General features: G+C 70.9%; 52 protein-coding genes and 1 pseudogene (1 of these 53 cut by a window edge). 18 read left to right on the top strand and 35 right to left on the bottom strand.

The features are described 5' to 3' along the window. Positions 1-280: 280 nt before the first annotated feature. Together fabI and ACFWYW_RS45750 are read right to left on the bottom strand one after the other, a co-directional pair. Positions 281-1,045 carry an enoyl-ACP reductase FabI gene (gene fabI, locus ACFWYW_RS45745; RefSeq protein ID WP_379617780.1) on the bottom strand — a complete coding sequence of 255 codons (765 nt, stop codon included), beginning with the start codon at positions 1,043-1,045 and terminating at the stop codon, positions 281-283. A 1-nt stretch (position 1,046) separates the two neighbouring features. After that, complete coding sequence (locus tag ACFWYW_RS45750) at positions 1,047-1,742, bottom strand: beta-ketoacyl-ACP reductase (RefSeq protein ID WP_379617778.1); 696 nt, start codon at positions 1,740-1,742, stop codon at positions 1,047-1,049. A 77-nt stretch (positions 1,743-1,819) separates the two neighbouring features. On the opposite strand from ACFWYW_RS45750, the gene ACFWYW_RS45755 reads away from it, so the two are divergent. Further along, a complete protein-coding gene (locus tag ACFWYW_RS45755) occupies positions 1,820-3,313 on the top strand; it encodes a TldD/PmbA family protein (RefSeq protein ID WP_379617776.1) in 1,494 nt (497 codons plus the stop codon). Next, positions 3,313-4,680, top strand: a complete 1,368-nt coding sequence (locus ACFWYW_RS45760; protein ID WP_379617774.1) for a metallopeptidase TldD-related protein — start codon at positions 3,313-3,315, stop codon at positions 4,678-4,680. Before ACFWYW_RS45755 ends, ACFWYW_RS45760 begins: the two co-directional genes overlap by 1 nt. On the opposite strand, the gene ACFWYW_RS45765 is transcribed toward ACFWYW_RS45760, so the two are convergent. Together ACFWYW_RS45765 and ACFWYW_RS45770 are read right to left on the bottom strand one after the other, a co-directional pair. Continuing rightward, a complete protein-coding gene (locus tag ACFWYW_RS45765; RefSeq protein WP_379617772.1) occupies positions 4,664-5,680 on the bottom strand; it encodes a carcinine hydrolase/isopenicillin-N N-acyltransferase family protein in 1,017 nt (338 codons plus the stop codon). The genes ACFWYW_RS45760 and ACFWYW_RS45765 overlap by 17 nt on opposite strands. A 72-nt stretch (positions 5,681-5,752) precedes the next feature. Then, positions 5,753-5,965: a dodecin gene (locus ACFWYW_RS45770; protein ID WP_379617770.1), complete on the bottom strand. Its 213-nt coding sequence runs from the start codon at positions 5,963-5,965 to the stop codon at positions 5,753-5,755. Between the two features lie 98 nt (positions 5,966-6,063). Between ACFWYW_RS45770 and ACFWYW_RS45775 the strand changes: the two genes are divergently transcribed. Then, complete coding sequence (locus ACFWYW_RS45775) at positions 6,064-6,378, top strand: DUF3099 domain-containing protein (RefSeq protein WP_379617768.1); 315 nt, start codon at positions 6,064-6,066, stop codon at positions 6,376-6,378. Positions 6,379-6,671: 293 nt separating this feature from the next. Here the strand turns inward: ACFWYW_RS45775 and ACFWYW_RS45780 are convergent, their stop codons facing one another. The 5 genes and pseudogenes from ACFWYW_RS45780 to ACFWYW_RS45800 all read right to left on the bottom strand — a co-directional run bounded on the left by ACFWYW_RS45780 (position 6,672) and on the right by ACFWYW_RS45800 (position 11,651). Continuing rightward, a complete protein-coding gene (locus tag ACFWYW_RS45780; RefSeq protein WP_379617766.1) occupies positions 6,672-7,478 on the bottom strand; it encodes an NTP transferase domain-containing protein in 807 nt (268 codons plus the stop codon). 352 nt (positions 7,479-7,830) lie between these two features. Further along, positions 7,831-8,820, bottom strand: coding sequence for a GTP 3',8-cyclase MoaA (gene moaA, locus ACFWYW_RS45785; protein WP_379617790.1), 990 nt, complete (start codon positions 8,818-8,820; stop codon positions 7,831-7,833). Between the two features lie 19 nt (positions 8,821-8,839). Continuing rightward, positions 8,840-9,745: a GNAT family N-acetyltransferase gene (locus tag ACFWYW_RS45790; protein WP_379617764.1), complete on the bottom strand. Its 906-nt coding sequence runs from the start codon at positions 9,743-9,745 to the stop codon at positions 8,840-8,842. Positions 9,746-9,776: 31 nt separating this feature from the next. After that, positions 9,777-10,964, bottom strand: a pseudogene (locus tag ACFWYW_RS45795) (RtcB family protein). A 75-nt stretch (positions 10,965-11,039) separates the two neighbouring features. Then, complete coding sequence (locus tag ACFWYW_RS45800; protein WP_379617762.1) at positions 11,040-11,651, bottom strand: alpha-ketoglutarate-dependent dioxygenase AlkB; 612 nt, start codon at positions 11,649-11,651, stop codon at positions 11,040-11,042. A 119-nt stretch (positions 11,652-11,770) separates the two neighbouring features. Between ACFWYW_RS45800 and ACFWYW_RS45805 the strand changes: the two genes are divergently transcribed. Continuing rightward, positions 11,771-12,556 carry an isocitrate lyase/phosphoenolpyruvate mutase family protein gene (locus tag ACFWYW_RS45805; RefSeq protein WP_379617760.1) on the top strand — a complete coding sequence of 262 codons (786 nt, stop codon included), beginning with the start codon at positions 11,771-11,773 and terminating at the stop codon, positions 12,554-12,556. Positions 12,557-12,601: 45 nt separating this feature from the next. Next, the gene (locus tag ACFWYW_RS45810) at positions 12,602-13,456 is read left to right on the top strand and encodes a VOC family protein (protein ID WP_379617758.1); all 855 of its coding nucleotides are present in this window, start codon (positions 12,602-12,604) and stop codon (positions 13,454-13,456) included. On the opposite strand, the gene ACFWYW_RS45815 is transcribed toward ACFWYW_RS45810, so the two are convergent. Beyond that, positions 13,453-15,483, bottom strand: a complete 2,031-nt coding sequence (locus ACFWYW_RS45815) for a glycogen debranching N-terminal domain-containing protein (protein ID WP_379617756.1) — start codon at positions 15,481-15,483, stop codon at positions 13,453-13,455. The genes ACFWYW_RS45810 and ACFWYW_RS45815 overlap by 4 nt on opposite strands. Positions 15,484-15,572: 89 nt before the next feature. Here ACFWYW_RS45815 and ACFWYW_RS45820 point away from each other — a divergent pair, with 89 nt between their 5' ends. The 4 genes from ACFWYW_RS45820 to ACFWYW_RS45835 are packed head-to-tail and all read left to right on the top strand — an operon-like array spanning position 15,573 to position 19,549. Beyond that, positions 15,573-16,538 carry a LacI family DNA-binding transcriptional regulator gene (locus ACFWYW_RS45820; RefSeq protein WP_379617755.1) on the top strand — a complete coding sequence of 322 codons (966 nt, stop codon included), beginning with the start codon at positions 15,573-15,575 and terminating at the stop codon, positions 16,536-16,538. Further along, positions 16,535-17,758, top strand: coding sequence for an extracellular solute-binding protein (locus tag ACFWYW_RS45825; protein WP_379617754.1), 1,224 nt, complete (start codon positions 16,535-16,537; stop codon positions 17,756-17,758). The genes ACFWYW_RS45820 and ACFWYW_RS45825 overlap by 4 nt, the downstream gene beginning before the upstream one ends. A gap of 4 nt (positions 17,759-17,762) precedes the next feature. Then, on the top strand, positions 17,763-18,746 hold the full coding sequence (locus tag ACFWYW_RS45830) for a carbohydrate ABC transporter permease (RefSeq protein WP_379617752.1): 984 nt from the start codon (positions 17,763-17,765) through the stop codon (positions 18,744-18,746). Further along, positions 18,743-19,549, top strand: a complete 807-nt coding sequence (locus ACFWYW_RS45835; protein ID WP_379617750.1) for a carbohydrate ABC transporter permease — start codon at positions 18,743-18,745, stop codon at positions 19,547-19,549. The genes ACFWYW_RS45830 and ACFWYW_RS45835 overlap by 4 nt, the downstream gene beginning before the upstream one ends. Here the strand turns inward: ACFWYW_RS45835 and ACFWYW_RS45840 are convergent, their stop codons facing one another. Beyond that, positions 19,550-20,146, bottom strand: a complete 597-nt coding sequence (locus ACFWYW_RS45840) for a trimeric intracellular cation channel family protein (protein ID WP_379617748.1) — start codon at positions 20,144-20,146, stop codon at positions 19,550-19,552. Positions 20,147-20,174: 28 nt separating this feature from the next. After that, the gene (locus tag ACFWYW_RS45845) at positions 20,175-21,662 is read right to left on the bottom strand and encodes a peptide MFS transporter (protein WP_379617746.1); all 1,488 of its coding nucleotides are present in this window, start codon (positions 21,660-21,662) and stop codon (positions 20,175-20,177) included. 151 nt (positions 21,663-21,813) lie between these two features. On the opposite strand from ACFWYW_RS45845, the gene ACFWYW_RS45850 reads away from it, so the two are divergent. The 3 genes from ACFWYW_RS45850 to ACFWYW_RS45860 all read left to right on the top strand — a co-directional run bounded on the left by ACFWYW_RS45850 (position 21,814) and on the right by ACFWYW_RS45860 (position 25,362). Beyond that, entirely contained in the window at positions 21,814-23,652 is a 1,839-nt protein-coding gene (locus ACFWYW_RS45850) for an AMP-dependent synthetase/ligase (protein WP_379617744.1), read from the top strand. Between the two features lie 68 nt (positions 23,653-23,720). Next, complete coding sequence (locus ACFWYW_RS45855) at positions 23,721-24,740, top strand: hypothetical protein (protein ID WP_379617742.1); 1,020 nt, start codon at positions 23,721-23,723, stop codon at positions 24,738-24,740. Positions 24,741-24,867: 127 nt separating this feature from the next. Continuing rightward, complete coding sequence (locus tag ACFWYW_RS45860) at positions 24,868-25,362, top strand: hypothetical protein (protein ID WP_379617740.1); 495 nt, start codon at positions 24,868-24,870, stop codon at positions 25,360-25,362. Between the two features lie 72 nt (positions 25,363-25,434). On the opposite strand, the gene ACFWYW_RS45865 is transcribed toward ACFWYW_RS45860, so the two are convergent. Next, positions 25,435-26,862 (bottom strand): PLP-dependent aminotransferase family protein, encoded by a 1,428-nt coding sequence (locus ACFWYW_RS45865; protein ID WP_379617738.1) that lies wholly within the window; start codon positions 26,860-26,862, stop codon positions 25,435-25,437. 72 nt (positions 26,863-26,934) lie between these two features. Between ACFWYW_RS45865 and ACFWYW_RS45870 the strand changes: the two genes are divergently transcribed. Next, a complete protein-coding gene (locus ACFWYW_RS45870) occupies positions 26,935-27,540 on the top strand; it encodes a YitT family protein (protein WP_379617736.1) in 606 nt (201 codons plus the stop codon). 84 nt (positions 27,541-27,624) lie between these two features. After that, positions 27,625-29,379, top strand: a complete 1,755-nt coding sequence (locus ACFWYW_RS45875) for a glycoside hydrolase family 15 protein (protein ID WP_379617734.1) — start codon at positions 27,625-27,627, stop codon at positions 29,377-29,379. Between the two features lie 149 nt (positions 29,380-29,528). Here the strand turns inward: ACFWYW_RS45875 and ACFWYW_RS45880 are convergent, their stop codons facing one another. From ACFWYW_RS45880 to ACFWYW_RS45895, 4 genes are all read right to left on the bottom strand, one after another. Continuing rightward, the gene (locus ACFWYW_RS45880) at positions 29,529-30,830 is read right to left on the bottom strand and encodes a lanthionine synthetase LanC family protein (protein WP_379617732.1); all 1,302 of its coding nucleotides are present in this window, start codon (positions 30,828-30,830) and stop codon (positions 29,529-29,531) included. An 80-nt stretch (positions 30,831-30,910) separates the two neighbouring features. Further along, the gene (locus tag ACFWYW_RS45885; protein ID WP_379617730.1) at positions 30,911-31,828 is read right to left on the bottom strand and encodes a hypothetical protein; all 918 of its coding nucleotides are present in this window, start codon (positions 31,826-31,828) and stop codon (positions 30,911-30,913) included. 43 nt (positions 31,829-31,871) lie between these two features. After that, positions 31,872-32,807 carry an LD-carboxypeptidase gene (locus ACFWYW_RS45890; RefSeq protein ID WP_379617728.1) on the bottom strand — a complete coding sequence of 312 codons (936 nt, stop codon included), beginning with the start codon at positions 32,805-32,807 and terminating at the stop codon, positions 31,872-31,874. Further along, on the bottom strand, positions 32,794-33,519 hold the full coding sequence (locus ACFWYW_RS45895) for an NAD-dependent deacetylase (RefSeq protein ID WP_379617788.1): 726 nt from the start codon (positions 33,517-33,519) through the stop codon (positions 32,794-32,796). The genes ACFWYW_RS45890 and ACFWYW_RS45895 overlap by 14 nt, the downstream gene beginning before the upstream one ends. Before the next feature lie 42 nt (positions 33,520-33,561). Here ACFWYW_RS45895 and ACFWYW_RS45900 point away from each other — a divergent pair, with 42 nt between their 5' ends. Continuing rightward, complete coding sequence (locus ACFWYW_RS45900; protein ID WP_379617726.1) at positions 33,562-34,446, top strand: sulfotransferase family protein; 885 nt, start codon at positions 33,562-33,564, stop codon at positions 34,444-34,446. Here the strand turns inward: ACFWYW_RS45900 and ACFWYW_RS45905 are convergent. The 5 genes from ACFWYW_RS45905 to ACFWYW_RS45925 form a co-directional block, all read right to left on the bottom strand. Then, positions 34,418-36,304, bottom strand: a complete 1,887-nt coding sequence (locus tag ACFWYW_RS45905) for an ABC transporter ATP-binding protein (RefSeq protein WP_379617723.1) — start codon at positions 36,302-36,304, stop codon at positions 34,418-34,420. The genes ACFWYW_RS45900 and ACFWYW_RS45905 overlap by 29 nt on opposite strands. Positions 36,305-36,343: 39 nt before the next feature. Continuing rightward, positions 36,344-37,165, bottom strand: coding sequence for an enoyl-CoA hydratase/isomerase family protein (locus ACFWYW_RS45910; protein WP_379617721.1), 822 nt, complete (start codon positions 37,163-37,165; stop codon positions 36,344-36,346). A gap of 123 nt (positions 37,166-37,288) precedes the next feature. Then, complete coding sequence (locus tag ACFWYW_RS45915) at positions 37,289-37,504, bottom strand: helix-turn-helix domain-containing protein (RefSeq protein WP_157247547.1); 216 nt, start codon at positions 37,502-37,504, stop codon at positions 37,289-37,291. A gap of 113 nt (positions 37,505-37,617) precedes the next feature. Next, on the bottom strand, positions 37,618-39,216 hold the full coding sequence (locus ACFWYW_RS45920; RefSeq protein WP_379617718.1) for an ABC-F family ATP-binding cassette domain-containing protein: 1,599 nt from the start codon (positions 39,214-39,216) through the stop codon (positions 37,618-37,620). An 88-nt stretch (positions 39,217-39,304) separates the two neighbouring features. Then, on the bottom strand, positions 39,305-39,973 hold the full coding sequence (locus ACFWYW_RS45925; protein ID WP_379617716.1) for an acVLRF1 family peptidyl-tRNA hydrolase: 669 nt from the start codon (positions 39,971-39,973) through the stop codon (positions 39,305-39,307). Positions 39,974-40,587: 614 nt separating this feature from the next. On the opposite strand from ACFWYW_RS45925, the gene ACFWYW_RS45930 reads away from it, so the two are divergent. Both ACFWYW_RS45930 and ACFWYW_RS45935 read left to right on the top strand, forming a co-directional pair. Continuing rightward, on the top strand, positions 40,588-41,589 hold the full coding sequence (locus ACFWYW_RS45930; protein WP_379639192.1) for an EAL domain-containing protein: 1,002 nt from the start codon (positions 40,588-40,590) through the stop codon (positions 41,587-41,589). A 64-nt stretch (positions 41,590-41,653) separates the two neighbouring features. Next, positions 41,654-42,964 carry an aminotransferase class V-fold PLP-dependent enzyme gene (locus tag ACFWYW_RS45935; protein ID WP_379617712.1) on the top strand — a complete coding sequence of 437 codons (1,311 nt, stop codon included), beginning with the start codon at positions 41,654-41,656 and terminating at the stop codon, positions 42,962-42,964. Positions 42,965-43,004: 40 nt separating this feature from the next. On the opposite strand, the gene hisG is transcribed toward ACFWYW_RS45935, so the two are convergent. From hisG to ACFWYW_RS46000, 13 genes are all read right to left on the bottom strand, one after another. Further along, positions 43,005-43,850: an ATP phosphoribosyltransferase gene (gene hisG / locus ACFWYW_RS45940; RefSeq protein WP_379617710.1), complete on the bottom strand. Its 846-nt coding sequence runs from the start codon at positions 43,848-43,850 to the stop codon at positions 43,005-43,007. Between the two features lie 14 nt (positions 43,851-43,864). Further along, on the bottom strand, positions 43,865-44,128 hold the full coding sequence (locus ACFWYW_RS45945; RefSeq protein ID WP_184974198.1) for a phosphoribosyl-ATP diphosphatase: 264 nt from the start codon (positions 44,126-44,128) through the stop codon (positions 43,865-43,867). 349 nt (positions 44,129-44,477) lie between these two features. Then, complete coding sequence (locus ACFWYW_RS45950; protein ID WP_379639195.1) at positions 44,478-46,412, bottom strand: DEAD/DEAH box helicase; 1,935 nt, start codon at positions 46,410-46,412, stop codon at positions 44,478-44,480. A 310-nt stretch (positions 46,413-46,722) separates the two neighbouring features. Continuing rightward, on the bottom strand, positions 46,723-47,088 hold the full coding sequence (locus ACFWYW_RS45955) for a metal-sulfur cluster assembly factor (RefSeq protein ID WP_379617705.1): 366 nt from the start codon (positions 47,086-47,088) through the stop codon (positions 46,723-46,725). Then, positions 47,085-47,522 carry a Fe-S cluster assembly sulfur transfer protein SufU gene (gene sufU / locus ACFWYW_RS45960; protein WP_379617703.1) on the bottom strand — a complete coding sequence of 146 codons (438 nt, stop codon included), beginning with the start codon at positions 47,520-47,522 and terminating at the stop codon, positions 47,085-47,087. The genes ACFWYW_RS45955 and sufU overlap by 4 nt, the downstream gene beginning before the upstream one ends. 2 nt (positions 47,523-47,524) lie before the next feature. Further along, on the bottom strand, positions 47,525-48,778 hold the full coding sequence (locus tag ACFWYW_RS45965) for a cysteine desulfurase (protein WP_379617701.1): 1,254 nt from the start codon (positions 48,776-48,778) through the stop codon (positions 47,525-47,527). After that, positions 48,778-49,524, bottom strand: coding sequence for a Fe-S cluster assembly ATPase SufC (sufC, locus tag ACFWYW_RS45970; protein WP_379617699.1), 747 nt, complete (start codon positions 49,522-49,524; stop codon positions 48,778-48,780). Before sufC ends, ACFWYW_RS45965 begins: the two co-directional genes overlap by 1 nt. Then, complete coding sequence (locus ACFWYW_RS45975) at positions 49,525-49,842, bottom strand: non-heme iron oxygenase ferredoxin subunit (protein ID WP_379617697.1); 318 nt, start codon at positions 49,840-49,842, stop codon at positions 49,525-49,527. Further along, positions 49,839-50,960, bottom strand: a complete 1,122-nt coding sequence (gene sufD / locus ACFWYW_RS45980) for a Fe-S cluster assembly protein SufD (RefSeq protein ID WP_379617695.1) — start codon at positions 50,958-50,960, stop codon at positions 49,839-49,841. The genes ACFWYW_RS45975 and sufD overlap by 4 nt, the downstream gene beginning before the upstream one ends. Next, positions 50,960-52,372, bottom strand: a complete 1,413-nt coding sequence (gene sufB / locus ACFWYW_RS45985; RefSeq protein ID WP_379617693.1) for a Fe-S cluster assembly protein SufB — start codon at positions 52,370-52,372, stop codon at positions 50,960-50,962. Before sufB ends, sufD begins: the two co-directional genes overlap by 1 nt. Beyond that, positions 52,369-53,121 (bottom strand): helix-turn-helix transcriptional regulator, encoded by a 753-nt coding sequence (locus ACFWYW_RS45990; RefSeq protein ID WP_379617691.1) that lies wholly within the window; start codon positions 53,119-53,121, stop codon positions 52,369-52,371. Before ACFWYW_RS45990 ends, sufB begins: the two co-directional genes overlap by 4 nt. Positions 53,122-53,203: 82 nt before the next feature. After that, positions 53,204-54,439 (bottom strand): multidrug effflux MFS transporter, encoded by a 1,236-nt coding sequence (locus ACFWYW_RS45995; protein ID WP_379617689.1) that lies wholly within the window; start codon positions 54,437-54,439, stop codon positions 53,204-53,206. Between the two features lie 83 nt (positions 54,440-54,522). Further along, positions 54,523-55,299, bottom strand: a complete 777-nt coding sequence (locus ACFWYW_RS46000) for a VOC family protein (RefSeq protein WP_379617687.1) — start codon at positions 55,297-55,299, stop codon at positions 54,523-54,525. 145 nt (positions 55,300-55,444) lie between these two features. On the opposite strand from ACFWYW_RS46000, the gene ACFWYW_RS46005 reads away from it, so the two are divergent. Next, positions 55,445-56,224: the 5' portion of an ABC transporter ATP-binding protein gene (locus ACFWYW_RS46005; RefSeq protein WP_379617685.1), read on the top strand. Its footprint extends 129 nt past the window's final position; the window shows 780 of its 909 coding nt (coding positions 1-780); it begins with the start codon at positions 55,445-55,447; its stop codon lies beyond the right edge, outside the window.

Consider the following 56,224-nt stretch of genomic DNA (forward strand, 5'->3'; position numbering starts at 1 on the left):
GTGTCTGGCCGGCGGGGCGGTGTTGCGGCGGGGACCACGTCCGACGTGAGAAGCGCCCGATGATCGGGGCCCGCGCACGGCGGCGGGAGGCGGCAGGCCGGCTTGCCGTAACCACGAAAGGACGCCAACCACGAAAGGGCGCGAACCACGAAGGGACGCCGACCACGAAAGGACGCCAACCACGAAGGGACGCCGACCACGAAAGGACGCGAACCACGAAAGGCGCGGCGGCGGACCGAGAGCGACCACGCACGCACGGAGAAGACGCGCGGCGGGAGAGTCAGGCGCCGATCGCGTGGACGCCGCCGTCGACGTGGAGGATTTCGCCGGTGGTGGCGGGGAACCAGTCGGACATCAGGGCGACGCAGGCGCGCGCCGCCGGGGCGGTGTCGGACAGGTCCCAGCCCAGCGGCGCCTTCTCCGGCCAGCTGTCCTCGAACTCCTTGAAGCCCGGGATCGACTTGGCGGCCATCGTGCGCAGCGGGCCGGCGGCGACCAGGTTCACGCGGATGCCCTGCTTGCCGAGGTCGCGGGCGAGGTAGCGGTTGGCGGACTCCAGGCCGGCCTTGGCCACGCCCATCCAGTCATAGACCGGCCAGGCCTTGGAGGCGTCGAAGTCGAGGCCGACGACCGAGCCGCCCTCCTTCATGAGCGGCAGGCAGGCCACGGCCAGCGACTTGTAGGAGAAGGTGGAGATGTGCAGGGCGGTGGCGACGTCCTCCCACGTGGTGTTGAGGAAGTTGCCGCCGAGCGCGGTCTGGGGGGCGAAGCCGATGGAGTGGACGACGCCGTCGAGGCCGTCGACGTGCTCGCCGACCCGGGAGGCCAGGGTGTCGAGGTGCTCGGTGTTCTGGACGTCGAGTTCGAGCACGGGCGCGGGCTGCGGGAGCCGCTTGGCGATCCGCTCGACGAGGCTGAGCCGGCCGAAGCCGGTCAGCACGACCTGGGCGCCCTCCTCCTGAGCGATCTTGGCCACGGAGAAGGCGATGGAGGCGTCGGTCAGCACGCCCGTCACCAGGATGCGCTTGCCTTCGAGAATGCCCATGTCAGTGCCCCATTCCGAGTCCGCCGTCGACGGGGATCACGGCCCCGGTGATGTAGGAGGCGTCGTCGCTCGCCAGGAAGCGGACGACGCGCGCGATCTCCTGGGGCGCCGCCTGGCGGCCCAGGGGGATGTTCTTGACGATGGCCTCGCCGTCGAGCTCGGCGGTCATGTCGGTCTCGACGAAGCCGGGGGCGACGACGTTGACGGTGATGCCGCGCGAGCCGTACTCGCGGGCGAGGGAACGGCCGAAGCCGACGAGCCCCGCCTTGGACGCGGCGTAGTTGGCCTGGCCCGCCTGGCCGGACAGGCCGACGACCGAGGAGATGAGGATGATGCGGCCGCGCTTGAGCTTCATCATCGGGCGGATGGCCCGCTTGGCGACGCGGTAGGCGCCGGTCAGGTTGGCGTCGATGACGTCGGTGAAGGTCTCCTCCTTCATCATGGCCAGGAGGGTGTCCTTGGTGATGCCCGCGTTGGAGACGAGCACCTCCACCGGGCCCTGTTCGGCTTCGACCTTGGCGAAGGCGGCCTCGACGTCCTCGGTGCTGGTCACGTCGCAGCGGACGCCGAACAACCCCTGTGGGGGCTCGCCCGATCGGTAGGTGACGGCGACGGCGTCGCCCGCCGCTTCGAGTTCGCGGGCGATCGCGAGGCCGATGCCCCGGTTGCCGCCGGTGACGAGTACTGAGCGTGCCATGGGACCTGACGCTATCTGCTACCGGCTGGTACGCGCTTGTCCAGGGGGTACAAGATCACGGGGTTAGGATCGTTGACATGCGTCAAATCGACCCTGATTTCCTCGCGCTGCCACTCGGGCAGCTCGCGGACGCCGCCCTGCAACGTGCCCGTGACCTGGGTGCCGAGCACGCGGACTTCCGCCTCGAACGCGTCAGGGGCGAGTCCCTGAGCCTCTACGACACGCGGCTCGAAGGCGCCGTCGACGCCGACGACCTCGGCTTCGCGGTGCGTGTGGTCAAGGGCGGCACGTGGGGCTTCGCCTCCGGCATCGACCTGACCCCCGAGGCCGCGGCCAAGGTGGCCGAGCAGGCGGTGCGGGTGGCCGAGGTGAGCGCGCCCATCAACAGGGAGCCGATCGAGCTGGCTCCCGAACCGGTCTACTCCGGCCTCACCTGGGTCTCGCCGTACGAGGTCGACCCGTTCGACGTGCCCCAGGCCGACAAGGTCGCGCTGCTGGCCGAGTGGTCGGCGGGGCTGCTCAAGGGCGCCGACCACGTCTCGGCCCGGCTGCTGCAGGTGAAGGAGCAGAAGTTCTACGCCGACAGCTCCGGCACCTCCACCACGCAGCAGCGGGTACGCCTGCACCCGGCGCTCAACGCCATGAAGGCCTCCGAGCAGGGCTTCGACGACATGTCGACGATCGCGCCGCCGGTGGGACGCGGCTACGAGTACCTGACGGGCACGTTCTGGGACTGGGCGGGCGAGCTGGCCCAGCTTCCCGAGCTGCTGGCCGAGAAGCTGGCCGCGCCGTCGGTCGAGGCGGGCGACCACGACGTGGTCATCCACCCGTCGAACCTGTGGCTGACGATCCACGAGTCGATCGGCCACGCCACCGAGCTCGACCGCGCGCTCGGTTACGAGGCCGCGTACGCCGGGACGAGCTTCGCCACCTTCGACCAGCTCGGCGAGCTCGTCTACGGCTCACCGATCATGAACGTCACCGGCGACCGCACGGTCGAGCACGGCCTGGCCACGATCGGCTACGACGACGAGGGCGTGGCGGGCCAGAGCTTCGACATCGTGCGCGACGGCATCCTGGTCGGCTACCAGCTCGACCGGCGCATGGCGCTGATGAAGGGCTTCGGCCGTTCCAACGGCTGCGGCTTCGCCGACTCCCCCGGCCACATGCCGATCCAGCGCATGGCCAACGTCTCGCTGAAGCCGGCTCCGGACGGCCCGGCCACCGACGAGCTGATCTCGCGGGTGGAGCGCGGCCTGTACATCGTCGGCGACAAGAGCTGGTCGATCGACATGCAGCGCTACAACTTCCAGTTCACCGGCCAGCGGGCCTACCGGATCGAGAACGGCGCCCTGGCCGGGCAGGTACGGGACTTCGCCTACCAGGCGACGACGACGGACTTCTGGCGCTCGATGGAGGCCGTCGGCGGCCCCCAGACCTACGTGCTCGGCGGCGCCTTCAACTGCGGCAAGGGCCAGCCTGGACAGGTCGCGCCGGTCAGCCACGGCTGCCCGTCCGCGCTGTTCCGCGGCGTCCGCATCCTCAACACGGTCCAGGAGGGTGGCAAGTGATGACTCCCCAGGAGATGGTTGAGCGGGCGCTGAAGCTCTCCACGGCCGACGACTGCATGGTGGTCGTGGACGACGGCTCGACGGCCAACCTGCGCTTCGCGGGCAACACCCTGACCACGAACGGCGTGGCCCGCTCCGCCCAGCTGACCGTGATCTCGATCGCGGGCGGGGGTGTGGGCGTGGTCTCGCGCGCGGCCGTACGTCCTGAGCAGCTCGCCGGCGTGGTGGCCGCGGCCGACGCGGCGGCGCGCGAGGCGCAGCCCGCCGAGGACGCGCGCCCGCTGGTGTCGGGCGTGCCGGCGAGCGCGGGCTGGGCCGATCCGGTCGTGCCGACCGAGATCGGGGTCTTCGGCGAGTTCGCGCCCGCGCTGGGCGAGGCGTTCTCGGCCGCCGAGGCGGGCGGCAGGAGACTGTACGGCTTCGCCGAGCACACGCTGACCTCGACCTTCCTCGGCTCCTCCACGGGCCTGAGGCTGCGCCACGACCAGCCGACCGGCAGGCTGGAGCTCAACGCCAAGTCGGCCGACCTCAAGCGCTCGGCCTGGACGGGCGTGGCCACGCGCGACTTCGCCGACGTGGACGTCGCCGCGCTCGACGCCTCCCTGGCCATGCGGCTGGAGTGGGCGAAGAACCGCATCGACCTGCCCGCGGGCCGCTACGAGACGCTGCTGCCCCCGAGCGCGGTCGCCGACCTCATGATCTACGCCTACTGGTCGGCGGGCGCCAGGGACGCGCTGGACGGCCGGACGGTCTACTCCAAGCGCGGCGGCGGCACCCGCGTGGGCGAACGGCTCGCGCCGCTGCCGCTCACGCTGGCCAGTGACCCGGCGGCGGAGGGCATCGGCTGCGCGCCGTTCGTCGTGACCCGCTCGGCGGGGCGCGAGAGTTCGGTGTTCGACAACGGGCTGCCGCTGGCGGCGACCGAGTGGGTCTCCGGCGGCACGCTCGCGGCGCTGCGCCAGACCCGCTACTCGGCGGAGCTGAGCGGCCTGGCCGTCACCCCCGACATCGACAACCTGATCATGCGCGGTGACGGCGGCAGGTCGCTGACCGAGATGATCGCCTCGACCGAGCGGGGCCTGCTGCTGACCTGCCTGTGGTACATCCGCACGGTGGACCCGCAGACGCTCCTGGTCACCGGCCTGACCCGCGACGGCGTCTACCTGGTCGAGAACGGCGAGGTCGTCGGCGAGGTGAACAACTTCCGCTTCAACGAGAGCCCGGTGGACCTGCTGGGCCGCATCAGCGAGGCGGGCGCCGCCGAGCAGACGCTGCCGCGCGAGTGGAACGACTACTTCACGCGCGCGGTCATGCCGCCGGTGCGGGTGCCGGACTTCAACATGTCGACGGTCAGCCAGGCGAGCTGAGCGTTGGCGATCGGAGGGTGAAGCTGTGCACGCGTTGCCACCGTTTCGCGGTGACGACGCGTGCGCTCCCTTTGGCCAGGTCGTAGACGACCGACCAGCGGGTGTGGCCCTGGGCGACGCTCCTGAGCAGGTCGAGGGCGTCGGCCTTGGTGCCGAGGCCCTGGTCGAGGGTGCGGTAGCGGGTGTCGGCCAGGCGGGTGTCCCGGCCGGCGCCGGCCATCGTGATGTTGGTGAGGATCCGGTCGCGGATGATGTTGAGGCGGCCGTCTCCGTACTCGGCGACGGCCGAGGCGCCGGAGCGGTCGGCGATGAGGTAGTGGACCTGCGGCCCGCCGGTGAAATCGACGGTGCGTGAGCGCATGATCTCCACAGCCTCCTCCACGGTCGCGGCGCGGTCGAGCATGAGGCGGATGATCCGCAGGCTGCTGATCGCGGGCCGTTGGGGCGTGGGCTCGGGCAGGTCTGCGGTGGGCACGGAGGCCAGGCCCACCGCCAGGCCCTTCTCGTTGACGCCGTCGAAGGGCGTCAGAACCGCGTGGGCGAGGCGGCGCCGGTCGGCGGCCAGGTCGGGCGCGCCGCCGTGGTCGAGGATGTAGGAGACGTCGGCCATCGCCAGGGAGGCGTAGGCGTCGGGCGGGTCGGACCTGATCATCATCGCCGGGTTGGGGTCCCAGTCGAAGTTGCGGCCGAACTCCCCGCCGCGCAGGAACAGCGAGCAGGCCCAGCCGGAGTCCTTCCTGGCCAGTTCCGCGTTGGTGAGCGGGGCTTCGGGGTCGTAGGAGCCCCGGTAGGTCATCTCGTACAGCGGCAGGTCGTCCACCCGGCGCAGGCTGGCGGCCGTGCGGGCGATCTCGTCGGCGCTCTGCCGTAACAGCGGCTCGGCCGCCGGTGCGCTGCTCACGGGCCTGTCCCTGCGCACGGCACTTTCCTCCTGTACGGCGCAGCCCCCTGCGAGAACGGTCCCCAGCACGCAGACCAGCGCCACGGTTCGGCGATGCATCGCGACCCCCTTCGCTCCGAAGTCTCCGATGCACCGCCGGAAATGTCACCCACTACCGCGAAATCGTGACGATCAGCCGTCTTCCAGGCGGAAGCCGACCTTCATCCCCACCTGGAAGTGCGCGATCTCGCCCTGGTCGATGTGCCCCCGGATCTCCGTCACCTCGAACCAGTCCAGGTGGCGCAGGGTCTGCGAGGCCCGCCTGATGCCGTTGCGGATGGCCTCGTCGACACTCTCCCCCGAAGTCCCGACTATCTCGGTCACCCGATACGTTCGATCCGTCATCTCCGCCTCCTCTTACTCGAAAGCCATGATCGCATGACCCTCGCTCCGGCACCGGCGCCCCGTCGCGTCCTTCACCTCCGAGGTCTACCGTGGGAGGCATGAGGGGGTGGCGTACGCGCAAGCAGGTCCACCAGGTGACGGACGCGCAGCCGTCGCTCTCCGACGACGTGCGCAAACGCGAGATCAGCTACCTCATCAAGATGGGCATTCGCACGCTCTGCCTCATCCTGGCCGTCGTGGTACCCGTCCCCTGGCCCTACCGGCTGCTCTTCATCGCCGGCGCCGTCTTTTTGCCGTACATAGCCGTAATCGGGGCCAATGAGAGGTCGAAGGACTCCCCGCCTCCTACCTTTCACACACCGGAGGCTAACCAAAGCGAGATACCCCTGCACCGACGCGAGATCGGGTCGTGACTAAGTCTTGACGCATCCCACGGGTTGTAGGTGTACGCTTTAGCCAAGCGCTCCGGTCCCCCGTCGGAGTGCTGGTGCCGGCGTTCCGGGCCCCCGTCGGAACGCCGATGAAGCGAAGCCGGGTGGTTTGCCCCCGTAACCACCCGGCTTCGCCCTTTTCTGGGAAGACCTCATTGCCCCCGCTCAGCGGGTAGGTCTGCTTTCCCGAAATCGTTTACATCTCGTCGGTGCGCGAAATTCACAGGAAATCTTCAGGTTCGGTCACGGGTTGACACGGGGAGTTCGTAGGAGTGTCACTCGCCGGTCAGCTTCTCCCGGGTCGCCTCGGTCCAGTCGCCGGCCAGAGCGGTCAGCCGGGTCACGGCGTCCTCCGGCGCGGTGCCCGCTCCCTGGGCCAGTCCGAGCAGGTAGGCGGTGAGCGGCGCGGCCGGCCGGGCCACGCCGTGGGCCACCTCCTTGGTGAGGTCCAGGATCAGGTCCCGGTCCACTTTGGCCGGGTCGATGCCGAGTTCCTCGCAGACCAGGGCCGTCCACTCGCTGAGCACGTTCATGTGAGCCTCCTCCAGATCGTCCATAGTGTCGCAGTCGAACCAGGGCCGGCCGGGCAACGCCACCCGAACCGGCTCCAGCGGCCCCAGCAGCCCGCGCAGAGACCGCCCGTCATAGCCGCCGAGTGCCTCCCGGAGCACCCCGGCCCGCCACACCCCGGCCAGCCACTGCTCCCGCCCCCCGTCATCCACCAGAACCGCCCCGCGACCACCTGAAGCGGCGTCGCAGCGGGCGGCGTCGAAGAGCGCGGTGACGTGCGCAGGGCGCAGCAGAGGCATGTCGCCCGCCAGGAGCGCCACCCAGGGCGCCAGAACCTCGCTCAGCCCGGCACGCAACGCGGGCACCGGCCCGCCACCCCGAGGCTCCTCCAGGACGTAGCGGGCCCGCGGGGCAGGACGCTCCGGCCCCACGACGATCACCCTCCCGGCATCGGGTACGGCGGCGGCCACGATCTCCAGGAGCGACCGCCCGCCCACGCTCAGGCCGGGCTTGTCCACGCCACCCAGCCGCCGGGCGGCGCCTCCGGCCAGAATCACCGCGTCATAAGCCACCCAGCCACGGTAACCGCCGAGATCACCCCCAACGCCACGGCCCCACACCCCGGAGCACCACGGGCCCACCACCATGAGCACCACGGGTCCATCGCCCGGAGCACCATGGGTCCACTACCGAGAGCGCCACGGGTCCGCCACCCGGAGCGCCGCGGTCCGTCCCCGGAGGGCCTGCCCAGGTGGTGTGCGTGCGCTGTATCGGCGCGCGACCACGTCAGACTGCCGGCCATCGGCCGAGGCCGCGCGCCCGCGACGGCGGGCGGTGGTGGGGCGGCTTGCCGTAACGGCTAGAAAGCCCTGGAACGGCCAGAAACCGCCAGACGTCCGCCACGACGGAGAAAGAATGAAAGAATCAGCCGCCGATCGCCGACATGGGACGCGCGGGCTGGAGGAACGAAGCGTCATCGATCCCGTGGCCGGGGCGTTTGGTGGCGACGGCGGAGATCCAGCGGGCGGCGAGGTCGTCGTCGGAGGCGCCGGCGCGCATCGCCGTCTTGAGGTCCGACTCCTCCCGCGCGAACAGGCAGTTGCGCACCTGCCCGTCGGCGGTCAGCCGCACCCGGTCGCACGCGCCGCAGAACGGCCGCGTCACCGACCCGATCACGCCCACCCGCGCGGGCCCGCCGTCGACCAGGAACCGCTCGGCGGGCGCGCTGCCCCGCTCCTCCCTGTCGTCGGGGGTCAGCTCGAAGGACGGCGCCAGCATCGCGAGGATCTCGTCGGCGGTGATCATGTTGTCGCGGGTCCAGCCGTGCTGGGCGTCCAGCGGCATCTGCTCGATGAAGCGCAGTTCGTAGCCGCGCTCCAGGCAATGGCGCAGCAGCGCGGGCGCCTCGTGGTCGTTGATCCCGCGCATGAGCACGGCGTTGACCTTCACCGGCCGCAGCCCGGCGTCGTTCGCGGCGGTCAGGCCGGCCAGGACGTCGCCGAGGCGGTCGCGGTGGGCCAGGCGCTTGAACGTCTCCGGCTCCAGCGTGTCCAGCGAGACGTTCACCCGGTCGAGCCCCGCCTCGGCGAGGGCCGGGGCCAGGCGGGCCAGGCCGATGCCGTTGGTGGTCAGCGAGACCTGCGGGCGCGGGCGCAGGCGGGTGGTGCGGGCGACGATGTCGGGCAGCTCGCGGCGCAGCAGCGGCTCGCCGCCGGTGTAGCGGACCTCGGTGATGCCCAGGCGTTCGACCCCGATGGTGACGAGCCTGACGATCTCGTCGGCGGTCAGCAACTGGGCGTTGGGCAGCCAGTCGAGGCCCTCGGGTGGCATGCAGTACGTGCAGCGCAGGTTGCATTTGTCCGTCAGGGACACCCGAAGGTCGGTAGCCACTCTCCCGTAGGAGTCGTTGAGCATCGGGGTCATGTGGCACACCCTACGGCACGCCGTCGGGCGCGTCGGCGTTCAGGGTCTTCTCAAACCAATGGTGGGCATAAGGCTCTTCGTTGAAGCGGCTCACCTCGGTGTAGCCGGCCGTCTGGTAGAGCCGCTTGGCCTCGGCGAGGGCGGCGTGCGTCTCCAGCCGCACCGTTCTCGCGCCGTGCCCGGCCGCGCGCGCCTCCAGCTCGGCCAGCAGCCGCCGGCCCAGCCCCAGCCCGCGTACGGCCGGCGACACCCACATCCGCTTGAGGTGGGCGCTGTCGCCATGGAACTTGAGCGCCCCGCAGCCGACCGGATCGGCATGCAGGGTGGCCACCAGGATCAGCCCCTTGGGCGGCGTGAGCTCCCGCTCCCCCGCCGCGATCCCCCGGGCCGGATCGAACCCTTCGGGAAAGCGCCTGCCCAGCTCGGCGAAGTACTCGCCCAGGCTGTGGCGGGCGTCGGGGTGGCGCGGGTCGGTCACGGCCACCTCGACCATGGAGGCGACCAGCAGCCGTTCGACCTCGGTCATGGCGGCGACGAGCCGCGCGCGCTGGCCGTGGTCGAGCGGCCGCAGGATCGACTCGGCCTGTTCGTCGGAGCGCCGGTCGAGCTCGGCCCGCTCGGCCAGCCCCCGTTCGGTGAGCCGGGCCCTGCGCACCCGCGCGTCGCCCGCGTCGCTCTCGACGACCACCAGCCCGTCGCCCTCCAGGGCGCGCAGGATCCGGCTCAGGTACCCGGAGTCGAGGTCGAGGCGCGCGCGCAGCAGGCGTACCTCGCTGCCCGCGTCCCCGATCTCCCACAGCACCCTCGCCTGCCCGAGGGGACGCCCTCTGGTGAGGAAGGCGTCCTCCAGGGCGCCCACGCGCTGGGTGACGGTGCGGTTGAAGCGCCGCACGCGCTCGACGAGCGTTCCGTCCATTCTCTGACCTTAGTCAGGCGATGCGGGATCGTCACCCCTTGACGCAGATGAGCTGGCGCAGGTGCGCGACCACCTTGACCAGGTCGGTCTGGGCCGCCATGACCGACTCCAGGTCCTTGTAGGCACCCGGGATCTCGTCCACGATCCCCGCGTCCTTGCGGCACTCCACGCCGAACGTCTGCTCCTCCAGGTCCTTCACGGTGAAGGTCTTCTTCGCCTTCGTCCGGCTCATCTTGCGCCCCGCGCCGTGCGAGGCCGAGTTGAACGCCGCCGCGTTCCCGAGCCCCTTCACGATGTAGGTGCCCGTGGCCATGGAACCGGGGATGATGCCCAGGTCCCCGCTCCCCGCCCGGATCGCGCCCTTGCGGGTCACGAGCACGTCCACCCCGTCGTACCTCTCCTCGGCCACGTAGTTGTGGTGGCAGGAGATGGGCTGGTCGTAGGTGATGTCCGGGAGGTGGCGGCTGAGGACGTCGCAGACCAGCCCCATCATGACCGCGCGGTTGCGGCGGGCGTAGTCCTGGGCCCAGAACAGGTCGCGGCGGTAGGCGTCCATCTCCGGCGTGCCGCCGAGGAAGACCGCCAGGTCGCGGTCGACCAGGCCCTGGTTGTGCGACAGGCCGCGGGCGACGCCGATGTGGTGCTCGGCCAGTTCCTTGCCGATGTTGCGCGAGCCGGAGTGCAGCACCACCCAGACCCACTGCTCGTCGTCCGCGCAGATCTCCAGGAAGTGGTTGCCGCCGCCGAGCGTGCCCATCTGCACCTCGGCGCGCTACCTGCGGGCGTGCACCTGCGGCGCGAGCTCGTCGAAGCCCTTCCAGAACGCGCCCCACCCGGACGTCTTCAGCCCCTGGACCGCGGACGGGTCGACCGGCAGCTTGTGGTGGCCGAAGCCGACCGGGACCGCCCGCTCCAGCTTCCCGCGCAGGTACGCCAGGTTGTCGGGCAGCTGCGAGCTCTTGTAGGACGTCTTGACCGCGGTCATCCCGCAGCCGATGTCCACCCCGACCGCGGCCGGGGAGACGGCGCCCTTCATCGCGACGACCGAGCCGACCGTCGCGCCCTTGCCGTGGTGCACGTCGGGCATGACGGCGACACCGTGGACCCACTCCAGGTTCGCCACGTTGCGCAGCTGCTGCATCGCCTGCGGGTCGACGGACTCGGGCTCCGCCCACATCCTGATCGGCCTACGGGTGCCGGTCACCTCGTTGTACGTCATCTCGTATCGCCTCCTCCCGGGTACATCCCGAACGTGATCAATGACGCCAGAAGCGTGTCACCCCGGGCAACCCATTTAACGCCCCCGGGCCTGGAAGCTGCTGGAGAAGTTCACGCTGACGCGCGGGCCGGTCGGGGTGGCCTGCTTGGGGACGCTGTGGCGCCAGTCGCGCTGGCAGCGTCCGCCCATCACGACCAGGTCGCCCGCGGCGGGGGTCAGCGCGACGCTGCGCCCGCCGGCGCGCGGCTTCAGGAGGAAGCGCCTGGTCGCGCCCAGGCTCAGGACCGGGACCACGCACAGTTCGCGCCGGCACGTGGCCCAGTCGCCGTGCCAGCCGGTGCTGTCGCGGTGGTCGCGGTAGAAGTTGATCCACAGTCCGTCGTACGGCACGCCGTAATGGGCCGACAGGACGGCGGCGGCCGTACGGAGGAGGTCGTGGGGCGCCTCGGCGAGGTCGGGATACTCCGCGGTCAGCCGGGGCTCCACCATCATGCGGTCGGCGATGCGCCGCAGCCGCTGCTCCCACGCCGCGCCCGCGATGAGCGCGCGCAGCAGCTGGTCGGAGCCGGTCAGCCAGGCGGGCACGTGCTCCACCCAGGAGGTCTCGTCCAGCCGGACGCGGCGGGCGGTCGCGAACGCGCGGTCGAGGCTCGGCGCCTGCTGCGCGAAGAGGTCGAGCTGGTCCATGCCTCAGGGTGTACGGCACCCGCGCCCGCTCCTTCCGGTCGTATCCGGCCATCCCCGGGGCTGGATGATGTCCGAATCCGGCCGGTGGACGTGCGGGCGGCCCGCGTAGGGTCGGCCGCATGACGAGTTCCAAGGCTGAGACCTTCGCCGCCCTGCACCGCCCCGGCGACCCGCTGCTGCTACCCAACGCCTGGGACGTGGGCTCGGCCGTGGCGATCGCCGCGGCGGGGGCTCAGGCGATCGCGACGACCAGCGCCGGAGTGGCCTGGTCGCTCGGGTTCGCCGACGGCGCGGACCTGGGGGCCGACCGGGTGGCCGCGGTGGTCGAGCGGATCGCGGGGGCGGTCGAGCTGCCGGTGTCGGCCGACATCGAGGCCGGGTACGACTCGGTCGAGGCGACCGTGACCGCGGTCGTGCAGGCCGGGGCGGTCGGGGTGAACATCGAGGACCGGGTGGCCGGTGCGATGCTCGACCCCGCCGAGCAGGCCGGGCGGCTGGCCGCCGCCCGTGCCGCCGCCGACCGGCTGGGCGTGCGGGTGTGGATCAACGCGCGTACGGACGTCTATCTCGCGGGCAGCGGGCGGCTCGACGAGGTGAAGCGGCGCGCCGAGGCGTACGCGGCGGCCGGGGCCGACAGTCTGTTCGTCCCCGGGCTGATCGATCTGGCGGCGCTCGCCGAGCTGTCGGCAGGGCCGCTGCCGGTCGCGGCGATGGCGTGGGCGGGGGCGCCGGGAGTGCCGGAGTTCGCCTCGGCCGGGGTGGCGCGGGTGAGCCTGGGCTCGGCGATCGCGCAGGCCGCCTACGCGCTGGCCGCGAGGGCGACCACGGAACTGCTGGAGAAGGGCGGGTACGACGCCACGGGGGACGGCCTGCCGTACGACAAGATGAATGCTCTCTATAAATAGAGAGTGTACTCTCCTTTAGGAGTCAACTCCTAAAGGAGGTTTGCCGTGGGTCTGCATCATGTGGGGCATGTCATCGGTGACATGGAGGGGGCGGCGCGGTTTTACCGGCGGCTCGGGTTCACGGTGGCACCGGCCGCCTATCCCGTGCTGCCCGGCGTCGAGCAGCCGTTCGGGGTGGCGAACGCGCACATCTACCTCGGCGACGGGTTCGTGGAGCTGGTGGCGGTGCTCGACGGGGTGCCCGGCGAGGCGCGGCCGATCCCGCTGCGGGTGCCGGACGACAAGCTGCCGGGGCTGGTGGCGGCCGTCCGCGCGGCGTCCGCGGCCATCGCGGGCTTCCTGGAGCGGTTCCAGGGCCTGCACATCGTGATCGCCGCCACCTCCGACCTGGACGCGGTGGCCGCGCGGCTCAGCGCCGGCGGCGTCGGGCACGGCGGGGTGCACGCCATCCAGCGCCCGGTCGAGACCGCCGCGGGCACCGCGATGGAGCCCGCCCGCTACCTGGAGATCTCCGGCCCGCCGCCGGAGGGCAGGATCGGGTTCGCCGAGAACGGCCCGGACTCCGCGGCCCTGGCCGTCGAGCACGCCAACGGCGCGAGCGCCCTGGTGGAGTGCGTCCTGTGCGTGTCCGACCAGGAGGTGGGTGCGGCCCGGCGGCGCTACGAGGGCTGGGCGGGTGTCAGGATCGTGTCCGCGTCGGCGCTGCCGGGGCTGCTGCCCGGCGAGCGCCCACCGGCCCTGCCGGCGTTCGTCGCCTACGCGGTGTCGGTACGCGACCTCGCCGCCACCGAGCGGTTCCTGCGCGGCAACGGCGTCCCGATCGTCACAACGGGCTCCGGCGAGATCTTCGTCCCCGCCGAGGCCGCGCTGGGCGCCGCGATCGTCTTCCGGCAGGGCTAGAGCCCCTCCACCCGCAGCCCCGGCGGCAGCCCCGTGACCCGCGCCGCGCCGGAGCCGTCGACCGTCACGTCCACGGGCGCCCCGGCCACCCGGAGCCCCCGGACGGTCAGCGCGCCCAGCGGCGCCCCCGGGCGGACCAGCACCCGCCCGCCCGGAACATCCGGATAAAGCCCGGCGGCGGCCTGGACGATCGCCAGGGCGGAAGCCGCCGACCAGGCCTGCGGACGGCAGGCCGCCGGGTACGGCACCGCCCGCCCCATCAGCGAGCGCTCGTCCCCGGCGTGCAGTTCGGGCAGCCGGTAACCGAAGGTCTCCGCGGCCGACAGCAGCCCCTCGGCCAGATGGGCGGCGAGCGCGCCGTGGCCGCCGCGGGCCAGACCGGCGACGACGATCGCGGTGTCGTGCGTCCAGATGGAGCCGCAGTGGTAGGACAACGGGCTGAACCCCGCGTCCGCCGCCGACATCGTGCGCAGGCCGAACCCGCCCGACATCGCGGGATCGGCCAGCGTCCGCGCGATCCGCAGCTCTTCGCCCGTCGTCAGGATGCCGGTGCCGAGGAGGTGCCCGATGTTGCTGGTCAGCGCGTCCACCGGGCGCTTGTCGCGGTCGAGGGCGAGCGCGGGATAACCGCCGTCCACCCAGAACCGCTCACGGAACCGCTCGGCCAGCCGCCCCGCGTAGTCCCGCCACCGGCCGGCGCCGGGCCGTCCGAACGCCTCCAGCAGCGCCGCCCCCGCGAGGGCCGCCTCGTGCGCGTACCCCTGGACCTCGACGAGGGCGATCGGCGGCTCGGCCCGCGTGCCGTCGCGGAAGCGGACGGCGTCGCCGGAGTCCTTCCATCCCTGGTTGGCCAGGCCGCGGCCACCGGCGTCCAGGTACTCCAGGAACCCGTCGCCGTCGGCGTCCCCGTCGGTGGCCAGCCAGCCGAGCGCGGCCTCCATGGCGGGGAGCAGATCGGCCACCTCCGGCTCCGGCAGGCCCCAGCGCCACGCGTCGTGCAACAGGGTGATCCAGAGCGGGGTGGCGTCGATGGTGCCGTAGTAGGTGGGCGGCAGGCGCAGTCCGCTGTCGAGGACGAACTCGTGCCCGCGCAGCTCGTGCATGATCTTGCCGGGGGCCTCGCCGGTGGCGGCGTCGGACTTGGTTCCCTGGAGGCGGGCCAGGACGCGTAGCGTGCCCGCCGCCAGGGAGGTGCCCAGGGGCAGCATCATGCGCGCGGCCCAGATGCTGTCCCTGCCGAACAGGGTCAGGAACCACGGCACCCCCGCGCCCAGGAACGTCTCGCCGGGCGCCCCGGTCACGGTGAGCCGTAGCGACTCCAGGTCGTCGAGCGACTGGCGGGCCAGCCGTACCAGCCGGGCGTCGTCGGCCTCGATCTCCGGCCTGCTCCACTCGCGGGGGCCCGCCGGTGCCGCGACGACCGCGCGGGGGTCGGTGACGGCGACGTTCCACCGCAGCGTGCGCCGCTCGCCGGGCGCGAGCGTCACCTCCCACCGCGGGCCCGCCCCGGCCTGCTCGCCGCCGTCGGCGGCGGTGACGGTGACGCGGGCGTCTCCGGCGCGCCAAAGCAGCTCGCCGTTGCCGGTCTCGGGTTTGCGGGGTACGGCGCCGCCGCCCGACTTCACCACGTCGATGGGGGCGAGATCGCCGGCCAGGGTGACGGTGACCGTACAGGTGAAGGGGGCCGAGGCCGTGGAGGCGATCGTGATCTCCTCGGCCATCGCGCCCGGCGTGACCCGCCGCACGCGCTCGACCCGGACGGTGGGGTCGGCGGCGCGGTCGCCCAGCCACCGGGCCAGCGAGACGAAGCGGGCGAGCCCCGCGGCCGGTACGGCGTGGCCGATCGGCTCCGGTTCGCGCCCGTCGATCTCCAGCCTGGCCTGCGAGAGCACGCGGGTGTCGGCGTGGAAGAGCCCCTGCACTCCGGCGGGCCTGATCTGGCCGTCCGCCCCGCTGAGCGCGCTCGTCGGGGCCAGGACGGTGCTGACGAGGTCGTGCAGTAGCGGTTGCAGGCGGTGGTCGTGCACGGTGAGGACCCCTTGACACTCCGTTTACTTGAACGATCTAATCCTGTCACACACCTTTTAGATCGATCAAACCCCTAGAAAGGTTGTAAATGCCGGAAAAGGTGACGATCGCCGACGTGGCCCGTCATGCCAGCGTGTCCCGCCAGACGGTGTCGAACGTGCTCAACTCCCCCGAAGTGGTCAAGGAGGAGACACGGCAGCGGGTGCTCGCGTCCGTGGAGACCCTCGGCTACCGGGTGAGCGCCGCGGCCCGGCAGATGCGGACCGGACGTTCGCGCCTGCTGGCCGTGCGGATCGAGGCGACCCAGGATGGCATGAACGTCTTCGACCGTTTCCTGCACGGCCTCACCGAGTCGGCGGCCAGATCCGGCTACCGCGTGCTGCTCTACGCCGCCACCGGCGACAGCGACGAGATCGCCACGATCGATCAGCTGCTGGGCGAGTTCGAGCCCGACGGGTTCGTGCTGACCAGCACCCACCACGGCGACCCACGTGCCTCCTGGCTGGCCGAGCGCGACCTGCCGTTCGTCACCTTCGGCCGGCCGTGGGGCGCGCCGGCGGCAAGCCACCCGTGGGTGGACGTGGACGGCGCCGCCGGGACCGAGTCCGCCACCCGCCACCTGCTCGGCGAGGGCCACCGCCGGATCGGCTTCATCGGCTGGCAGGCGGGCTCCGGCGTCGGCGACGACCGCAGGAACGGCTGGTCCAGGACGCTGGCCGCAGAAGGGCTCGACGCCGGCCTCGCGCTGGAGACCGACGGCTCCAGCGCCCAGGGCCAGGCGGCCGCGCGGGAACTGACCGGGCGCGGCGCGAGCGCCCTGGTCTGCGTCAGCGACTCCGTGGCGCTCGGCGCCCTCCAGGTCCTGCCGGCCGTGGTCGGCTTCGACGACACCCCCGTCGCCGCCGCCGTCGGCCTCACCAGCCTCGGCCAGCCCCTCGCCGAGGCCGCCGCGCACTGCGTCGACCTGCTCACCGGCCGCCTGTCCGGCCGGCCGTCGGCGGCGCACGTGCTGCTCACCCCCTCCCTGGTCATCCGAAAGGAACCCCGCTCATGAAACGCCTCGCGATCCCCGCGGCGGCAGCCGTACTCCTGTCGGCCACGGCCTGCGGCAGTGGCTTCGACGACCGGCAGGCCGCGCCCGCGCAGCAGAGCAGCGGCCCGGCCGCGCTCCAGGTCCTGATGGCCTCCTCCGGCGAGGTCGAGACGAACGCGGTCAAGCAGGCGGCCGAGGCCTGGGCCAAGGCCAGCGGCAACACCGCCGCCGTCACCCCGGCGCAGGACATCCACCAGCAGCTCGGTCAGGCGTTCGCGGGCAGCAACCCGCCGGACGTGTTCTACGTCGACGCCTCCCGCTTCGCCGACTACGCCAGCGTGGGCGCCCTGGAGCCCTACGGCGACAAGATCTCCGACGCCCAGGACTTCTACCCGAGCCTGCGCGAGACGTTCACCTACGACGGCACGTTCTACTGCGCGCCCAAGGACTTCTCCACGCTCGCCCTGGTCGTCAACGACGAGCTGTGGAAGAAGAACGGGCTCACCGCCGGCGACGTCCCCGCCACCTGGCAGGAACTCGACGCCGTCACCAAGAGGATCAAGGGCGTGGCGCCGCTGGTGTTCGGCGAGACCCGTGACCGGCTCGGCGTCTTCATGGTCCAGTCCGGCGGCTGGATCATCAGCGAGGACGGCAAGCGGGCCACCGGCGACAGCCCGGAGAACCTGGCCGCGCTGGAGTACGTCAAGGGCCTGCTGGCCGGCAAGCGGGCCCAGTTCGCCAAGGCGCTCGACGCCGAGTGGGGCGGCGAGGCGTTCGGCAAGGGCAAGGCCGCGATGACGATCGAGGGCAACTGGATCAAGGGCGCGATGCGGGCGGACTACCCCGGCGTCGCCTACTCCGCGCACGAGCTGCCCGCCGGGCCCAAGGGCAAGGGCACGCTGTCGTTCACCAACTGCTGGGGCATCGCCGCCAAGTCGAAGAACAAGGCGGCGGCGATCTCGTTCGTCGAGGCGATGACCAAGGCCGAGCAGCAGATGGTCTTCGCCAAGGCCTTCGGCGTCATGCCCTCGCGGCAGTCGGCCAAGGACGCCTACCTCAAGGAGTTCCCCGGCGACGGCGCGTTCGTCAACGGCGCGGAGTACGCGCAGGGGCCGGTGAACGCCCCCAAGATGGACAGCGTCCTGTCGGACTACGACACCTCGCTGCAGCAGCTCGCCACCCGCGATCCCCAGGCGATCCTGGCCAGGCTCCAGAAGAACACCGAGAGCGCGCTCGGCTGACGTCATGCGCAGCCGTACCAGGGAGAACCTCGCGGGGTGGCTGTTCGTGGCGCCGGTGGTGGCGATCCTCGGGCTGTTCATGCTGCTGCCGATCCTCATGGCGCTCTGGGTGAGCCTGACCGGGTGGAACGGGCAGGGCAGCCCGTTCCGGGCGGGCGTGCCGTTCGTGGGCGGGGAGAACTACGCGCGCCTGTTCACCGAGGACGGCCTGGCCCGCGAGAACTTCATGACCAGCATCCGCAACAACGTCTACTACGTCGCCGTGGTCGTGCCGCTGCAGACGGCGCTGGCGCTGGGCCTCGCGCTGGCGGTGAACAAGCGCAGGACGTTCTTCCGCACCGCGTTCTACTTCCCCTCGGTGACCAGCTCGGTGGCGATCAGCGTGGTGTTCCTGTTCATCTTCAGCAACTCCGGGGCGGTCAACCAGGTCCTGGGGTTCCTCGGGGTGAACGGGCCGCAGTGGTTCAGCGATCCGCGCGGGGTGATCCAGCTCCTCATCGGCGATCCGCCGGCCGCGCTCACGGGCAACGGCGTGCTGGGCCTGACCTGGTGGGAGTGGCTGTCGGGGCCGAGCGTGGCGATGTGCGCGATCATCGTGCTGGTGGTGTGGACGACGTCGGGCACGTTCATGCTCATGTTCCTCGCGGCGCTGCAGAACATCCCGCGGACGCTGGACGAGGCGGCCATGATCGACGGGGCCTCGCGCCGGCAGCGCTTCCTGCGGGTGACGCTGCCGCTGCTGAAGCCGACGATGTTCCTCGTGCTGACGCTCGGGCTGATCGGCACCTGGCAGGTGTTCGACCAGATCTACGTGATGAGCCAGGGCGATCCGGCCAAGACCACGCTGACGCCCGCGTTCCTGTCGTACCGGACGGCCTTCCGCGACTTCGACTACGGCTCGGGCACGGCGATCTCGTTCGTGCTCTTCCTGATCATCGTCCTGCTGACGCTGCTGCAGCGCTGGATCATGAGGGAGCGCGAAGCATGAGGCGCGTCGTCCTGATCGTCTTCTCCATCGCCTTCGTCTACCCGTTCGTCATCCAGATCGCCAACTCCTTCAAGACCGATCCGGACGCCTCCGCGCACCCGCTCTCACCCATCCCCGACCCGGCCACGCTGTCGGCGTTCGAGCGGGTGTTCTTCGGCACGGACATGCCGATCTGGCTGACGAACTCGCTGCTGGTCACCGTGGTGCTCACGCTGGGGCGGCTGCTGCTGGACTCGATGGCCGGGTACGCGCTGGCCAGGCTGCGGTTCCGGGGGCGGCGCGGGCTGTTCGCGGCGATCATCGCGATCATGGCGGTGCCGGGTGTCGTGCTTTTTATCCCGAAATTTCTGGTCTTGAACCAGTTGGGGATGTACGACTCCTACCTGGCGCTGATCCTGCCGGTCATCGCCGACGCGGCCGGGGTGTTCGTGATGAAACAGTTCTTCGAGTCGGTGCCGCGCAGCGTCGAGGAGGCGGCCCGCCTGGACGGCGCGGGCACCTTCCGCGTCTTCTGGTCCGTGGTCCTGCCGATGTCGCGGCCCGCGCTGATCACGCTGACGATCCTGTCGTTCCAGAGCTCGTGGAACGAGTTCCCGCACACGCTGGTCGCCGTGCAGGACCCGGCGCTGTTCACGCTCCCGCGCGGGCTGGCCGACCTGGTCAGCGGCTCTCTCGGCGGCGGCACCCAGTTCCCGCTCAAGCTCGCCGCCGCGCTGCTGGCGACGATCCCGGTCGCCGTCATCTTCGTCGTCTTCCAGCGCCACTTCGTCCGCGACCAGAACCAGGGAGCCGACAAGGGCTAGCTAGCCGTCGGGGCGGACGCCGCGGGCCAGGGGGGCGCGCCAGCCGTACCTCATGGCGGCGATGCGCAGGACGAAGGCGATCACCGCGGCGGCCAGCGTCGCGGGCCAGCCGTGCAGGTCGTAGACGTACAGGGCGCCCATGACGGCGGAGCCGACCATCGCGGGCACGGCGTAGAGCTGGCGGTCGTACAGGAGGGTCGGGATCTCGCCGGCCAGCAGGTCGCGCAGCATACCGCCGCCGACCGCCGTGGTCACGCCCAGCAGGACCGCGTGCAGGGGGTTCAGGCCGTATTCGAGGGCCTTCTCCGTGCCGACGGCGCAGAACAGGCCGAGGCCGGCCGCGTCGAGGATCATGATGGCGGGCATGACCCTGGCCACGTGCGGATGCCAGAAGGCGACGATGACCGTGGCGGCGAGCGGCACCAGGACGTAGCCGAGGCTCTGGAAGGCGGCGGGCCGTACGTTGAGGATGAGGTCGCGGACGATGCCGCCGCCCAGCGCGGTCATCGAGGCGAGCACCGCCATCCCGACCACGTCCAGCCGTTTGCGCACGCCCATGAGCGCCCCGGTGAGGGCGAAGACAAAGATTCCGGCCAAGTCGAGAATTTCGGACACGGTGGATGTTTTACCGGATCGGGGGCATCGTCGGCGTGTCGTGCTCGGCCATCATCTCCCTCAGCTTGCGCACGAACATGAACAGCGCCACCCCCGCGACGATCGCCATCGCGGCGAGCACCAGGTAGTACGTGGTGTCGGACATGACGCTGCTCAGCCTGCCGGTCTGGCCGCCCACGGCGTCGCCGACCGAGACCGCGATGAACCAGACGCCGAGCATCTGGCCCTTGAAGGCCGCGGGCGCGAGCTTGGTCGTGACCGAAAGCCCGACCGGGCTCAGCGACAGCTCGCCGAAGACCTGGATGAGGTAGACCAGCACCAGCCACCACACGCTGACCTTGCCGCTCTCGGCGAGCTTGGCGGCCAGCGCCATCACGACGAAGCTCAGGCCGACCATGATCAGCGCGAACGCGAACTTCTGCGGCGTGCTGACCCGGTTGCCGAGCTTGAGCCACAGCGCCGCGAAGACCGGTACGAAGATCATGATGAACAGCGGGTTGAACGACTGGGTGGTGGCCGCCTGGATCGGCACGCCCAGCAGGTTGAGGTCGGTGTTGTTCTGGGCGAAGAACAGCAGCTTGCTCGGCGCCAGGTCGTAGATCATCCAGAAGATGGCCGCGGCGACGAACAACCAGATGTAGGCCTTCATCTTGGAGCGTTCGTCGGCGGTCAGCTCGTGGGGGCCGCGCAGCACGTAGAGGAAGTAGACGATCGGCACGGCCAGGATGACGATGGTCACGACCAGCGTGAAGCGGTCGAGGTCGAAGGTGCCGCTGGCGATCCAGACGGCCAGGACGGCCAGCACGACCACGACGCTGACCAGCGTCAGCCGCAGCACCTTGGTGCGCTCCGCCGGGGTCAGCGGCTCGCCGGGCCGGTCGCCGACGCCGCGCAGCTGCTTGCGGCCGAGGGTGTACTGCACCAGGCCGAGCGCCATGCCGACCGCCGCCGCGCCGAAGCCCAGGTGCCAGCGGTCGCCGGCGGCCAGCCAGCCCACGACCAGCGGGGCGAAGAAGGCGCCGAGGTTGATGCCCAGGTAGAACAGCGAGAAGCCGGAGTCGCGGCGGCCGTCGTCGCCCTCGGGGTAGAGCTTGCCGACCATCACCGAGATGTTGGGCTTGAGCAGGCCGGTGCCGGTGATGATGAGCAGCAGGCCGACCGCGATGAAGACCGGTCCCTGGACCGGGATGGCCATGCTGATGTGGCCCAGCATGATGACGAAGCCGCCCCAGAACACCGACCTGCGGGCGCCCAGGATGCGGTCGGCGACCCAGCCGCCGGGCAGCGCGACGAGGTAGATGAGCGCGCCGTAGACGCCGACGACGGCCTGGGCGGTCTCCTCGGTCATGCCGAGGCCGCCGGTGGCCGGGGAGGCGGCCAGGAAGGTGGCCAGGATGGCGCGCAGGCCGTACCAGCTGAAACGTTCCCACATCTCGGTGCCGAAGAGCGTGGCCAGACCCCAGGGATGGCCGAAGAACGTCCTGCCGCTGCTGCTCATGCGCGCCCCCCGAACGACACGTTGTGCATGTGATCCAACACTCTACGTGACCGCTCTCGTGAAGCTGTCTCACAGGGTCTTGCCGCTTCCCCCCGCGTGTGGTGCGATGCATCCCACTCGTGCAAGTGAATACTGACTGGAGGCGGGCGCCATGGCCGAAGTCCTTGAGGTACGGGCCGAGATCGAGTCGCAGATCGCCGGCCGTACCGTGTGCGAGCAGCTGAGACAGGTCGCCGCGGACCATCCCGACTCCCCCGCCTACTCCGACCCCGAGGGCGAGGGCTGGCGCACGCTCACCTACGCCGAGGCGCGCGAGAGGGTGCTGACGATCGCGGCGGCGTTCGCGGAGCTCGGGCTGGAGCCCGGCGAGGCCGTGGCGCTGATGATGGTCAACCGCGGCGAGCACGTGCTCGCCGACCTCGGAGCGGTGCACGCCGGCGGCGTGGGCTGCACCATCTACTCGACCTTCGCCGCCGAGCAGATCGCCTTCGTGGCCGCCGACGTCGGCGCCCGCTACGCCGTGCTGGGCGGGCCCGCCGACGTGGACCGCTGGATGCCGGTCCTGGACCAGCTCACGGAGCTGCGGCGGATCATCGTGCTGGACGGCGCGCCCGAGGGCGACGAGCGCTTCCTGCCGTGGGCGGACTTCCTGGCGCTCGGCGAGCGCGCTCTGGCCGCCGGTCGCGCCGCCGTGGACGCCCGCTGGCAGGCCGTACGCGCCGACGACACCGTCACCGTCCTGTACACCTCGGGCACCACCGGCATGCCCAAGGGCGTGCCGCTCACCCACCGCAACGTCTTCTACGAGGTGGCCTCCACCGACCGCCTCACCACGCTGCCCGTCCAGGGCACGCAGATCAGCTACCTGACCTACGCGCACATCGCCGAGCGCGTCCTCAGCCTCTACCTGCCGCTGATGAAGGTCTCGCACGTCTACTTCTGCACCGACCTGGCCAACCTCGGCGCCACGCTGGGGCAGGTCCGGCCGATGATGTTCTTCGGCGTGCCGCGCGTGTGGGAGAAGATGATGGCGCGCCTGCAGGCCGTCCTCGCCACCCAGCCGGAAGAACAGCAGCAGCAGGTACGGCAGGCCATGGCGGCCGGCGTCGCCTACGTCGAGGCGGGCCAGCACGGCGGCACCATCACCCCCGAGATCCAGGCCGCCTACGACCAGGCCGACAAGGCGCTGCTGTCGGTGGTCCGCGCGATGATCGGCTTCGACCAGGCCCAGTGGACCGCGACCGGCGCCGCGCCGCTGCCCGGTGAGGTGCAGCGTTTCTTCGCCGGCCTCGGCCTGAAGGTCATCGACGTGTACGGCATGACGGAGACGACCGGCGCCTTCACCGGCAACAGCCCGGCCGTCTACAAGCTCGGCACCGTCGGCAGGGCCGAGCCGGGCGTCGAGATCCGCATCGCCGAGGACGGCGAGATCCTCACCCGCAGCCCGCTCAACACCGGCGGCTACCTGAACCGGCCGGAGGAGAGCACGGCCCTGATCGACGAGGACGGCTGGTTGCACACCGGCGACATCGGCTCGATCGACGAGGACGGCTTCGTACGGGTCGTGGACCGCAAGAAGGAGCTCATCATCACCGCGGGCGGCGAGAACATCTCGCCCGCCAACATCGAGAGCCACCTGAAGGAACACCCGCTCATCGGCCAGGCGCTCGCCTACGGCGACGGCCGCCCGCACCCGGTGGCGGTCCTGACGCTCGACGCCGAGCTCGCGCCCGGGTGGGCGCAGGCCCGCGGGATCGCCTTCTCCTCACTGGCCGAGCTGGCCCAGAACGGCGAGGTGCTCAAGGAGGTCGAACGGGCCGTGGAGGCGGCCAACGCCAAGCTGGCACGGGTGCAGCAGGTCAAGCGCTGGGCCCTGATCGGCAGCGAGTGGACGGCCGAGACGGCGGAGCTCACGCCGAGCCTGAAACTGAAGCGGCGCGTCATCCACGCCAAGTACGCCGACGTCATCGAGGGGCTTTACGTGGACTGACGGCTTTTGCCGTTGGGGGCGTGTGTCCTACCCCTGGCCATTACCGGATGGTTCCTACCGTCTTGATCATGACCAGTAGAGTCCTTCTGGCTTCGCTCGCGGCGGGGGCCCTCGCGGTACCCGTGCCGGTGGCCGACGCGGCGAGCGAGCCCGCCATCAGAGAGATCACCATACGTCCGGCCGATCCGGTGGTCGGGCCCACCGGATCGGTCCGCCTCATCATCGAGGTCGTCGCCCAGGGGGTGGACGGCCGCGAAGGGGTCACCGTCAAGGTGGACCCGGGCGCGCCACCGGACGGGGTGCCCGCGCCTCCGGTGGACCCCGTGGATCCGCCGCCGGTGACCCCGCCGCCGCTGCCCGCGCCCACCGCGGTCCCGTCCGCCGCGCCGTCCGTCCTCCCGTCGGTCGCGCCGTCCGCCGTTCCGTCCGCCGTGCCCTCGGTCGCGCCGTCCGCGGTGCCGTCGGCTCTTCCGTCCGCGCTGCCGTCCGCGGCGCCTTCCGTGCTGCCGTCGGCCGTGCCCTCCCAGGTGCCGCCGTTGCCCGCGCCGCTGCCGCCCGCACCCGGGCTGGCCGTACCGGGGCAGGCTCCGCAGTGGCACGAGGAGATGGCCGGGCCGATGCGCCGCGGCGACGGCTGGCAGACCTGGCGCTTCCTGCCCGAGAAGGGCCTGACCCGCTACTACCCGTCGGGCACCTGGACGATCGTCGCCACGGCGACGAGCCCCGACGGCAGGACCGTGACCGCGCACAAGTCGTTCAAGCTGCGCAAGGAGACCCGCCTGACCTCGGTGCAGGCCACCAAGGTGGCCGGTACGAAGGCCGTACGGCTGCGCGGCGTGCTGACCCGCGTGGACCCGATGGGCTTCACCGACTACGCCCCGTTCGGCAACCAGCGCATGGAGATCCTGCACCGCCGTGACGAGAAGTCGCCGTGGAGGCAGGAGGCCGTGGCGACCACCTCGGAGCTGGGCAAGTTCGGCAAGACCGTGCTGGGCCCGGCGAGGGGGCAGTGGCGGGCCCGGTTCCCGGGCACCGGTCACTACGCCGCGGAACTCTCCTCTGTCGAACACATCGGAGATCGTCCTTGACCTTCGCTTTAACGGTCGTTGCCGAATCGTGATCATTCTGGCGGCAACCTTTCCCTGCCTTTGCGCGTCATTGGCGTAGACGTGTTCTGTCCCGGAGCACGTCTCGACGGGGAAGGAAGTTTCTTAGATGATGCGACGTCTCGCGGCCGCGGCAGCTGCTGCCGCGCTCGGCACCGCCGTGCTGGCGACCGCCACTCCCGCCATGGCCGAACCTCCCGGCCTCGGCTTCGACACCGGCGACTACGGCGACGGCGGCAACACCCGCCTGTCGTTCGACGCCAACCCGGAGCCGGTCTGGAAGGGCTCGCGCCTGAGCCTTGAGGGCAAGCTCTCGGTGCAGTGCGACGAGGACTACATCAACGGCTACGTGCAGGTGTTCAACGCCGACCACTGCCGTGAGGGCAGCTGGTACTGGCTCGGCGGCAAGCGGATCACGATCCTCTTCAAGCCGAACTACTCCGGCCGCTGGCACTACGTCGACACGGTCCGCACGGACAACGGCGGCTACTTCCACACCGGGGCCCGCGCCTGGACCTCCGGCACGTGGAAGGCGGTCTTCGAGGGCAGCAGGTACCTCGAGGGCTCGGCCGCGACCGACTGGGTGCGGGTCATTCGCCACTAGTCACAGCGCAAGCGGAACGCCCGGCCCTCTTGTCCCGAGGGGCCGGGCGTTTCGCCGTCCACGCTCCAGGAGTCAGACCATCGGGATGAGCGTCTCGGCCGGGCGGGGGCCGACCGGGCCGCGGGCGTCGGCGGCCGCGAGCATGCGGGCCGCCTCGGCCAGCACCGCCGGAGGCTGGGTGAACGGCAGGCGCACGTAGGACTCCAGGGTCCCCTCCAGGCCGAACCAGGGGCCGGGCGCCAGCCGTAGCCCGTGAGTGGCCGCGGCCTCGGCGAAGGCGATGGCGTTGCCGCGCGGCAGCCGTATCCACAGGGTGCCGCCGCCACGCGGGACGGTGAAGCTCCACTCGGGCAGGTGCGCGCGCACCGCGGCGACGAGCGCGTCACGCGAGGCGCGCAGCGTGCGGCGGCGCTCGGCGCGCGTCTCCTCCATCCGGTCGAACAGCCGTGCCACGATCAGCTGTTCCATCACCGGGCTGGCGATATCGACGGCCGCGCGGTGCAGGGCCAGGCGCCGGGTGAGCGCCTCGGTGCTGCGGATCCAGCCGATACGCAGCCCGCCCCACCACAGCTTGGACGCCGACCCGATCGTGATCACGCGGCTGTCGGTGTCGAAGGCGGCCATCGGCGCGGTCCCCGGCACCTCCTCCATCGCCAGTTCCGCCCAGGTCTCGTCGATGAGCAGCATGGTGTCGGTACGGCGGGCCGCCCCCACCACCGCCGCCCGGGTGGCGTCGTCCATGAGCGCCCCGGTGGGGTTCTGGAAGTCGGGCATCAGGTAGGCGAGCCTGGCCGCCGACTGCCGCATCGCGCCCGCGACGAGGTCGGCCTGCCAGCCCGCGTGGGTGATGCCGACCGGCGCGATCCTGGCGCCGCGCTGGCGGGCGGCGTCGATGGCGTGCGGATAGGTGGGCGACTCGACGAGCACGGTGTCGCCGGAGCCGACGAGCAGGCCCATGACGAGCTGGATGGCGTGCTGGGAGCCGGTGGTGACGAGGATCTGCTCGGGCCGGGTGGCCAGGCCGCGGGCGCCGTAGTGGGCGGCGATGCGCTCGCGCAGCACGGCCAGGCCCATCGGGTCGTAGCCGTTGCCCATGCCGTAGCGGCCCACGTCGTCGACCGCCTCCAGCATGGCCTGGCGCAGGTGCGAGGGGGCGCCGGGGGCGGCGCAGTGCAGTTGGAGCAGCCCGTCGTCGCCCGTGGACAGCCACGGGTTGTCGACGGTGGTGGCCGGGTCGGGCAGTTCCGTCCAGCTTCCCGAGCCCTGGCGGCTGTCGAGGTAGCCCTGCTCGCGCAGCAGGTCGTAGGCGGAGGTCACGGTGGTGCGGCTGACGCGGAGCTGCTCGGCCAGATGGCGCTCGGCGGGCATGCGCACGCGGACCGGGATCTGGCCGTCCAGGATGCGCGCCCGTACCGCGCCGGCCAGCGCGCGGTAGTAGGGCCGGGCGTCGCGCGGCACCGCGACGAGCCTCGCGACCTGCGCCGCACTCAAGAACCTCATAAGGCCACTTTTCACGATTGGCCCTTTTGGCGCAACCCAATCCCCTGCCACCATGAGACCACTATGAGCGAAATGTCCGTCCCTACCGTGGGTTCCCTCCCGTCCCGTCTCCTGCGCCTCTACGGCGGCCTGGCCCTGTACGGCCTCGGCATCGGCCTCCAGATCGAGTCCGGCGTGGGCAACAGCCCGTGGGACGTCTTCCACCAGGGCGTAGCACTCCGGACGGGCCTGACCATCGGCACGATCATCATCGCGGTCGGCGCGCTGGTGATGCTGCTGTGGATCCCGCTGAAGCAGAAGCCCGGCATCGGCACGATCAGCAACGTCGTCTTCCTCGGCCTGTTCGCCGACGCCGCCCTCTGGCTGCTTCCCACCCCGGGCCACTGGGCGCTCAGCTGGACGTACCTGCTGACCGCCGTCGTCACCATCGCCCTGGCCACCGCGCTCTACATCAGCGCCGGTCTCGGTCCTGGACCGCGCGACGGCATCATGACCGGCCTCATGCGCCTCGGCCTGTCGGTACGGCTCGGCCGCTTCCTCATCGAGATCACCGCGCTGGGCGTCGGCTGGCTGCTCGGCGGCACGCTCGGCCTCGGCACCCTCGTCTTCGCCCTGGCCATCGGCCCGCTCACGCAGATGTTCACCCGCTGGTTCCCGCTGACGAGGGAGACCCCCTGAACCTCCCGTGGAAGCTGACGGACATGACGCGACATGATCGATAGCTTCCACGGGACCACCCCGCGGGCGGGTAGCGTCGGTCCCATGCGGATCGAGGACTACGCGATGATCGGGGACATGCAGTCGGCGGCCCTGGTGGGCAGAGACGGCTCCATCGACTGGCTGTGCCTACCGAGGTTCGACTCACCGTCGTGCTTCTCCGCCCTGCTCGGCGGCGACCGCAACGGGCACTGGTGGCTCGGCCCCACCGGCAGGAACCCGGCGACCAGACGCCGCTACCGCCCCGACACGCTCATCCTGGAAAGTGAGTGGGACACCCCCACCGGCACCGTCCGCGTGATCGACTTCATGCCGCCGCGTGACAAGAACCCCGACGTCGTCCGGATCGTCGAGGGTGTCTCCGGCGAGGTCGAGATGGGCACCCACCTGCGCGTCCGCTTCGACTACGGCCGCATCGTGCCGTGGGTGCGCCGCAGCGACGGCCACCTGCAGGCCATCGGCGGGCCCGACTCGGTCTGGCTGCACTCCCCCGTCCCGCTCAAGGGCGGCGACTACGCCCACCGGGCCACGTTCACCGTCCGCGAGGGCCAGCGGCTGCCGTTCGTGTTCACCTGGCACCCCTCGCACGAGCCGATGCCTCCCCAGATCTCCGCCGAGGGCCAGCTCAGCGAGACCGAGGCCATGTGGACGGAATGGGTGGCCAGGTGCGCCCACGAGGGCCCCCACCGCGAGGCCGTCGTCCGCTCGCTGATCACGCTGAAGGCGCTCACCTACGCGCCGACCGGCGGCATCGTGGCCGCCCCCACCACCTCGCTACCCGAGGACATCGGCGGCGTGCGCAACTGGGACTACCGCTTCTGCTGGCTGCGCGACGCCACCCTCGCCCTTGAGGCCATGATCAGCTCGGGCTACATCGAGGAGGCGGGCGCGTGGCGCGCGTGGCTGCTGCGCGCGATCGCCGGCCGCCCGCAGGACCTCCAGATCATGTACGGCGTGGCCGGCGAGCGCCGCCTGCCCGAGCTGGAGCTCACCTGGCTGGACGGCTACGAGGACTCCCGCCCGGTGCGCATCGGCAACGGCGCCGTCAACCAGCTCCAGCTCGACGTCTACGGCGAGGTCATGAACTGCCTGTTCGTCGCCAGGAAGATGGGCCTGGGCGCCGACGACCGGGCCTGGTCCATCCAGCGCGAGCTGCTGGCCTATGTCGAGGAGCACTGGGACGAGCCGGACGAGGGCCTGTGGGAGGTACGCGGCCCGCGCCGCCACTTCACCCACTCCAAGATCATGTGCTGGGTCGCCCTGGATCGCGCCGTCCGCTACTGCGAGGAGTTCGGCCGCGTCGGCCCGCTCGAACGCTGGCGGCAACTGCGCGACACGATCCACGCGGAGATCTGCGACAAGGGCTACGACCCCGTGCGCAACACCTTCACCCAGTCCTACGGCTCGACCGAGCTGGACGCCGCGCTGCTGCTCATGCCGCTCATCGGCTTCCTGCCCATCGAGGACCCGCGGGTCACCGGCACCGTGGCGGCCATCGAGAAGGAACTGCTGTCCGACGGGTTCGTGCTGCGCTACCCGGTGGCCGCCGACAACGACGTCGACGGCCTGGCCGGAGCCGAGGGCGCGTTCCTGGCCTGCAGCTTCTGGCTGGTCGAGGTCATGGCGCTGCAGGGCCGCAAGAAGGAGGCCGAGGAGCTGTTCGGCCGCCTGCTCGGGCTGCGCAACGACCTCGGGCTGCTGGCCGAGGAGTACGACCCCCGCTACGCCCGGCTCGTCGGCAACTTCCCGCAGGCCTTCAGCCACGTGCCCCTGGTCCACGCCGCCCGCGCCCTGTCGTGACCCGTCCCGCCGGGTGAACGGTACGGCCGCCGCGGCGGCGCGGCCGTACCGGATCATGAGGCCGCCCGGGCGGCGGGAGCGGGGGTCACGCGGGGCCCCGATGGTGCGTGTCCTCGGGCGGGGCGAAGGAGGTCATCGGAGCTCCTCTGTCAAGGCGAGAAAGCCGGGGACGGGATCGCCGGGAAGGGGTTGTCGGGCGTCAGGATGACCCGGCGCGTCTCGCCCTCCTGCTCGGCCGCGTCCAGATGCAGCAGCGCAGCCCCGATGCCCGCGGCCCCGACCATGTAGCCGGTGTCCGCGCTCACCTCCCCCGGCCGCAGCCGCCGGTAGGCCTGGTACCACCGATTCCCCCGCCCGTCGTGCCCGGTCGCCCGTCCGATGAGGTGCTCGGCGAGCGTGCGCGCGTACTCCCGGTACGGCTCGCGCCCCGTCGCCGCCCACAACCCCACGAACAGCTCCACCAGACCGGCCGTCCCGCAGCACTGGCAGGCGGAGTTCCAGTAGCCGTTGGTCTGCTGGTACGGCACGCCGCTGGCGATGATCCCGGCGGCCAGGCGCTCGGTCCAGTCCAGGTCGCCCGGATCGCCGGCCACGCGGTAGAGCTCGTAGAACATGCGGGCCACGCCCGCCGAGCCGGAGCAGTAGCCGAGATAGTGCAGCCCGCGCCCGTGGGGCACGTGGTGCGGCACGTACGCCGCGTGGCCCGTCACCACCGCCACCGACCTGACGAACCCCGAGCCCCGCCTGGCCGCCTCCAGGAAACGCTCGTCGCCGGTGACGCCGTACAGGCGGGCCAGGAGGAAGGCGGTGCCGGCCGTACCGCTGTAGAAGCCGGGCGTGACCGCGTCGGTCGGGATGCCGGGGCAGTCCCCGAACCGGTGCCCCGGCACCGCCTGCGCCGCGATGCGCTCGCCCGCCTCCAGCGCCGCCCGCTCGTAGGCGGGCACGCCGAGCATGGCCGCGGCGCGCAGCAGCCCGAGCACGATCCCGCCGTCTCCCCGCTGGGCGGGGTCGTTCGACCAGCCGAGCCCTCCTGTCAGCGGGCGGGCCCTGGCGACGATGTGGCCGGCCGCGGCCCGCGCCTCGTCTTCGAGCCGCTCCTCCCCCAGCACCCATCCGGCCTCGGTGAGCGCGAAGACGGTCCCGGCCAGGCCGTGGTAGAGCGTGAGGTCCTGCTGCTGCCGCCAGGTGGCGGCCAGGTACCGGGCGCCTTGGCGGGCCTCCTCCAGGTACGCCTCGTGGCCGGTGGCGGCGGCCAGGTCGAGGAAGAACAGCACGATGCCGGCGGCGCCCGCGTACAGGGAGGCCGGTTCCGATCCCACGGCCGCGCGGCCGCGGTGGTCCGGGTTGGCCCGCCAGCGCCGCCCGTGCCCGTGGTCGGACCCCGCCGACCTGATCCAGCGTCCGGCCAGGATGGCCGCGTTCAGAGGAGTGGTCCGCTCGTGGCTCACCCTCGCTACTATCCCACACATTTGGTAGGAAATTAAGGGATCGGGGAGTCATCCCCTGCGGAAGGTGCCGGAACGCGGGCTCAGACGGCCAGGCGGGCGAGGACCTGAGCGAAGTCGGGGGGCGGGGTGACCACGAGGCGGGCGTGGCCCTCGTGCAGCACGATGTCGGCCCGCAGATGGGTCAGGCGGCCCTCGTGCCACCAGTACACCTGGTCGCTCAGGCCGTCGGTCCGCGCGGCGTGCAGGCGCAGCCGTTCGATGGCGCGCACGACGCCGAGGCCGTTGACCGGGTGCACCAGCAGCGTGTACGGGTCGGGCAGGACCACCAGCACCCCGTCCCTCGGCACCGGAAGGTAGTCGGGCAGCCAGCGCAGGTGTGTCGGGGCGGTCGGGGAGGGGCCGGTCAGGCGGGTGACGGGGGTGCCGGACAGCTCGATGGACTCGACGGTCAGGCGCTCGCCCTCGCGCACGTTCCTGGAGGCCAGTTCGAGCGCCTTGGCCGACGGCAGCGGCCAGCAGCCGGCCTCCTCCGGGCGGATCAGGCGGGGGCCGACGCTCAGCAGTTCCACCAGGTCGCCGTTCAGGTGGCGGCCGACGACGCGGGTCAGGTCCTCGACGGCGTCCACGGCCTCCACGCGGGTCCGCAGCAGCGTGCGTACCTGGTCCAGGTCGCAGAAGTCGACCAGGTCGCCGGAGACCGCGTTGCCGAGGTGCTCGGAGACGAGCGTGGGCCAGTCCTCGCGGGGCCGTCGACCGGCCTCCCTGCGCAGGCCGGTCAGCCGGACCAGCACGAGGCCGTCACGCATCGGCCGGGTGTCCCTGCCCAGGTCGAACGCCGACCGGACGCCACCGTCCGGGCCGGGCGTCAGGGTCAGGGTGGCACCGTCGGCGGCGAAGTCGCAGCCGTAGCCCAGCGAGTCCGCCACCAGGGCGAGAAGCGAATCGAGGTCCACGTCCTCAGGGCGGCGGCGGGACGGCTCACGCCTGAAGAATTTCACGCGCTCTATCCCCTCATGCCGGTTTCGTCCCTGCGTGTTTCTCCTACCTTGCCGTGTCGACGTCGCTGAACTGACCAGCCAGCGAGCACGATTCGGTATCGATAGCACCAAGCGCACCAAGCCAGATACTCAGCTGCGGAGTGCCGTGTCCCACGGGAAGCCCGGCCAGCACGGGGACGCCGAGCGGCAGCAACCGCTCCCGCAGAACGGGGTACGGGTCCCCGCACTCCTCCCAGGAGCCGAGCGCAAAGCCGAGCACTCCTTGGAAGGCCCCAGCCCGCAGGAGTTGCGTGAGCATCCGGTCGATGCGGTAAGGCGCCTCCCCCACATCCTCCAAAAACACGATATTTCCGGTAAAGCGTGGCTGCCACCGGGTCCCGCACAACGACGCCAGCACCGACAGGTTCCCCCCGGCGACCGGACCGGCGATCCGACCGGCGATCCGACCGGCGACCGGACCGGCGGCTCCCGGGGACGCCTGCGACAGCATCGAGGTGCCCGCCACCGACCACGGCTCGCCCTTCAGCGCCCCGGTCAGCGACGCCCAGGTCGCCGGTTCCGGCCCGCCCTCGTCGGAGAACGTCGTGCAGGCCGGCATCGGCCCGTGCAGCGTCGCCACCCCCAGCTCCGCCCGGAACGCGTGGTGCAGAGCCGTCACGTCGCTCGACCCCACGAGCGTCTTGGGCCCGGCGGCCCGCATGGCGTTCCAGTCCAGCAGGTCGAGGACCCTGGCGGCGCCGTACCCTCCCCTGGTGCAGAACACCGTGGTGACGGCCGGATCGCACCAGGCGGCCTGCAGGTCGGCGGCGCGCGCGGCGTCCGAGCCGGCCAGGTAGGGAAGGTTCTGGCGCGCCATCGTGTGCGCGCCCACCACGACCCGCACGCCGAGCCCTTCCAGCAGCGCCACCCCGCGCGCGAGCCGGACGGCGTCGGGCGGCCCCGAGGGGGAGACGACGGCGACGGTGTCACCCGGCCGCATGAACCAGCTCCTTCACCAGCGCCGGCAACGCCTGGCCGATCGGCTCGCGGACGACCTCGTGGGCGAAGTCGTCGTAGGGGGTGGGCTGGGCGTTCATGACGACCAGGCGGGCGCCGGCGTCGATCGCCTCGCCGCACAGCCCGGCGGCCGGGTGCACGGTCAGCGACGTGCCCACGGCGAGGAACAGGTCGCAGGACCGCGCCGCGTCCAGCGCCGCGTGGATGACGAGCGGCTTGAGCGACTGGCCGAAGGAGATCGTGTCGGCCTTCTGGATGCCGCCGCACTCCGGGCAGGGCGGGTCCTCCTCCCCCGCCTCGACCCGGTCGAGCACCTCGCGCATGGGCGTGCGCAGCCCGCAGGACAGGCAGACGACGTGGAAGAGCGTGCCGTGCAGCTCGATGACCTTCTCCGGCGAGCTGCCCGCGCGCTGGTGCAGTTCGTCGATGTTCTGGGTGACCAGGGCACGCAGCAGTCCGGCGCGCTCCAGCTCGACGAGGGCGGCGTGGCCGCCGTTGGGGCGGGCGTCCCAGGCGGCGTGCTCGCGCCTGCCGATCCACGCGCGGCGCCGTACGTCGGGGTCGGCCAGGTAGTTGTCGATGGTGTACAGCTCCTGGGCGGCGGGGTCCTTCGTCCATACTCCCTGGGGCCCGCGAAAGTCGGGAATCCCGGAATCCGTGGAGATTCCCGCACCTGTCAGGACGGTCACCGACATTGGCTCGCTCACCTGGCAAACGGTGCCACACTTGGATGCCGTATGCGACTTCCGCCTCACATCCTCGTGGTCAACGGCATCAAGGTCCGCCGCCCGGTGTTCCTGCTCGGAGCTCCGCATTCGGGTACGGACCTGCTCGCCCGCGCGTTGAAACGTTCCCCCGGCTTCCACGTGACGACGGGCAGGGCCTGCGTGGCCAACGTCGTCTACGCCTTCGCCCGCAAACCGTCCATCGCCGGTGGTCCGGGAGCCGTCCGCGTGCTGCGCGACTCGCTGGCCGAGTCGTGGCAGGTGCTGCGCGGCTCGTGCGGGCTGTGCCCGGAGACCTGCCGCGAGGCTGGCGGCGTGACCGGGCTCGGCCCGTGCGTGGCCACCAACACCGTGACCCGCTTCGGCGACGCCAGCCCCGACCTGCTCTACAGCGCGCCGGTGCTGCGGCAGGCCTTCCCCGACGCCCGGTTCCTGCAGCTGATCCGCGACGGCCGCGACGTCGCGGTGGACATGCTGGCCGACCCGTCGTGCCTGGCCTGGTTCCGTCCGGTGATGCTGGCCGAGGGCACCGAGTTCCCGAACGCGTTCCTGGGGCTCAGCCGCGACGAGCACCGCGAGCGCTGGAAGGACATGCCGGCCGCGGGCAAGTCGGCGCTGCGCTGGCGCAGCGCCGTGCGCCTGAGCGCCTCCCTGCGCCGCGACCTGCCCGCCGAGCAGCTGCTGACGTTGCGCTACGAGGACCTCGTGCTGCGGCCCGCGCAGACGATCGCGTCGGTGTCGGAGTTTCTGGAGACGCGCGTGTCGAAGGTCGCCCTGTACGGCCGGCCCACCCCGAAGGTCGGCTCCTGGCGCTCCGGCCTGCGCCCCGACGACCTGGCCCTGGTGGAGAAGGTCGCCAGGCAGGAGCTCACACGCTTGGGCTACCTGTCGAGCTGAACTGGGTGCGGTAGAGCTCGGCGTACAGCCCGCCGCGCTCCAGCAGTTCGTCGTGCCCGCCGCGCTCGGCGATGCGGCCGTCCTGGACGACGAGGATCGTGTCGGCCTCGCGGATCGTCGACAGCCGGTGGGCGATGACCAGCGAGGTACGCCCGGCCAGCGCCGTCTTCAGCGCCTGCTGCACGGCCGACTCCGACTCGGAGTCGAGGTGGGCGGTGGCCTCGTCCAGCACGACCACGCGCGGCGCCTTCAGCAGCAGCCGGGCCAGCGCGAGGCGCTGCTTCTCCCCGCCGGACAGCCGGTAGCCCCGGTCGCCGACGACGGTGTCGAGCCGGTCGGGCAGCGCCTCGACCAGGTCGGCGATCTGCGCCGCGCGCAGCGCCTCCCAGATCTCCTCCTCCTCGGCGCCGGGCCTGGCGTAGAGAAGGTTGGCGCCGATGGTGTCGTGGAAGAGGTGCGCGTCCTGCATGACGACGCCCACGGTGTCATGCAGCGAGGCCAGCGTGGCCTCGCGCACGTCGACGCCGTTGACGCGCACCGCGCCCTCGTTCACGTCATATAGGCGCGAGACCAGCGAGGTGATCGTGGTCTTGCCCGCTCCCGAGGGGCCGACGAGGGCGATGAGCTGTCCCGGCTCGGCGGTGAACGAGACGCCCTTGAGCACCGGGTGCGACGGGCCTGTGTCCTGGCGGGCCACCGACTCCAGGGAGGCCAGCGAGACCTCCTCGGCGGCCGGGTAGCGGAAGTGCACGTCGTCGAAGGTGATCGTGACCGGCCCGTCGGGCAGCGGCCTGGCCTCGGGCTTCTCGGCGACCATCGGCCTGAGGTCGAGCACCTCGAAGACCCGGTCGAAGCTGACCAGCGCCGTCATCACGTCCACGTGCACATTGGACAGCGAGGTCAGCGGGCCGTACAGGCGCATGAGCAGCGCGGCCAGGGCGACCAGCGTGCCGAGCTCGAAGACGTCGCGGGTGGCCATGACGCCGCCGATGCCGTAGACCAGCGCGGTGGCCAGGGCGGCGACCAGGCCGAGCGCGACCCGGAAGACGGTGCCGTACATGCCGACGGTCACGCCGACGTCGCGCACCCTGGCCGCCCTCTTGCCGAACAGGTCGGTCTCCTCCTGCGGCCGGCCGTACAGCTTGGCGACCATCGCGCCCGCCACGTTGAAACGCTCGGTCATCACCGAGCTCATCTCGGCGTCGAGCCGCATCTGCTCGCGCGTCAGCACGGACATGCGGCGGCCCACCCATTTGGCGGGCACGATGAAGACCGGCAGCAGCACCAGCGCGACCAGCGTGACCTGCCACGACAGCGCGAGCATGGCGCCGAGCACGAGCAGGAGGCTGATGACGTTGGACACCACCGACGACAGCGTGCTCGTCAGGGCGCGCTGGGCGCCGATGACGTCGGTGTTGAGGCGGGAGACCAGCGCGCCGGTCTGGGCGCGCATGAAGAAGGCCACCGGCATGCGCTGCACGTGGTCGAAGACCTCGGTGCGCAGGTTGTAGATGAGGCCCTCGCCGATGCGCGAGGAGAACCAGCGCTGCGCCAGCGTCAGCCCGGCGTCCAGCAGGGCCAGCGCGGCGATCGAGACGGCCAGCGCGATCACCACGCCCGGCCGCTTGGGCAGGATGCCGTCGTCGATGATGGCCTTCATGAGCAGCGGGTTGGCCACCACGATCACCGCGCCCGCCACGACCAGCAACAGGAACGCGGTGATCTGCTTCTTGTACGGCCGCGCGTAGGAGGCGATGCGCCGCACGGTGCCAGGCGTCAGCCGCTGGTCCATGACCGACTCGTCACGGCGCAGCGAGCGCATCGCCTGCGGGCCGAACCCGCCACCCATCATCGCCATTGTCTGGTCAGCACGTGGGCGTCTGCGGCTGTTCCCCTCTCAGCTCCCGGCGAACAACTCCCGGATCCGCGCCGCCTGCTCGGTCCGCTCGGCGGCACTCTGCTCCTCCAGGGTGCGCGTCTGCGCCCCCTGGAGGAGACGCTTGGTCGCCGCGGCCGCTTCCCTGTTGGTCGACAGCAGCTGCGCGACCTTCTCCTGTACGGCTTTCGCCAGCTCACCCGGTTCGACGACCTGTTCGGCCAGGCCGATCCGGAAGGCCTCCTCCGCGCCGACGACGCGGGCGGTCAGGCACAGGTCCTTCGCCTTGGCGAGGCCCACCAGCTCGACCAGCGGCTTGGTGCCGGTCAGGTCGGGGACCAGGCCCAGTGCGGGCTCCTTCATGCAGAATTTGACGTCATCGGCCACGATCCGTAGATCGCAGGCGAGCGCGAGCTGGAATCCGGCGCCGATCGCATGGCCCTGAACGGCCGCGATCGAGACGATCTCCGGACGGCGCAACCACAGGAAGCCCTGCTGTGCTCGTTCGATCCCCTTGTCGAACGTGTCCTGATCCTGCCGGGCCACAGAGCTGAACGAGCCCTGTCCCGGAACCCCCTCAGGGGTGAACATGCGTAGGTCGATCCCTGCCGAGAAGGACGGTCCCTCACCTCTCACCACGACGACGCGTACCCGCTCCGGCAGGCTGTCGCCGATGCCGGCCAGTGCCGACCAGGTCGCGAACGTTTGCGCGTTCCGCTTCTCCGGTCGTGCGAGCGTGATCGTGGCAATCTCACCGTCCACCTCGAAGCGCAGGCCCGCCTCCTCGAAAGAGGCGTCCCTCGCACTCCCCCCGCGCTGATAAGGCGCCTTCGCTTCCGCCATCGCCTCGCTCCGATCCGTCGCTGTGCCGTCGCGCCCGAGCTTACAGAATAAGATTCTGACCCGGGCGCGACGGCCGGTCGACTGGAGACGAAGCGGCTGCGGTCGCGACGTTCCGAGGCGGCCTTAGCGCTTGGACTTGCCTCGGGTCGCCCCGCCGCGCCCGCGCAGAGTCACTCCGGACTCGCTGAGGATGCGGTGGATGAACCCGTAGGAGCGACCGGTCGAAGCGGCCAGGGCGCGGATGCTCTCACCCGCGGCGTAGCGCTTCTTGAGATCACCGGCCAGCTTGTCGCGGTCGGCCCCGGTCACCCGGGTGCCTTTCTTCAGAGTCTCGGCCACGAGTACCTCCTGTAGTGCCAGACTTCCGCAGCGTTACACCGCCATGATCAGTCATTTCAGCGGGATCGGCTACCTACTCCACGGGAAAAGATCCGTACCCACTCAAATTCAGATCAGGCGAGTGCCACAAGATCGGAAAATTCCTCGCTCCACGCGTCTTCAGTTCCGTCTGGTAGCAAGATCACCCTATCCGGTGAAAGAGCATCAACGGCACCCTCGTCATGGGTAACCAGGACGATTGCTCCTGAATACGACCGCAAAGCGGTGAGGACTTGCTCCCTGGAGACGGGGTCGAGGTTGTTAGTGGGCTCGTCCAGGAGGAGGACGTTGGCGCTCGACAACACCAGCAGCGCAAGGGCCAGCCGAGTTTTCTCCCCTCCTGACAGCACCCCCGCCGGCTTGTCAACGTCGTCGCCGGTGAACAGGAAAGATCCGAGGACCTTTCTCAGCTCGGTGTCGGTGAACTCCCCGCCGGCCGAGCGCATGTTCTCCAAGAGGGTGCGATCGGCGTCCAGGGTCTCGTGCTCCTGGGCGTAGTAGCCGATCTTGAGGCCGTGGCCCGGGCGGATCTCGCCGGTGTCGGCATCCTCGACGCCGCCGAGGATGCGCAGCAGCGTGGTCTTGCCCGCGCCGTTGAGCCCGAGGATGACGACCCGGTGACCTCGGTCGATGGCCACGTCGACGTCGGTGAAGACCTCAAGCGAGCCGTAGGACTTCGACAGGTCCACGGCCTGCAGCGGCGTCTTGCCGCACGGGGAGGGGTCGGGAAAGCGCAGCTTGGCGACCTTGTCGCTCTGGCGCTCCTCCTCGGTGCCGGCCAGCAGGCGGTTGGCGCGGCGCATCATGTCCTGGGCGGCCTTGGCCTTGGTGGCCTTGGCGCGCATCTTGTCGGCCTGCGCCAGCAGCGCGCCCGCCTGCTTCTCGGCGTTGGCCCGCTCGCGCTTGCGGCGCTTCTCGTCGGTCTCGCGCTGGTCCAGATAGGCCTTCCAGCCGACGTTGTAGTGGTCGATCACGCAGCGGTTGGCGTCGAGGTGGAGGACCTTGTTGACCGTCGCTTCAAGAAGACCGACGTCGTGACTGATGATCACCAACCCGCCGTGATGTGATCGCAAAAAATCACGAAGCCACCCGATTGAGTCTGCATCAAGGTGGTTTGTCGGCTCGTCGAGAAGGAGAGTTTCCGCTCCGCTGAAAAGAATGCGTGCCAATTCCACGCGTCTGCGCTGGCCGCCCGAGAGCGTTTCGAGCGGCTGCTTCAGGACCCGGTCCGGCAGGCCCAGGCTGGAGGCGATCGAGGCCGCCTCCGCCTCGGCCGCGTAGCCGCCCAGGACGTGCATCTGGTCCTCGAGCCTGCCGTACCTGCGCACAGCCTTCTCGCGGGTCTTGTCGTCGGCGGAGGACATCGCCAGCTCCGCCTGGTGCAGCTTGCGCAGCACCTCGTCCAGGCCGCGCGCCGACAGGATGCGGTCGCGCGCCAGCACCTGCAGGTCGCCGGTACGCGGGTCCTGCGGCAGGTAGCCGACCGCGCCCGTCGTCGTGACCGTGCCCGCGGCGGGCAGGCCCTCACCCGCCAGCACCTTGGTCAACGTGGTCTTGCCCGCCCCGTTCCGGCCGACAAGTCCGATCTTGTCGCCTGGATTGACGCGGAAGTTGGCCTTCTCGATCAGCAGACGCGCACCGGCGCGCAGCTCGATGTCAGTAGCAAGGATCATGGTTGAAAGGACGCTCCCGGGCTAGGAAAGGACGTCGGAGACGTGGGCATGCTTGCGCCGGTTAACCGGGAGTGTGCATGCGGCCAGTCTACGGTCCCGCGTGGCCACCGGGCTCGGGGTCCACAACCCGGATGCGCACCGCGCGGAACTGCTCCGGAGCCTCCTTCAGTACCGCCAGCCTGGGATCGGGCACCACCAGGAACGGCTCCACCTCCAGCGCCACCAGCGGCGCCAGCCGCCGATCGGCCCTGAGCGCGTCGGCGGCCTTCCTGTCGCCCCCGAACACCACGGCCTCCAGCCCGTCCAGGTGCGGCGTCAGCACCCGCAGCGCCGTCTCGGCCGCCGCCTCGAACGCCTGGTTCGCCTGGAGCGCGCGCCGCCTGGCGAACCGCTGCTGCGACCAGCCGCCGGCCGCCGTACGCCCCTGCACCAGCCGCGACCCCACCTTGGACGCGACCAGCTCGCTCCCCTGGAACACCCCCGCCGCATACCCGCCGAGCCGCACCAGCACCACACCCACCCGCCGCTCACGCTGAGCATGCGCCACGAACCTCGACACGAACGGCGCCCCCTGGACCAGCGGCGGAAACGGCACGTGCATCTCCGCCAGCGCCCCGTCCTCGGCCCGCAGCCGCACGACCAGGTCATCCCCACTGGCCTCGAACGCCCCATGCCGGTCGACGAACCCATCGATCCACCTGTTCAACCGCCCAGGCGCGACCGCCACCCATCTCCCCCCACCCCGCGCCGGCCCCATCCGCGCTCTCCTGTTCTCCCTTATGGACGCCTATCCCTTACGGCTGTCGCCGCCCACCCGCCACCCGCCGCCGTGCGCCGGCGCCGATCGTGGGGGTCGCTTCTCACGTCGGACGTGGTCCCCACCGCAACGACCCTTCGTCACCCACCTCCGTGGGCAACCTACCTCCCTGCCCCGGCGCCGTGCCCGCGCCCTTGCTTTGCCCTCGGACAGTTCCCGCGCCAGCGCACTCTTGCCTCTGCGTCAGCGCCTCCCCCCAGGGCATGCCCCGAGCATGGCTCTCTCGTGCGGCACGTGTTGTCCGGCACGCTCCGCCTCGTGGCAGGTGACGGGTGGAGGCTGGGGATGGGGTTGTGTTTGGGGTTCTGGTCAGGGGCCGTTGGGGCTTGGGCGGGGTTCTGGTCAGGGTGGGTGGGGGCTGGGGCGTGAGGGTCTTACAGGGGGCCGGCGGGGGTGGTGGGGCCTGGGGTGCAGGTGGGGTGGGTTCCAGGCGTGGGCGGGAGTTGGGGGTGGCCAATTCAGGGGTTCGGTGGTAAGGAACACCTGCTGAAATGTCGGTGAACTTCGTTTCCCGGCACTTATGCCGCACCGCTTGCCGGGCGGATCATTTTGGCGTGTCTTCCCAGTTCACAGCCCCTGTTGTAGATCTTGACACGGGGGCGGTCATCGCGACGCACGCCACAGACAGCATCCCTCAGGGACCGCTGCCGCTGCTGCTCGACCTGCCCGTCCAGGTGGTCCTGAACGGCGCCGGCGCGCTGGCCCCGCTCCACGAAGCGCTCCGCCGGGCCGGCCGGCACCCGCGGGAGGTGGTGCTCACCCTCCGGGGTACGTGTGGGGAGACCGAGAAGGACGTGTTCAAGGTCGGCCTCGACGGGCTGCGGGCCCACGGATACCTGCTGGCCTTCAGCGGGTCCGGCGGCGTGCCGCTGGATCTGGTGTCGCAGGCCTCGCCGTACCTGCTGCTGCTGGAGACGGAGCTGGTCGCGCGGATGCCGCGCGACCACCGCAGCGTCGCGGTGGCGCGCGCGACCGCGACGCTGGCCCGCGGGCTGGGAGCGCATGTGCTGGCGCCCGGCGTCGAGGACGAGGCGGAGCTGGGCGCGGCGCGCAACTGCGGCGTACGGCTGGCCTACGGGCCGCTGCTGGCCCCGGGACCCGACGGGCGGGTGCGGGTGCCGCTGCCCGCGCCCGAGGAGACTCCCGAGGCGTTCATGCTGGGGCCGCGGGTGCAGGAGCTGCTGCTGCCGGCGGTGACGCTGCCCGCCCAGGCCAACGCCGAGGACGTGGTCGCGGCGTTCGGGCACGAGCCGTCGATCTCCAGCGTGATCCTGGTCGACGAGTACCAGCGGCCCAAGGGGAGCCTGGACCGCAGCCGGTTCCTGCTGTCGTTCGCGGCGCGCTACGGGCACGCGCTGCACGGCAAGAAGCCCGCCCACCGGCTGGCCGACCCGCCGAGGACGGTGCCGCGGACCACCCCGGCGGTGGCGGCCATGCAGGCGGCGGGGCGCGACTCGATGCGCGTGTACGACGACCTGGTGGTGACCGACGAGCTGAACCGCTGCCTGGGCATCGTCCGCGTCTCCGACTTGATCCGGCATGTCTCCAAGGCCTGACATGTCGTGAAACCGTGATGGATCGGCCCTGTCTCGCGGCCTCGCGTGCGGGTAAGCAGGAGGCGTGAGCAAGCAGCTGAACAGACGGGCCCTGCTCAGCGCCGGACTCCTGGCCGGGGCAGGCGCGTGCACCTCCGCTCCCCCGGCCGCCGCCCCGACCGGCGGCAGTCCGGCGCCACCGCTCAAGGCCGACGACTGGGCGTCGGTGCGCGCCCAGTTCGACCTGCCGAAGGATCGTGCCGACTTCGCCGCGTTCGTGCTGGCCCGCCACCCCGCCGAGGTCCGCCGCGCGATCGAGGAGCACCGCAGGGGGCTGGACGCCGATCCCGAGTACCTTCCCGCCGGGGGCAACCCCGACCAGGCCGTACGCGAGGCCGCGGCACGCTACCTGGGCGGCGCCCCCGCCCAGATCGTGCTCACCGACAGCACCACGATGGGCCTGGCCCTCCTGTACGGCGGCATCAGGCTCCTGCCCGGCCAGGACGTGCTGACCACCGAGCACGACTTCCTGGCCACGCACGAGGCGCTGCGGCTGCGTACCGAGCGCACCGGCGCCGCCGTACGCAGGGTGCGCCTGTACGACGAGCCCGCCAAGGCCTCCGTGGACGAGATCGCCGGCCGGCTGCGCAAGGCGATCGGCCCGAAGACCAGGATCGTCGCCGTCACCTGGGTGCACTCAAGCACCGGCGTGCGGCTGCCGGTCAAGGAGATGGCCGCGGTCGTCGCCGAGGCCAACAAGGGCCGCGAGGACAAGGACCGGGCGCTGCTGTGCGTGGACGGCGTGCACGGCTTCGGCGCCATGGCCGACGGCGCGGAGGACCTCGGCTGTGACTTCCTGGCCAGCGGCACCCACAAGTGGCTGTGCGGGCCGCGCGGCACCGGCATCGTGTGGGGACGGGCGTGGGAGGCGATCGTGCCGTTGATCCCGAGTTTCGGTCAGGCCAGTTTCGACTACTTCTTCGAGGGGTCCTCGCAGCAGCCGGTCACCGCCGAGTACTTCACTCCCGGTGGTTACAAGGCGTTCGAGCACCGCTGGGCGGCCGGCGCCGCCTTCGCCTTCCAGGAGGCGATCGGCAAGGACCGGGTCCAGGCCCGCATCCAGGAACTGGCCACCCGGCTCAAGAGCGGCCTGGCCGGGGTCGCCCACGTCAAGCTGGCCACGCCGGTCGCGCCCGAGCTGTCGGCGGGGCTGGTGTGCATGGAGGTGGACGGGATCGCCAGCCCGTACGAGGCGGTGGGCAGGCTGCGCGAGCAGCACCGGATCGTGGCCAGCAGCACCCCGTACCGCGAGTCTCTGCTGCGGCTCGGGACCACGATCATGAACACGCCCGAGGAGGTCGACCGGGCGGTCAAGGCGGTCGCGGCCCTGCGCTAGGATCTCCCGGCGGCGCGGTGGTCGCCGGGAGATCCCCTGGCTACAGCCTGCAGGCGTAGATGTCGGTGACCAGGATGGCCCGGGCGCCGATGTCCCACAGCTCGTCCATCACGTGCTGGTGCCCCTTGCGCCGGACCATGGCGCGTACCGCCACCCAGCCCTCGCGGTGGAGCGGGGAGACCGTCGGGCCCTCCATGCCGGGGGTCAGCGCGATGGCCTCCTCTATCCGCTCGGCGCGGATGTCGTAGTCCATCATCACGTAGTCGCGCGCGTGGATGACGCCCTGCAGGCGGCGCACGACCTGTTCGAGCCCGGGGGCGCCCGCGCCCTCGCGGCCCCTGATCAGCACGCCCTCCGAGCGCATGATCGGCTCGCCGAACACCTCCAGCCCCACGTTGCGCAGGGTGGTGCCGGTCTCGACGACGTCGGCGACCGCGTCGGCCACGCCGAGCCTGATGGCCGTCTCGACGGCGCCGTCGAGCTTGATCACGCGGGCGTCGACGTCGCACTCGGCCAGGTACTTCTCCAGCAGCCCCGGGTACGCGGTGGCCACGCGCAGCCCCTTGAGGTCCTGCACGGAGCTCATCTGCCCGCTGCTCGCCGCCAGCCGGAAGGTGGAGCCGCCGAACCCGAGCGGCATCACCTCCTCGACCTGCGCGCCGGAGTCGATGAGCATGTCGCGCCCGGTGATGCCGGCGTCGAGCGTGCCCTCGCCGACATAGACGGCGATGTCCCGCGGGCGCAGGAAGAACAGCTCGCAGGAACTGTCGGTGTCGACGACGACCAGTTCCTTGCTGTCGCGGCGGGGCCGGTAGCCGGCCTCCTTGAGCATGGTCTGGGCCGCTTCGCTGAGCGCGCCCTTGTTCGGTACGGCAAGCCGCAACATCAGTGGTCAACCCCCTACAGGTGCTTGTAAACCTCGTCCAGCCCGATACCCCGGGCGATCATCAGCACCTGCACGTGGTACAGCAGCTGAGAGATCTCTTCTGCGGCGCGGTCCTTCGACTCGTGCTCGGCGGCCATCCAGCTCTCCGCCGCCTCCTCCACGACCTTCTTGCCGATGGCATGGACGCCGGCGTCGAGCGCCGCCACGGTGCCCGATCCCTCGGGGCGCAGGCGTGCCTTGTCTGACAGCTCGGCGAACAGCTCTTCGAAGGTCTTCATGATCTCTCTCGTCGGTCGGCTGACATGCGGCTCCAGCCTAACGTTCGCGGCGGCTTGGTACGTGCGGCGTCCGCGACCCGAGACGCCCTGGTTTCGGTCCGTCGATAACGAATCGAAAGCGCTCGGCGCTACGCTCGCGGCTGTGTCGGGGGAGTGCGCCTCAGGGCGCACGGACACAACGGGGCGCTGCGGCCCGCCGTGCCTCCTGCGGGGGAACGGCGGGCACAGCCAGTCACGGCTTCGCGGGTTACCGCGGGCGGGCCGTACCGGAATGCGAAAATCCCGGCCGATCGCGCTGATCGGCCGGGATCTCAGGAGGCGCGCCGGGCGTCAGGCCCGGCGGCCGGGGTCAGCGGCCGTAGCGGCGGCCGGAGTTGCCGGTGTTGCCGGAGCGGTAACCGTCACGGGGACGCTCGCCGCGGTCGGCCGAGAACGGACGGCGCTCGCCACGGTCGTCGGCACGGAACGCGCCACCGCGCGGGCCGCGGTCGTCGGCGCGGAAGGGACGCGAGCCCCGGTCGTCGGAGCGGAAGGAGCCACCACGAGCGCCACGGTCGTCAGAGCGGAAACCACCACGGTCGTCCGAGCGGAAGCCACGGTCGTCGGAACGGGGAGCCTGACGGTCGTCGGAGCGGAACCCGCCACCACGGGGACCGCGGTCCTCGCCGGAGCGGAAGCCGCCGCGGTCGTCGGAACGAGGGCCCTGACGGTCGTCGGACCGGTAGCCCTGACGGTTGTCCGAACGGTAGCCACCACGGCCGCGGTCGTCGGAGCGGAAGCCGCCCCCACGGGGACCGCGGTCGCCGGAGCGCTCGCCCGAACGGAAGCCGCCGCCGCCCTGACCGCGGTCCTCACGCTCGGGGCGGTTCTCGCCGGCCGTGCGGGGGCCGCCGTCGAAGTGGCGCTTCGGGTAACGCTCGCCGTCCTCGTGACGGCGGCCGCCGGCGGGGCGGTCACCGCCCTCGGGACGACGTCCGTAGGAACGGTCGCCGCGACGGCCGCGACGCTCGCCGCCGTGGCCGCCCTCGCGGCGGGGACGCAGCGGCTTGCGGACGTCCGGCTCCCAGACCGGGATCGGCTCGCCGCTGGGAACGCGGGCGCCGGTGACCTCGGCCACCCGGGAGTTGCCGGGAGCGGCCTTGAGGCGGAACGGGTGGATGCCCGCGCGCCGGGTCAGCTGGTCGGTCGAGCGCCGCTCGTTGGGCAGCACCAGGGTGACGACGGTGCCCTTCTCCCCCGCGCGGGCCGTACGGCCACCGCGGTGGAGGTAGGACTTGTGGTCCTGCGGCGGGTCCACGTGCAGCACCAGGCTGATGTTGTCGACGTGGATGCCGCGGGCGGCCACGTCGGTGCAGACCAGGACGTTGACGGAGCCCTCACGGAACTCCGCCAGGATGCGGGTGCGCTGGTTCTGGCGCTTGCCGCCGTGCAGGCCGCCGGAGCGCACGCCGACCCGGGCCAGCTGCTTGCACAGCCGGTCCACGCCGTGCTGGGTGCGGACGAAGATGATCGTGCGGCCCTCGCGGTTGGCGATCTCGGCGGTCACGTCGAACTTCTCGTCGCGGGTCACCTGCAGCACGTGGTGCTCCATGGTGTCGACCGGGGAGGTCGCCGGGGCCACGGAGTGGGTGATCGGGTCCTTCAGGAACTTCCGCACCAGCTTGTCGACGTCGCCGTCGAGCGTGGCCGAGAACAGCAGGCGCTGGCCGCCGGGCGCGGTCTGCGAGAGCAGGTCCGTGACGACGGGGAAGAAGCCGAGGTCGCACATGTGGTCGGCCTCGTCCAGGACGCTGACCTCGACCTCCGACAGCGAACACTCACCCTGGCGGATGAGGTCGCCGAGGCGGCCGGGGGTGGCGATGACGAGGTCGATGCCGCGGCGCAGCGCCTCGACCTGCTTGCCCATGGACATGCCGCCGACGACGACCTTCATGCGCAGGCCGAGGCCGCGGCCGAGGGGTTCGAGGGCGTCGTGCACCTGGAGGGCGAGCTCACGGGTGGGAACGAGGATCATGGCGCGCGGGTGCTTCGGCTTGGGCCGGTCGCCGGCGATGCGGACCATCGTCGGCAGGCCGAAGGCCAGGGTCTTGCCGGAGCCGGTCTGGCCGCGGCCGAGCACGTCGTGACCCGCCAGCACGTCCGGGATGGTGGCGCTCTGGATGGGGAACGGGGCGTTGATGCCCATACGGGTGAGGCCGTTCACGATCGGCGCGGGCAGGCCCAGCAGCTCGAACTCGGACGGACCCGACTCCGGGGAGGTTTCGGGCAGGACAACGTCAAGCATGGTCACGGAAAATCGTGCCTTTCGGTCGAAGTGGCGCGTCACTTCTGCGAAAGGACGAGCCGGGGCGTACGGCAGCGCCGTACCTGTGCAGAGAAAACACCTCGGGGTGGGGACGTGCCCGCCTTGATGGAGGCGGTCGTCTACGCGCACCCGGTGCCGGCGCAGGCGGCTGAAGACGCGAGATGATGCGTCAGGTGCACGTGGTGGCCAACACGGGAGGAGATCGATCTATTCCCGCCCTGGCACGCTGAAGCGGCTGACGCGGGCTGCGTCAGCCGTGCAGCACAAGAAAAAGTCAGACCCTTGGGGATCAGACGTTGAAGCCTAGCATACGGAGCTGCTCGCGCCCCTCGTCGGTGATCTTGTCCGGGCCCCACGGCGGGAGCCAGACCCAGTTGATCTTCACGTCGGAGACCATGCCGTCGAGCGCCGAGTGCGCCTGGTCCTCGATGACATCGGTCAGCGGACAGGCGGCGCTGGTCAGGGTCATGTCGATGGTGGCCACGGGCGCGGTGGCGCCCTCGGCCGGGTCGAGGTGGAGGCCGTAGATCAGGCCGAGGTCGACGACGTTGATCCCGAGCTCGGGGTCCACGACGTCCTTCAGGGCCTCCATGACCTCCTCGACGGTGGCCTCACCGTCATACCCCTGCGTCGGGGTCTGCGTTGGCTTACTCACGAGGCACTCCTCACCACAGCGTCTTTGTAGGCCATCCACGACAGCAGCGCGCACTTGACCCGCGCCGGGAACTTGGCGACCCCGGCGAAGGCGACGGCGTCGCCCAGCACGTCCTCGTCCGCCTCCACCTGTCCCCTGCCCTGCATGAGACGGGTGAACTCATCGACCACGGACAACGTCTCGGTGACGGTCGAACCGGTGGTCAGCTCGTGCAGCACCGACGCGGCGGCCTGGCTGATGGAGCAGCCCTGGCCGTCGTAGGACACGTCCTCGATCTTGCCGCCGTCGCCGAGCTTCACCCGGAGCGTGATCTCGTCGCCGCACGTCGGGTTCACGTGGTGAACCTCGGCATCGTACGGCTCGCGCAGCCCCCGGCCCTGCGGGTGCTTATAGTGCTCCAGGATCAGCTCCTGGTACATCGACTCGCCGATCATGACTATGCGAACACCTTCTGGACGTGATGGAGGCCGCGCACCAGGGCGTCGATCTCGCCCGTGGTGTTGTACAGGTAGAACGACGCCCGCGTGGTCGCGGGTATTCCGAAGCGCAGGTGAAGCGGCCGGGCGCAGTGGTGCCCGACGCGTACCGCGATGCCGAACTCGTCGTCGAGGATCTGCCCCACGTCGTGCGGATGAATCCCCTCAAGCGTGAAAGCGACGGTCCCGCCGCGCTCCTCCAGCGTGGAGGGGCCGATGAGCCGCAGCGACGGGACCTCGGCCAGCGCGTCGAGAGCGTGGGCGGTCAGGGCGCGCTCGTGCGCCTCGATGGCCTCCATCCCGGCGGCCGCGAGGTAGTCGACGGCGGCGCCGAGACCGATGGCCTCGACGATCGGCGGCGTACCGGCCTCGAACTTGTGCGGGTAGGGCGCGTAGGTCGAGTGGTCCATCCAGACCGCCTCGATCATCTCGCCGCCGCCCAGGAACGGGGGCATGGCCTCCAGCAGTTCGCCGCGGGCCCAGAGCACGCCGATGCCGGAAGGGCCGAGCATCTTGTGGCCGGTGAAGGCCACGAAGTCGACGCCCAGCGCGGCCACGTCCACCGGGTGGTGCGGGACCGACTGGGAGGCGTCGAGCATGACCAGCGCGCCGGCCTCGCGGGCCCGCTTGAGCACGGGCGCGACGGGGTTGACGGTGCCGAGCACGTTCGACTGGTGCGCGATCGAGACGATCTTCGTGCGCTCGGTGATGACCTCGCCCGACAGGTCCAGCCGGCCCTCTTCGGTGACGCCGAACCACTTCAGGGTGGCGCCGGTGCGCTGGGCCAGCATCTGCCACGGCACGATGTTGGAGTGGTGCTCCATCTCCGAGATGACGATCTCGTCGCCGGGACCCATGGTGAAGCGCGGGTCCTCGTTCGTCCTGTTGCCGAAGCTGTAGGCGACCAGGTTGAGCGCCTCGGAGGCGTTCTTGGTGAAGACCACCTCGTCGCGCGAGGGCGCGCCGAGGAAGGCCGCGACCTTGTCACGGGCGTCCTCATAAGCCTGGGTGGACTCCGCGCCGAGCACGTGCATGGCCCGGCCGACGTTGCTGTAGTGCATCGCCAGGTGCTCGCGCATGGTCTCGACGACCTGCGCCGGCTTCTGCGAGGAGTTGCCCGAGTCGAGATAGACCAGCGACCGGCCGCCGGGCAGCTCGCGGGAGAGGACCGGGAAGTCCTTCCTGATCCTCTCCACGTCGAAGGCCGCCGACATTAGACGGCAGCCTTCGTGTAGGCCTCGTAGCCCTCGGCCTCCAGCTTGTCGGCCAGCTCGGGGCCACCCTCCTCGACGATCTTGCCGTTGGCGAAGACGTGCACGAAGTCGGGCTTCACGTACCGCAGGATGCGGGTGTAGTGCGTGATCAGCAGGACGCCGGTCTCGCCGGTGGCGCGGAAGCGGTTGATGCCCTCCGACACCACGCGCAGGGCGTCGACGTCGAGGCCGGAGTCGGTCTCGTCGAGCACCGCGATCTTCGGCTTGAGCAGTTCGAGCTGGAGGATCTCGTGGCGCTTCTTCTCGCCGCCGGAGAAGCCCTCGTTGAGGTTGCGCTGGGCGAAGGCCGCGTCGATGGCCAGCGCGTCCATGCCGCCCTTGAGGTCCTTGGCGAACTCACGCAGCTTCGGCGCCTCGCCGCGGATCGCGGTGACGGCCGAGCGCAGGAAGTTGGAGACCGAGACGCCGGGGACCTCGACCGGGTACTGCATGGCCAGGAACAGGCCGGCGCGGGCCCGCTCGTCGACCGTCAGCTCCAGCAGGTCGACACCGTCGAGCAGCACCTGGCCGCCGGTGATGGTGTACTTCGGGTGGCCGGCGATGGCGTAGGCCAGCGTCGACTTGCCCGAGCCGTTGGGGCCCATGATGGCGTGGGTCTCGCCCGACTTCACGGTGAGGTTGACGCCGCGCAGGATTTCCTTGTCCTCGACGGCGACCTTCAGCTCGCGGATTTCGAGAGTGCTCATTTATGACTCCTTCGAGAGCGAGACGAGCACGTCATCGCCATCGATCTTCACTGTGTAGACGTTCACGGGCTTGGTGGCCGGCGGACCGGTCGGCTTGCCGCTGCGGATGTCGAAGCACGATCCGTGCAGCCAGCATTCGAGGGTGTCGTCGTAGACCTCGCCCTCGCTGAGCTTGACCTCGGCGTGTGAGCAGATGTCGTGCAGTGCGAAGACCTCCGCGCCCTTGCGCACGAGCGCGACCGGCGTCTCGCCCACCTCGACGGCGATGACCCCCGAGTCGGGAATGTCACCCACCCTGCAGACCTTCTGGTAGCTCACCGCGCGAGCTCCGCTTCCACCGCGTTCATCACGCGCTCGCGGATCGCCTCGACCTCGATCTTCTCGATCAGCTGGCCGAGGAAGCCCCTGATGACCAGGCGGCGGGCCTCGTCGAAGGGGATGCCGCGGGCCTGGAGGTAGAACAGGTGCTCGTCGTCCAGGCGGCCCGAGGTGGAGGCGTGGCCCGCCCCGGCGACCTCGCCGGTGAGGATCTCCAGGTTCGGCACCGAGTCGGCGCGGGCGCCGTCGGTGAGGATGAGGTTGCGGTTGAGCTCGTAGGTGTCGGTGCCCTCGGCCGCCACGCGGATGATCACGTCGCCGATCCAGACGGCGTGCGCCTCCTCGCCCTGCAGGGCGCCGCGGTAGTCCACGTTGCTCTTGCAGTTGGGCTCGGAGTGGTCGACCAGGAGGCGGTGCTCCAGGTGCTGCTTGGCGTCGACGAAGTACACGCCCGACATGTCGGCGTCGCCGCCGGGGCCGGTGTAGGAGACGCTGGGCGACAGGCGTACCAGGTCACCGCCGAGCGTCACCACGAAGCTGCGGAAGGTCGCGTCCTTGGCGAGCTGGGCGTGGTGGTGGGAGACGTGCACGGCGTCGGCGGCCCAGTCCTGCAGGCTGACGACCTTCAGCGTGGCGCCGTCGCCGACCACGAACTCGACGTTGTCGGCGTAGACCGCGCTGCCCTTGTGGTCGAGCACGACCACGGCCTCGGCCATCGGCTCCACCTTGATCACGATGTGACCGTAGGTGGCGCCGTCGCCGGAGCCGGTGAGCGTGATGACCGTCTCCTTGGAGACGACGGCCTCGCGCGGCACGGTGATGACCGTGGCCTTCTCGAAGGAGTTGTAGGCCTGCGCGCTGACCCGGTCGGCGGGCACGTACGCCTTGCCGACCCGGGCGTCGTCGCGGCCGACCGTCTCCACGGTGACCTCGGGGGCCGCGTCGACGTCCACGATCACGTGGCCGGAGGCAGCGGCGGTGCCGTTGTGCAGGCCCTTGAGACGGGACAGCGGCGTGAAGCGCCACTGCTCCTCGCGGCCCGTGGGCACCTCGAAGTCGTCCAGGTTGTAGGAGGACTTCTCGTGCAGGGTCGACAGGGGCTTCTCGTTCAGGCCCATCAGCCGACGGCTCCTTCCATCTGCAGCTCGATCAGGCGGTTCAGTTCGAGGGCGTACTCCATGGGGAGCTCGCGGGCGATCGGCTCGACGAAGCCGCGCACGATCATCGCCATCGCCTCGTCCTCACCGAGCCCGCGGCTCATGAGGTAGAACAGCTGGTCCTCGCTGACCTTGGAGACCGTGGCCTCGTGACCCATCGAGACGTCGTCCTCGCGGACGTCGACGTAGGGGTAGGTGTCGGAGCGGCTGATCTGGTCGACCAGGAGCGCGTCGCACTTGACCGTGCTCGCGCTGCCGTGGGCGCCCTCCTCGATCTGCACCAGACCGCGGTAGGAGGTACGGCCGCCGCCGCGCGCCACCGACTTGGAGATGACGCTGGAGGAGGTGTGGGGCGCCAGGTGGACCATCTTGGATCCGGCGTCCTGGTGCTGGCCCTCGCCCGCGAACGCGACCGACAGGGTCTCGCCCTTGGCGTGCTCGCCCATGAGGTAGACGGCCGGGTACTTCATCGTGACCTTGGAGCCGATGTTGCCGTCGATCCACTCCATGGTGGCGCCCTCGTAGGCGACGGCGCGCTTGGTGACCAGGTTGTAGACGTTGTTCGACCAGTTCTGGATGGTCGTGTAACGGCAGCGGGCACCCTTCTTCACGATGATCTCGACGACCGCGGAGTGCAGCGAGTCGCTGGAGTAGATCGGCGCGGTACAGCCCTCGACGTAGTGAACGTAGGAGTTCTCGTCGACGATGATCAGCGTGCGCTCGAACTGGCCCATGTTCTCGGTGTTGATCCGGAAGTAGGCCTGCAGCGGGATCTCGACGTTGACGTTCGGGGGCACGTAGATGAAGGAGCCGCCGGACCAGGTCGCCGTGTTGAGCGCGGCGAACTTGTTGTCGCCGACCGGGATGACCGAGCCGAAGTACTCCTTGAAGAGCTCCTCGTGCTCCTTCAGGCCCGTGTCGGTGTCGACGAAGATGACGCCCTTTTCCTCAAGGTCCTCACGGATCTTGTGGTAGACGACCTCGGACTCGTACTGGGCGGCGACGCCGGCGATGAGGCGCTGCTTCTCGGCCTCGGGGATGCCGAGCCGGTCATAGGTGTTCTTGATGTCCTCGGGCAGCTCTTCCCAGGAAGCGGCCTGCTTCTCGGTGGAGCGCACGAAGTACTTGATGTTGTCGAAGTCGATGCCGGTGAGGTCGGAGCCCCAGGTGGGCAGCGGCTTCTTGCCGAACAGCCGCAGGCCCTTCAGACGCAGGTCGAGCATCCACTCCGGCTCGTTCTTGAGCGCGGAGATGTTGCGGACGACCTCCTCGGACAGGCCGCGCTTGGCGGCCGCGCCCGCCGCGTCCGAGTCGGCCCAGCCGAACTTGTAATTCCCGAGGCCTTCCAGCTCCGGGCGGTCGGTGACAGTCACCTTCCGGTCTCCTTGCTCTCAGTGTCCAATGGGTCGCGCACCGCTCCTCGCTCATTGCGCTGGGCGAGCGGATGCGTTCCCTGTATCCGAACGGGGCTCACATGCGTGGTGCAGACCCCGTCGCCGTGTGCGATGGTGGCCAGGCGTTGCACCGGGGTGCCGAGCAGCTGCGCGAACGCCTCCGTCTCGGCCTCACACAGCTGCGGGAACTCCGCCGCCGCGTGTGCCACCGGGCAGTGGTGCTGGCAGAGCTGGTCGCCGCCGGACTTGGCCTTGCTGGCCGAGGCGGCGTAACCCTCTGCCGACAGCGCCTGGGCCAGCACGTGCACCCGCTGGTCCTCCGGCACCGTCGCCATGACCGGCTCAAGCCGCTGCAGCAGGCTCTTGACCTGCGAGCGGGCGAACTCGGTCACCGCTTCCTCACCCATGCGCTCGGCCAGGAAACGCAGCGCGCTGCCGGCCAGGTCGTCATAGGCGTGCTCGAAAGCACTGCGCCCCGCGTCGGTGATGGCGAACAGCTTGGCCGGCCGCCCTCTGCCGCGCTGCCCGCGCGGCCGCACGGTGCGAGGCTCTATCATCCCGTCGGTCAGCAGCGCGTCGAGATGGCGTCGGACGGCTGCGGGCGTGAGCCCGAGCCGCTCGCCGAGCGCGGCGGCCGTGATGGGACCGTGCTCCAGGATCAGCCGGGCCACGCGGGCGCGTGTGCTGCGCTCGCTTCCTGGCTCGATCGAGGAGGTCACGTTTTTCACAACATCAGTGTGCCGTAATTCCTTCCCCGTTCACAAACGGTTCCGGAGATGCGGAGAATGCAATTTCTCACGCAGGGTAGCCTTACCTAACTCCACGCCGGAGCAGGGTGAACGCCACTCCGGAGGCCAGGATGAGGCCGAGCATGACGCTCGCCATCGGCACCGCCGTACCGGATCCGGCGAGTCCCACCAGCGGCGCGGCGACCGCGCCGAGGGCGAACTGCAGCACCCCGAGCAGCGCCGAGGCGCTGCCGGCCACCTGCGGGGGCTGGCTGGCGAGGGCGAGCGCGCCGGTGCCCGGCAGCACGAGGCCCTGCCCGCACATGATGACGAACAGCCCCGCCACGATGCCGCCGAGGCCGCCGAGGCCGCCAGGGCCTTGCCCCGCGGTGGCGGCGGCGACGAGCAGCACACCGCCCGCCAGCGTGACGACCAGGCCGACACGGACCAGGAGCGCCGGGCGGACGCGTCCGGCCAGGCGCCCGCCGACCTGCGCCATGACGGTCAGGCCGAGGGCGTTGAGCCCGAAGATGAGCGAGTACTGCTGCGGCGTGGCCTGGTAGACGCCCTGCAGGACGAACGGCGAGCCGGAGATGTAGGCGAACATGGCGGCGAAGGCCAGGCCGGCGGTCAGCGCGCTGGCCATGAAGGCGCGGTCGCGCAGCAGGCGCCAGAACGTCATCGCGGTGTGCCGGAGCCCGCCGCTCTCCCGCTGGTCGGCGGGGAGCGTCTCCTTGACGCCGGGGATGACCGCGAGCAGCAGCGCCAGGCCGAGCAGGCTCAGCGCGACGAAGACGCCGCGCCAGGAGGTGAACGCCAGCAGTTGCGCGCCGGCGATCGGGGCCAGGATCGGCGCGAGGCCGCTGACGAGCATGAGGGTGGCGAAGATGCGGGCGATGGCCGCCCCGTCGTACAGGTCGCGCACCACAGCGCGGACGATCACCAGCGCGGCGCCGCCGAGCACGCCCTGCAGCAGGCGCAGCGCGATCAGCGCCGGCACGTTCGGGGCGAAGGCGCACAGCAGCGAGGCCAGCGCGAACCCGCCGACGCCCACGAGCAGCGGCCCGCGGCGCCCGCGTACGTCGCTCAGCGGCCCGGCCAGCACCTGGCCGACGGAGACGCCGATGAGACAGGCGGTGAGGGTGAGCTGGACCTGCGCCGGGGCCGACATCATCTCGCCGGAGATGGCCGGGAGCGCGGGCAGGTACATGTCGATGGACAGCGGTCCGATGGCGCTCAGCGCGCCCAGGATCACCAGGAGCAGTCCGCGGCGTTCTTTCCTGACCTCGATCGCCGGCGTGGCCTCTGCCACGGACATGCGTGATCCCCTCTCCCTCGCAGGCCGATGGCCCACGAGGGCCGAGGGGTGGAACGGGGATTAGGTCGCCCTAATTCCCTATTTCAGGAATTTTCACGAAGTTGGATGACGTTGAACGCCGCTCCCTGCGGATCGGTGAGCACGCCGAACGGGCCGGGCGGCGCGTCCATCCTGTCCACGAGGACCGTGGCCCCCTTCTCACGGGCCTTGGCGATCGTGGCGTCGAGGTCGGCCACGGCGAAGTAGGTGCCCCAGTAGGACGGGACCTGCGGCGGGTACTCCTCACCCATGGGCATCATGCCCGCGACGCTGTTCTCGCCGTTGTACCACTCGGTGTAGGCGATCTCGCCCATCTGCTGCGCGTGGGGCCGCCAGCCGAAGACCTCGGCGTAGAAGCGGGTGGCCGCCTCGACGTCGCGGCTGACGAGCTCGTTCCAGCAGTACGCGCCCGGTTCGTTGACCAGCGCCGCTCCGTGGTGGTTGCCGGGCTGCCAGACACTGAAGAAGCCGCCGTCGGGGCCCTGGAAGACCGCCATCGTGCCCTCTTCGAACACCGCGAACGGCTCGGCGAAGACCGTGCCGCCCGCGTTCTTGACCCGGTCGGCGACCGCCGCCGCGTCGTCGGTGGAGACGTACATGTTCCAGACCGGCGGCATGCCCGGCGCCTGGATCGGGCCGACGCCGGCCACGACCTTGTCGCCGACGTAGAACTGCCCGTAACCGCCCGCGGCCGGGTCCTCCGCCATCTCGGCCCGCCACCCGAGCAGCTCGCCGTAGAAGCCGACCGCGGCCGCCACATCGGTGGTCGACAGATCCACCCAGCAGGGAACGCCTGGATCATAAGCGCTGCGTACTGACACTTCCCCCTCCTTCTGTGAGATGGACCACAATCACCCAATCACGTCCCGTCTCACCCGTCCGGCGACTTGACGGGTTCGTCCGCAAGCCTTTACGCACTGCCAGGTCGAAGCCCGGACCACCGCGGGCAGTCCCTAGACTCTTGCCATGGATTCCCCAGCCGTCGAGATCATCGAACTGGTCAAGCGCTACGGCGCCACCACGGCGATCGACGGCCTCACGCTCTCGGCGGCGCGCGGCGCGGTCACCGCGATCCTCGGCCCCAACGGCGCGGGCAAGACCTCCACGATCGAGATCTGCGAGGGCTTCAGGCGCGCCGACGCCGGCACCGTCCGCGTGCTCGGCGCCGATCCGCGCACCCACGCGCTGCGCCCCCGGGTGGGCGTCATGCTCCAGGCGGGCGGCGTCCCGCCCGCGATGCGCTGCGGCGAGTGGCTGCGGCTGGTCTCGCGCTTCTACGCCCGCCCCCTCGACCCGCAGGCCCTTCTGGTACGCCTCGGGCTGGCCGAGCACGCCCGCACCCCCTACCGCAGGCTCTCCGGCGGCCAGCAGCAGCGCCTGTCCCTGGCCGCGGCGGTCGTCGGCCGCCCCGAGCTGGTCTTCCTCGACGAGCCGACCGCCGGGCTCGACCCGCAGGCCAGGCACGGCTGCTGGGACCTGGTCGGCGACCTGCGCGCGGCCGGGGTCTCCGTGGTGCTCACCACCCATCACATGGACGAGGCCGAGCGCCTGTCCGACCACGTCGTCATCATCGACCGGGGCCAGGTCGTGGCCGAGGGCAGCCCCGCCCAGCTCACCGGCGCCGAGCGGCAGCTGCGTTTCCGCGCCCGTCCAGGCCTGGCGCTGGAGGAACTGCTCAACGCGCTGCCGGCCGGCAGCGCCGCCAAGGAGTCCCCGGCCGGCCACTACATCCTCGAGGGCCAGGTC

It is taken from the genome of Nonomuraea sp. NPDC059023, assembly GCF_042740095.1.
GTDB lineage: Bacteria > Actinomycetota > Actinomycetes > Streptosporangiales > Streptosporangiaceae > Nonomuraea.

Bases quoted from the DNA above. Each gene is read 5' to 3' on its own strand.
- ACFWYW_RS45825 (WP_379617754.1), top strand. From the start codon at position 16,535: ATGAAACGCCTCGCGATCCCCGCGGCGGCAGCCGTACTCCTGTCGGCC.
- moaA (WP_379617790.1), bottom strand. From the start codon at position 8,820: ATGCTCAACGACTCCTACGGGAGAGTGGCTACCGACCTTCGGGTGTCC.
- ACFWYW_RS45925 (WP_379617716.1), bottom strand. From the start codon at position 39,973: ATGGGGCCGGCGCGGGGTGGGGGGAGATGGGTGGCGGTCGCGCCTGGG.
- ACFWYW_RS45865 (WP_379617738.1), bottom strand. From the start codon at position 26,862: ATGAGGTTCTTGAGTGCGGCGCAGGTCGCGAGGCTCGTCGCGGTGCCG.
- hisG (WP_379617710.1), bottom strand. From the start codon at position 43,850: ATGTTGCGGCTTGCCGTACCGAACAAGGGCGCGCTCAGCGAAGCGGCC.
- ACFWYW_RS45895 (WP_379617788.1), bottom strand. From the start codon at position 33,519: ATGTCGGTGACCGTCCTGACAGGTGCGGGAATCTCCACGGATTCCGGG.
- ACFWYW_RS45845 (WP_379617746.1), bottom strand. From the start codon at position 21,662: ATGAGCAGCAGCGGCAGGACGTTCTTCGGCCATCCCTGGGGTCTGGCC.
- ACFWYW_RS45860 (WP_379617740.1), top strand. From the start codon at position 24,868: ATGATGCGACGTCTCGCGGCCGCGGCAGCTGCTGCCGCGCTCGGCACC.
- sufD (WP_379617695.1), bottom strand. From the start codon at position 50,960: ATGGGCCTGAACGAGAAGCCCCTGTCGACCCTGCACGAGAAGTCCTCC.
- ACFWYW_RS45950 (WP_379639195.1), bottom strand. From the start codon at position 46,412: ATGCTTGACGTTGTCCTGCCCGAAACCTCCCCGGAGTCGGGTCCGTCC.
- ACFWYW_RS45855 (WP_379617742.1), top strand. From the start codon at position 23,721: ATGACCAGTAGAGTCCTTCTGGCTTCGCTCGCGGCGGGGGCCCTCGCG.
- ACFWYW_RS45910 (WP_379617721.1), bottom strand. From the start codon at position 37,165: ATGGCGGAAGCGAAGGCGCCTTATCAGCGCGGGGGGAGTGCGAGGGAC.
- ACFWYW_RS45775 (WP_379617768.1), top strand. From the start codon at position 6,064: ATGAGGGGGTGGCGTACGCGCAAGCAGGTCCACCAGGTGACGGACGCG.
- ACFWYW_RS45920 (WP_379617718.1), bottom strand. From the start codon at position 39,216: ATGATCCTTGCTACTGACATCGAGCTGCGCGCCGGTGCGCGTCTGCTG.
- ACFWYW_RS45770 (WP_379617770.1), bottom strand. From the start codon at position 5,965: ATGACGGATCGAACGTATCGGGTGACCGAGATAGTCGGGACTTCGGGG.
- ACFWYW_RS45820 (WP_379617755.1), top strand. From the start codon at position 15,573: ATGCCGGAAAAGGTGACGATCGCCGACGTGGCCCGTCATGCCAGCGTG.
- ACFWYW_RS45965 (WP_379617701.1), bottom strand. From the start codon at position 48,778: ATGTCGGCGGCCTTCGACGTGGAGAGGATCAGGAAGGACTTCCCGGTC.
- ACFWYW_RS45765 (WP_379617772.1), bottom strand. From the start codon at position 5,680: ATGCATCGCCGAACCGTGGCGCTGGTCTGCGTGCTGGGGACCGTTCTC.
- ACFWYW_RS45790 (WP_379617764.1), bottom strand. From the start codon at position 9,745: ATGGACGGAACGCTCGTCGAGCGCGTGCGGCGCTTCAACCGCACCGTC.
- ACFWYW_RS45755 (WP_379617776.1), top strand. From the start codon at position 1,820: ATGCGTCAAATCGACCCTGATTTCCTCGCGCTGCCACTCGGGCAGCTC.
- sufU (WP_379617703.1), bottom strand. From the start codon at position 47,522: ATGATCGGCGAGTCGATGTACCAGGAGCTGATCCTGGAGCACTATAAG.
- ACFWYW_RS45850 (WP_379617744.1), top strand. From the start codon at position 21,814: ATGGCCGAAGTCCTTGAGGTACGGGCCGAGATCGAGTCGCAGATCGCC.
- fabI (WP_379617780.1), bottom strand. From the start codon at position 1,045: ATGGGCATTCTCGAAGGCAAGCGCATCCTGGTGACGGGCGTGCTGACC.
- ACFWYW_RS45760 (WP_379617774.1), top strand. From the start codon at position 3,313: ATGACTCCCCAGGAGATGGTTGAGCGGGCGCTGAAGCTCTCCACGGCC.
- ACFWYW_RS45830 (WP_379617752.1), top strand. From the start codon at position 17,763: ATGCGCAGCCGTACCAGGGAGAACCTCGCGGGGTGGCTGTTCGTGGCG.
- ACFWYW_RS45835 (WP_379617750.1), top strand. From the start codon at position 18,743: ATGAGGCGCGTCGTCCTGATCGTCTTCTCCATCGCCTTCGTCTACCCG.
- ACFWYW_RS45900 (WP_379617726.1), top strand. From the start codon at position 33,562: ATGCGACTTCCGCCTCACATCCTCGTGGTCAACGGCATCAAGGTCCGC.
- ACFWYW_RS45995 (WP_379617689.1), bottom strand. From the start codon at position 54,439: ATGTCCGTGGCAGAGGCCACGCCGGCGATCGAGGTCAGGAAAGAACGC.
- ACFWYW_RS45805 (WP_379617760.1), top strand. From the start codon at position 11,771: ATGACGAGTTCCAAGGCTGAGACCTTCGCCGCCCTGCACCGCCCCGGC.
- ACFWYW_RS45890 (WP_379617728.1), bottom strand. From the start codon at position 32,807: ATGCGGCCGGGTGACACCGTCGCCGTCGTCTCCCCCTCGGGGCCGCCC.
- ACFWYW_RS45875 (WP_379617734.1), top strand. From the start codon at position 27,625: ATGCGGATCGAGGACTACGCGATGATCGGGGACATGCAGTCGGCGGCC.
- ACFWYW_RS45905 (WP_379617723.1), bottom strand. From the start codon at position 36,304: ATGGCGATGATGGGTGGCGGGTTCGGCCCGCAGGCGATGCGCTCGCTG.
- ACFWYW_RS45870 (WP_379617736.1), top strand. From the start codon at position 26,935: ATGTCCGTCCCTACCGTGGGTTCCCTCCCGTCCCGTCTCCTGCGCCTC.
- ACFWYW_RS45945 (WP_184974198.1), bottom strand. From the start codon at position 44,128: ATGAAGACCTTCGAAGAGCTGTTCGCCGAGCTGTCAGACAAGGCACGC.
- ACFWYW_RS45800 (WP_379617762.1), bottom strand. From the start codon at position 11,651: ATGGACCAGCTCGACCTCTTCGCGCAGCAGGCGCCGAGCCTCGACCGC.
- sufC (WP_379617699.1), bottom strand. From the start codon at position 49,524: ATGAGCACTCTCGAAATCCGCGAGCTGAAGGTCGCCGTCGAGGACAAG.
- ACFWYW_RS45750 (WP_379617778.1), bottom strand. From the start codon at position 1,742: ATGGCACGCTCAGTACTCGTCACCGGCGGCAACCGGGGCATCGGCCTC.